Annotated in this window: 54 protein-coding genes and 1 pseudogene (1 of these 55 only partly in view); 26 read left to right on the forward strand and 29 right to left on the reverse strand. The window is 35.8% G+C overall.

From position 1 onward, the window contains the following. Positions 1–242 precede the first annotated feature (242 nt). Both QOX35_RS07450 and QOX35_RS07455 read left to right on the forward strand, forming a co-directional pair. Positions 243–1,193, forward strand: coding sequence for a tetratricopeptide repeat protein (locus tag QOX35_RS07450; RefSeq protein WP_283686391.1), 951 nt, complete (start codon positions 243–245; stop codon positions 1,191–1,193). A 442-nt stretch (positions 1,194–1,635) separates the two neighbouring features. After that, complete coding sequence (locus QOX35_RS07455; protein ID WP_283686392.1) at positions 1,636–2,601, forward strand: hypothetical protein; 966 nt, start codon at positions 1,636–1,638, stop codon at positions 2,599–2,601. Between the two features lie 86 nt (positions 2,602–2,687). Here QOX35_RS07455 and QOX35_RS07460 read toward each other — a convergent pair whose 3' ends face one another. Then, positions 2,688–3,275 (reverse strand): DUF1287 domain-containing protein, encoded by a 588-nt coding sequence (locus QOX35_RS07460; protein ID WP_283686393.1) that lies wholly within the window; start codon positions 3,273–3,275, stop codon positions 2,688–2,690. Positions 3,276–3,355: 80 nt separating this feature from the next. Next, complete coding sequence (locus tag QOX35_RS07465) at positions 3,356–4,120, reverse strand: hypothetical protein (RefSeq protein ID WP_283686394.1); 765 nt, start codon at positions 4,118–4,120, stop codon at positions 3,356–3,358. Positions 4,121–4,582: 462 nt separating this feature from the next. Here QOX35_RS07465 and QOX35_RS07470 point away from each other — a divergent pair, with 462 nt between their 5' ends. Continuing rightward, complete coding sequence (locus QOX35_RS07470; RefSeq protein ID WP_283686395.1) at positions 4,583–5,305, forward strand: pirin family protein; 723 nt, start codon at positions 4,583–4,585, stop codon at positions 5,303–5,305. Positions 5,306–5,381: 76 nt separating this feature from the next. On the opposite strand, the gene QOX35_RS07475 is transcribed toward QOX35_RS07470, so the two are convergent. Next, on the reverse strand, positions 5,382–6,194 hold the full coding sequence (locus QOX35_RS07475; protein WP_283686397.1) for an MBL fold metallo-hydrolase: 813 nt from the start codon (positions 6,192–6,194) through the stop codon (positions 5,382–5,384). A 383-nt stretch (positions 6,195–6,577) separates the two neighbouring features. Here QOX35_RS07475 and QOX35_RS07480 point away from each other — a divergent pair, with 383 nt between their 5' ends. Together QOX35_RS07480 and QOX35_RS07485 are read left to right on the forward strand one after the other, a co-directional pair. Then, on the forward strand, positions 6,578–7,165 hold the full coding sequence (locus QOX35_RS07480) for a DJ-1/PfpI family protein (protein ID WP_283686398.1): 588 nt from the start codon (positions 6,578–6,580) through the stop codon (positions 7,163–7,165). A 232-nt stretch (positions 7,166–7,397) separates the two neighbouring features. Then, on the forward strand, positions 7,398–7,940 hold the full coding sequence (locus QOX35_RS07485; RefSeq protein ID WP_283686399.1) for a DUF4924 family protein: 543 nt from the start codon (positions 7,398–7,400) through the stop codon (positions 7,938–7,940). 37 nt (positions 7,941–7,977) lie between these two features. On the opposite strand, the gene QOX35_RS07490 is transcribed toward QOX35_RS07485, so the two are convergent. Together QOX35_RS07490 and QOX35_RS07495 are read right to left on the reverse strand one after the other, a co-directional pair. After that, positions 7,978–8,358: a hypothetical protein gene (locus tag QOX35_RS07490; RefSeq protein ID WP_283686400.1), complete on the reverse strand. Its 381-nt coding sequence runs from the start codon at positions 8,356–8,358 to the stop codon at positions 7,978–7,980. Next, positions 8,355–8,966, reverse strand: a complete 612-nt coding sequence (locus QOX35_RS07495; protein ID WP_006842585.1) for an RNA polymerase sigma factor — start codon at positions 8,964–8,966, stop codon at positions 8,355–8,357. Before QOX35_RS07495 ends, QOX35_RS07490 begins: the two co-directional genes overlap by 4 nt. Positions 8,967–9,065: 99 nt before the next feature. Between QOX35_RS07495 and QOX35_RS07500 the strand changes: the two genes are divergently transcribed. The 4 genes from QOX35_RS07500 (at position 9,066) to QOX35_RS07515 (ending at position 13,623) form a co-directional block, all read left to right on the forward strand. Continuing rightward, positions 9,066–9,503 (forward strand): DUF6249 domain-containing protein, encoded by a 438-nt coding sequence (locus QOX35_RS07500; RefSeq protein ID WP_135103953.1) that lies wholly within the window; start codon positions 9,066–9,068, stop codon positions 9,501–9,503. Between the two features lie 12 nt (positions 9,504–9,515). Further along, positions 9,516–9,869, forward strand: a complete 354-nt coding sequence (locus QOX35_RS07505) for a hypothetical protein (protein WP_283686402.1) — start codon at positions 9,516–9,518, stop codon at positions 9,867–9,869. A 236-nt stretch (positions 9,870–10,105) separates the two neighbouring features. Continuing rightward, positions 10,106–12,622, forward strand: coding sequence for a TonB-dependent receptor (locus QOX35_RS07510; protein WP_283686403.1), 2,517 nt, complete (start codon positions 10,106–10,108; stop codon positions 12,620–12,622). Between the two features lie 92 nt (positions 12,623–12,714). Further along, complete coding sequence (locus QOX35_RS07515) at positions 12,715–13,623, forward strand: DMT family transporter (protein WP_283686404.1); 909 nt, start codon at positions 12,715–12,717, stop codon at positions 13,621–13,623. 324 nt (positions 13,624–13,947) lie between these two features. Here the strand turns inward: QOX35_RS07515 and QOX35_RS07520 are convergent, their stop codons facing one another. Together QOX35_RS07520 and QOX35_RS07525 are read right to left on the reverse strand one after the other, a co-directional pair. Further along, positions 13,948–14,811: a helix-turn-helix domain-containing protein gene (locus QOX35_RS07520; protein WP_283686406.1), complete on the reverse strand. Its 864-nt coding sequence runs from the start codon at positions 14,809–14,811 to the stop codon at positions 13,948–13,950. Between the two features lie 284 nt (positions 14,812–15,095). Then, the gene (locus tag QOX35_RS07525; protein WP_283686407.1) at positions 15,096–15,449 is read right to left on the reverse strand and encodes a DUF805 domain-containing protein; all 354 of its coding nucleotides are present in this window, start codon (positions 15,447–15,449) and stop codon (positions 15,096–15,098) included. Between the two features lie 480 nt (positions 15,450–15,929). On the opposite strand from QOX35_RS07525, the gene QOX35_RS07530 reads away from it, so the two are divergent. The 3 genes from QOX35_RS07530 to QOX35_RS07540 are packed head-to-tail and all read left to right on the forward strand — an operon-like array spanning position 15,930 to position 17,899. Further along, positions 15,930–16,757 carry an ABC transporter ATP-binding protein gene (locus QOX35_RS07530; RefSeq protein WP_283686408.1) on the forward strand — a complete coding sequence of 276 codons (828 nt, stop codon included), beginning with the start codon at positions 15,930–15,932 and terminating at the stop codon, positions 16,755–16,757. 10 nt (positions 16,758–16,767) lie between these two features. After that, positions 16,768–17,526 carry a hypothetical protein gene (locus QOX35_RS07535; RefSeq protein WP_283686409.1) on the forward strand — a complete coding sequence of 253 codons (759 nt, stop codon included), beginning with the start codon at positions 16,768–16,770 and terminating at the stop codon, positions 17,524–17,526. Positions 17,527–17,530: 4 nt separating this feature from the next. Then, a complete protein-coding gene (locus QOX35_RS07540; protein ID WP_135103961.1) occupies positions 17,531–17,899 on the forward strand; it encodes a GntR family transcriptional regulator in 369 nt (122 codons plus the stop codon). A 317-nt stretch (positions 17,900–18,216) separates the two neighbouring features. Here QOX35_RS07540 and QOX35_RS07545 read toward each other — a convergent pair whose 3' ends face one another. The 3 genes from QOX35_RS07545 to glmS all read right to left on the reverse strand — a co-directional run bounded on the left by QOX35_RS07545 (position 18,217) and on the right by glmS (position 21,121). Beyond that, the gene (locus QOX35_RS07545; protein WP_283686410.1) at positions 18,217–18,651 is read right to left on the reverse strand and encodes a PaaI family thioesterase; all 435 of its coding nucleotides are present in this window, start codon (positions 18,649–18,651) and stop codon (positions 18,217–18,219) included. A gap of 9 nt (positions 18,652–18,660) precedes the next feature. Next, positions 18,661–19,185 carry a Hint domain-containing protein gene (locus tag QOX35_RS07550; RefSeq protein ID WP_283686411.1) on the reverse strand — a complete coding sequence of 175 codons (525 nt, stop codon included), beginning with the start codon at positions 19,183–19,185 and terminating at the stop codon, positions 18,661–18,663. A gap of 91 nt (positions 19,186–19,276) precedes the next feature. Next, complete coding sequence (gene glmS / locus QOX35_RS07555; protein WP_283686412.1) at positions 19,277–21,121, reverse strand: glutamine--fructose-6-phosphate transaminase (isomerizing); 1,845 nt, start codon at positions 21,119–21,121, stop codon at positions 19,277–19,279. Positions 21,122–21,292: 171 nt separating this feature from the next. Here glmS and QOX35_RS07560 point away from each other — a divergent pair, with 171 nt between their 5' ends. From QOX35_RS07560 to QOX35_RS07570, 3 genes are all read left to right on the forward strand, one after another. Continuing rightward, entirely contained in the window at positions 21,293–22,144 is an 852-nt protein-coding gene (locus QOX35_RS07560) for an energy transducer TonB (RefSeq protein ID WP_283686413.1), read from the forward strand. Between the two features lie 76 nt (positions 22,145–22,220). Continuing rightward, complete coding sequence (locus tag QOX35_RS07565; protein ID WP_283686415.1) at positions 22,221–22,631, forward strand: DoxX family protein; 411 nt, start codon at positions 22,221–22,223, stop codon at positions 22,629–22,631. Positions 22,632–22,777: 146 nt separating this feature from the next. Continuing rightward, a complete protein-coding gene (locus tag QOX35_RS07570; protein ID WP_283686416.1) occupies positions 22,778–23,953 on the forward strand; it encodes a DUF418 domain-containing protein in 1,176 nt (391 codons plus the stop codon). An 82-nt stretch (positions 23,954–24,035) separates the two neighbouring features. Here the strand turns inward: QOX35_RS07570 and QOX35_RS07575 are convergent, their stop codons facing one another. From QOX35_RS07575 to kbl, 9 genes are all read right to left on the reverse strand, one after another. Then, positions 24,036–24,488, reverse strand: a complete 453-nt coding sequence (locus QOX35_RS07575) for a hypothetical protein (protein WP_283686417.1) — start codon at positions 24,486–24,488, stop codon at positions 24,036–24,038. Between the two features lie 213 nt (positions 24,489–24,701). Next, a complete protein-coding gene (locus QOX35_RS07580; RefSeq protein WP_283686418.1) occupies positions 24,702–26,207 on the reverse strand; it encodes a PspC domain-containing protein in 1,506 nt (501 codons plus the stop codon). Between the two features lie 12 nt (positions 26,208–26,219). Next, positions 26,220–26,555 carry a PadR family transcriptional regulator gene (locus tag QOX35_RS07585; RefSeq protein WP_283686419.1) on the reverse strand — a complete coding sequence of 112 codons (336 nt, stop codon included), beginning with the start codon at positions 26,553–26,555 and terminating at the stop codon, positions 26,220–26,222. Between the two features lie 9 nt (positions 26,556–26,564). Continuing rightward, positions 26,565–27,143, reverse strand: a complete 579-nt coding sequence (locus QOX35_RS07590; RefSeq protein WP_283686420.1) for a PspC domain-containing protein — start codon at positions 27,141–27,143, stop codon at positions 26,565–26,567. Between the two features lie 369 nt (positions 27,144–27,512). After that, positions 27,513–28,847, reverse strand: coding sequence for a cell envelope integrity protein CreD (gene creD, locus QOX35_RS07595; RefSeq protein ID WP_283686421.1), 1,335 nt, complete (start codon positions 28,845–28,847; stop codon positions 27,513–27,515). 65 nt (positions 28,848–28,912) lie between these two features. After that, the gene (locus QOX35_RS07600; protein WP_283686422.1) at positions 28,913–29,212 is read right to left on the reverse strand and encodes a winged helix-turn-helix domain-containing protein; all 300 of its coding nucleotides are present in this window, start codon (positions 29,210–29,212) and stop codon (positions 28,913–28,915) included. 2 nt (positions 29,213–29,214) lie between these two features. Further along, positions 29,215–29,820 carry a hypothetical protein gene (locus QOX35_RS07605; protein ID WP_135103972.1) on the reverse strand — a complete coding sequence of 202 codons (606 nt, stop codon included), beginning with the start codon at positions 29,818–29,820 and terminating at the stop codon, positions 29,215–29,217. 160 nt (positions 29,821–29,980) lie between these two features. Then, entirely contained in the window at positions 29,981–30,943 is a 963-nt protein-coding gene (locus QOX35_RS07610) for an NAD-dependent epimerase/dehydratase family protein (RefSeq protein WP_283686423.1), read from the reverse strand. 61 nt (positions 30,944–31,004) lie between these two features. Continuing rightward, complete coding sequence (gene kbl / locus QOX35_RS07615; protein WP_283686424.1) at positions 31,005–32,201, reverse strand: glycine C-acetyltransferase; 1,197 nt, start codon at positions 32,199–32,201, stop codon at positions 31,005–31,007. A 256-nt stretch (positions 32,202–32,457) separates the two neighbouring features. Between kbl and QOX35_RS07620 the strand changes: the two genes are divergently transcribed. Both QOX35_RS07620 and QOX35_RS07625 read left to right on the forward strand, forming a co-directional pair. After that, positions 32,458–33,465: a glycerophosphodiester phosphodiesterase gene (locus QOX35_RS07620; protein ID WP_283686425.1), complete on the forward strand. Its 1,008-nt coding sequence runs from the start codon at positions 32,458–32,460 to the stop codon at positions 33,463–33,465. A 178-nt stretch (positions 33,466–33,643) separates the two neighbouring features. After that, positions 33,644–33,964 (forward strand): NTF2 fold immunity protein, encoded by a 321-nt coding sequence (locus QOX35_RS07625; RefSeq protein ID WP_283686426.1) that lies wholly within the window; start codon positions 33,644–33,646, stop codon positions 33,962–33,964. A 108-nt stretch (positions 33,965–34,072) separates the two neighbouring features. On the opposite strand, the gene QOX35_RS07630 is transcribed toward QOX35_RS07625, so the two are convergent. Continuing rightward, positions 34,073–35,020: a hypothetical protein gene (locus QOX35_RS07630; protein ID WP_283686427.1), complete on the reverse strand. Its 948-nt coding sequence runs from the start codon at positions 35,018–35,020 to the stop codon at positions 34,073–34,075. 182 nt (positions 35,021–35,202) lie between these two features. Here QOX35_RS07630 and QOX35_RS07635 point away from each other — a divergent pair, with 182 nt between their 5' ends. The 3 genes from QOX35_RS07635 to QOX35_RS07645 all read left to right on the forward strand — a co-directional run bounded on the left by QOX35_RS07635 (position 35,203) and on the right by QOX35_RS07645 (position 41,553). Continuing rightward, the gene (locus tag QOX35_RS07635) at positions 35,203–37,746 is read left to right on the forward strand and encodes a S9 family peptidase (RefSeq protein ID WP_283686428.1); all 2,544 of its coding nucleotides are present in this window, start codon (positions 35,203–35,205) and stop codon (positions 37,744–37,746) included. Positions 37,747–37,997: 251 nt separating this feature from the next. Continuing rightward, positions 37,998–39,926: a phage tail-like protein gene (locus QOX35_RS07640; protein WP_283686430.1), complete on the forward strand. Its 1,929-nt coding sequence runs from the start codon at positions 37,998–38,000 to the stop codon at positions 39,924–39,926. Positions 39,927–40,089: 163 nt separating this feature from the next. Next, positions 40,090–41,553 carry an alpha-amylase gene (locus tag QOX35_RS07645; RefSeq protein WP_283686431.1) on the forward strand — a complete coding sequence of 488 codons (1,464 nt, stop codon included), beginning with the start codon at positions 40,090–40,092 and terminating at the stop codon, positions 41,551–41,553. A gap of 40 nt (positions 41,554–41,593) precedes the next feature. Here QOX35_RS07645 and QOX35_RS07650 read toward each other — a convergent pair whose 3' ends face one another. The 7 genes from QOX35_RS07650 to QOX35_RS07680 all read right to left on the reverse strand — a co-directional run bounded on the left by QOX35_RS07650 (position 41,594) and on the right by QOX35_RS07680 (position 47,939). Next, positions 41,594–42,760 carry an esterase gene (locus QOX35_RS07650; protein WP_283686432.1) on the reverse strand — a complete coding sequence of 389 codons (1,167 nt, stop codon included), beginning with the start codon at positions 42,758–42,760 and terminating at the stop codon, positions 41,594–41,596. Positions 42,761–42,762: 2 nt separating this feature from the next. After that, positions 42,763–43,824 (reverse strand): AI-2E family transporter, encoded by a 1,062-nt coding sequence (locus QOX35_RS07655; RefSeq protein WP_283686433.1) that lies wholly within the window; start codon positions 43,822–43,824, stop codon positions 42,763–42,765. A gap of 111 nt (positions 43,825–43,935) precedes the next feature. Then, positions 43,936–44,637, reverse strand: coding sequence for a porin family protein (locus QOX35_RS07660; protein ID WP_283686434.1), 702 nt, complete (start codon positions 44,635–44,637; stop codon positions 43,936–43,938). Between the two features lie 5 nt (positions 44,638–44,642). Beyond that, positions 44,643–45,521, reverse strand: a complete 879-nt coding sequence (locus tag QOX35_RS07665) for a TolB family protein (protein WP_283686435.1) — start codon at positions 45,519–45,521, stop codon at positions 44,643–44,645. A 4-nt stretch (positions 45,522–45,525) separates the two neighbouring features. Continuing rightward, on the reverse strand, positions 45,526–46,446 hold the full coding sequence (locus QOX35_RS07670) for a TolB family protein (protein WP_283686436.1): 921 nt from the start codon (positions 46,444–46,446) through the stop codon (positions 45,526–45,528). A 6-nt stretch (positions 46,447–46,452) separates the two neighbouring features. Continuing rightward, positions 46,453–47,103, reverse strand: coding sequence for an outer membrane beta-barrel protein (locus QOX35_RS07675; RefSeq protein WP_283686437.1), 651 nt, complete (start codon positions 47,101–47,103; stop codon positions 46,453–46,455). 113 nt (positions 47,104–47,216) lie between these two features. Then, positions 47,217–47,939 carry an MBL fold metallo-hydrolase gene (locus QOX35_RS07680; protein WP_283686438.1) on the reverse strand — a complete coding sequence of 241 codons (723 nt, stop codon included), beginning with the start codon at positions 47,937–47,939 and terminating at the stop codon, positions 47,217–47,219. 295 nt (positions 47,940–48,234) lie between these two features. On the opposite strand from QOX35_RS07680, the gene QOX35_RS07685 reads away from it, so the two are divergent. The 3 genes and pseudogenes from QOX35_RS07685 to QOX35_RS07695 form a co-directional block, all read left to right on the forward strand. Continuing rightward, positions 48,235–49,425 (forward strand): DUF418 domain-containing protein, encoded by a 1,191-nt coding sequence (locus tag QOX35_RS07685; protein ID WP_283686439.1) that lies wholly within the window; start codon positions 48,235–48,237, stop codon positions 49,423–49,425. Between the two features lie 286 nt (positions 49,426–49,711). Beyond that, positions 49,712–51,130, forward strand: coding sequence for a Gfo/Idh/MocA family oxidoreductase (locus tag QOX35_RS07690; protein ID WP_283686440.1), 1,419 nt, complete (start codon positions 49,712–49,714; stop codon positions 51,128–51,130). Positions 51,131–51,232: 102 nt separating this feature from the next. Continuing rightward, a pseudogene (locus QOX35_RS07695) lies at positions 51,233–51,871 on the forward strand (3-keto-disaccharide hydrolase); the annotation flags it as partial. Positions 51,872–52,047: 176 nt separating this feature from the next. Here the strand turns inward: QOX35_RS07695 and QOX35_RS07700 are convergent. Together QOX35_RS07700 and QOX35_RS07705 are read right to left on the reverse strand one after the other, a co-directional pair. Next, complete coding sequence (locus tag QOX35_RS07700; protein WP_283686441.1) at positions 52,048–53,499, reverse strand: amino acid permease; 1,452 nt, start codon at positions 53,497–53,499, stop codon at positions 52,048–52,050. Between the two features lie 161 nt (positions 53,500–53,660). Then, on the reverse strand, positions 53,661–55,112 hold the full coding sequence (locus QOX35_RS07705; RefSeq protein ID WP_135103990.1) for an amino acid permease: 1,452 nt from the start codon (positions 55,110–55,112) through the stop codon (positions 53,661–53,663). A gap of 224 nt (positions 55,113–55,336) precedes the next feature. Here QOX35_RS07705 and QOX35_RS07710 point away from each other — a divergent pair, with 224 nt between their 5' ends. From QOX35_RS07710 to recJ, 3 genes are all read left to right on the forward strand, one after another. Then, entirely contained in the window at positions 55,337–55,885 is a 549-nt protein-coding gene (locus QOX35_RS07710; protein ID WP_283686442.1) for a hypothetical protein, read from the forward strand. 4 nt (positions 55,886–55,889) lie between these two features. Then, positions 55,890–56,675: a pyrroline-5-carboxylate reductase gene (proC, locus tag QOX35_RS07715; protein ID WP_283686443.1), complete on the forward strand. Its 786-nt coding sequence runs from the start codon at positions 55,890–55,892 to the stop codon at positions 56,673–56,675. 306 nt (positions 56,676–56,981) lie between these two features. After that, positions 56,982–57,671 carry the start of a single-stranded-DNA-specific exonuclease RecJ gene (gene recJ, locus QOX35_RS07720; protein WP_283686444.1) on the forward strand. 1,038 nt of this gene lie beyond the right edge of the window, so only the first 690 of its 1,728 coding nucleotides appear in the window; its start codon is at positions 56,982–56,984; its stop codon lies off the right edge, out of view.

Raw genomic sequence — 57,671 nt, forward strand, 5'->3', positions numbered from 1 at the left:
ATAAAGGAGAATAATATCATATTTTATGTTAAAAGAGTAACTTCTTTATACTTTCTGCGTTATTAATAATAAGAAGTATAACATTATTATTTCTAGAAATAATTATAATATCACTTTTTTATTTAAACACTACCATGAAGCACTTAACTGAGACAGATAAGTGCTTCTTTTTTATATAAATCAATTGAGTTTGAATATCCGTTTTTTTTATACCTTTGCCAACATATATATCAATACAATTTATGCGCAAGACAAAGAAGATTTCACAAACACACAGTAAGTTATACTTTCTGATTCTTATTATATTCCCTTTGGTTTTTGGCTCGTGTAGATTGTTTGATAAAGATATCAGGCAAGATAAACATATTGTCTCTTTTAAGCATCAGATGGGACGGGTTGCAGATAGCTTAGATACACCGGCCGAAAGAATTAATGCATTGAAGACAATATTAGAGAACATAGAAGCCGATGAGGATTTGATAACTCCTCGAAAAAAAAATAAGTTGCTGATAGAGGCAAATTTTTATCTGAGCAATGAATATTTTAATGTTAAGAATTATAAAAAGGCAATAGAATGTACCGATATCGCCATAGGGCTTGATACTACTGATGCTACCGGGTATTATAATCGGGGCAGTATTTACCAATCGATAGGAGATGATAGCCTTGCCATGAGGGATTATACGCAGGCTATCAGACTAAATAATAATTATGCCGATGCATATTACAATAGAGGTATAATCTATGAAGTAGGTGGAGAATGTGAGAAAGCACTTGAAGACTACAATCGGGCGATAAAAGAAGAACCAAAAAATGTTGCAGATATCTATAATAATAGAGGAAATATATATTTGTCTATGAAAGATACCAGCAAAGCATTAAGCGACTATTCGAGAGTATTGGAAATAGACACTGCGAATATAAATGCATATACCAACCGAGCCGAAATATATATACTCCGTCAGGAATTTGATAAAGCTTTAGACGATTGTAATAAAGGACTTATTCTCGATCCTGAGAATATACGCCTGTATTATAAGCGAGCTGCAATTTATGAGCGAAAGAATGAATATGATGAAGCTATCGCTGATTATGAAAAAGTTCTGGATTTGGATAGGCATGATTTGTATAAAGCACGAATTAAGACCAAGGAGTCTATAAGGAAATTAAAAATATTGGCTCGAAAAAGATGATATGACTATTTGATATAGTCTTCTTTTCAGAAGGGAGCTTAATAATATCTAATCTCTTTAAATAATATATAAAACGTATAGCAGCAAATGGGGAAAATCTATTTGCTGCTCTTTTTTTATGCGGACTTGTTGTAGAGTTTTGCATTATGATATGCATATTTCAATATGCTTTTGGTGTATGCTCCTCTTTTGTAACCCTATGAGCGAGGCAAGAAGTTGTATTTTTCTACCGTATTTTTGTGCTTTGAAAAATGTGATGAAAATACAATTAAGATTCCTTGTAATTGTTTCCAGATCTACTTTTACATATTTATGTGGTTTTGTAAAACTAAACATATTATTCTCTTGTTTTTATATGATGAATATTCAATATAATTAAGGCTTTAATATTATTAATAATCAAGATTTATTTCTAATCTTTTCTCTCTACAACATAAATATCATGAAAAACGAATTAAACAGTAAATTAATTATATCTATCAAAGAAGCCCTTCCTCCTCAGATAAAGGTTGCAACCTACTTAATGGATTTGCTTTCTATCGGGCGTGAAGCTGTTTATCGTAGGATAAGAGGGGATGTGTCTTTTGACTTAGAGGAGCTCTCTGTAATATCTAAAGCGTTAAGCATATCAATTGATGATGTTTTGGGTAAGAATGATACTACAGCGTTATTTAGCATAAATATGATTCAAGAAGAATCCTTTTTTGAGCAATATTGTAATTCTTTGATTTTTTATACAGATATTTTTAGTAGAATGAAGGTTTACCCTAGTTCTCAGGTACAAGGTGCTAATAATGAGTTACCTTTTTCATTTTACCTTTCTTATGAAAAAATAGCTAAGTTCTATTTATACAAATGGGTATATCAGCTTCAGACTTCCAAGCCTACTGTTCCGTTTTCTGAGTTCTACTTGCCTCAGAGAGTTATCGACCTGAATAAAAAGTATATTTCAGAATCTAACTCTTCTTGTCATACAACGTCTATCCTATCTCAAAATGTTTTGTCTTCATTTCTGAATACAGTAAAATACTTTTATAAACTTAATTTGTTGAACAATCAGGATATAGAAGAGATTAAGAATGAGTTGTTGTGCATGTTGGAGAGATTGGAGTCGATGTCTATATCAGGAGTTTGGATGGATGACTTTGAATTTAACTTTTATATATCCAATATCGATTTTGACACCACTTATAGTTATATGCAGTGTCCTGAATTCGAATTGTCTACGATACGTGTATTTTCTATTAACGTAGTGAGATCGTTTACTCCTGAAATATGTCAAGCTAACAAGAAATGGATTGAATCTTTGAAACGCTATTCTACATTGATCTCTAAAAGTGGAGATTTATACAGAACAGAATTTTTTAATAATCAGAGAAAGATTCTACGAGATATATTTATCGACTGATTTTTTTAATATAATAAGATAATTCTCAATATCTAGTTATGTTATATTTAAGTACACTGAGTTTTTTGCGGAGGCGAATGTTATATTTATTTGCTTCTGTATGTATAATGTCCTGTCACTTTATAGCTGAATAAGCAATCTTGCAAGACTTGTCCTTGTCCTATATTATGTACTATTAGTGGCCGTTTCTTATCCGCAGACATACGGTCTGTAACTATGCCTATATGTGTAATCCCTCCACCTAGATCCCATGTAACAATATCTCCGACAATATAGTCCTCTGCTTTATCTGAAATTTTCTTTACAGAGCCAAACCTACTAAAAAAAGTGGCTTGATTAGGTACTCTTCTATGATCGATATTCTTATCCGTTGATTTCATACCCCACTTCTTAGGGTACTTGCTAAAGTTGGCTTTCATATCTTCATGTATCTTTTTCTGCAAGTCCATACCTAGTTTGCGATATGCTCTTATTATCACATCAGTACAGACACCTTTGTCTGCCGGTACATCTCCATTCGGATAAGGGATTGTGTAATAGCGGGGATCATAAACAACTTTATCCTTAGTCAGCTCTATAGCAGCATTCGATAACCTTTTATAGAAATCGGTTTCCTGAGCAGAAATACCGACCGATATAATGAATGTAAAGAGTATTGTTAGGCTAATTCTCATTTTTTATTTGTGATAAAGATACTAAAGTGTCCAAATAAGATAAATGTATTTTCATTACTGATTATATACATCCAGAGAGTTTATTTCTTGTAGAATACCGGCGCAAAGTATGGCCTGTTCACCCATTTCCCGTTGAATGGATTAAGCTCTCGGATTACACCGCCTTCGATTCCAAATTTTTCAGTGATTTTGAACTCTAATGTGCCTCCGTAATATGTTTGAGGATACATACCCATCATTGGGCCTTCTACACCATTATGTTTTCCTCTCACGGAATATTGTCCTCGGGCATTTATCCTTATTCTGTCGCTTAAGATGAATTTCATATTTCCTCCTGCACCCACATCGTTGTAGTTCCCTCCATATAGTGCATATTTTGAGGCGTAAGGACCAGCCGAAATTACCAGCCAATCTGTTGGTTGATAGTTAAAGTACATACTTACAGACCTTATTGCGCCTATGGATGGATATGTATTCTGTATAGAAGACGAACTGAGCCAAGCTTCGTTATTCAGATTCATTCCTGAATAATAGCTGTAATCATTGGCAAAAGGATACCGTGTAATCGTATTGCTTTCTACAGGAGGTCCGAGATATACATCAAGCGGAGGAAGTATTAAGTCTATAGTTGCATCATCTCCTTTTTCTAAAGGTTTATACAAATCATATTTGCTTGCAGATGATTTGTTGTTGCCCGATACATCCAGGTTTAAATAATTCTCTAACCTTTCATCAAATTTGAAAGATCCTTTCTTTAGAGGAGGAAAGCTATCTTTAGGAATCTCAGTTTGGGAATAAGAGGTAACTGAGACGAGTAAAAGTAGTATAAAGACTAGATTTTTCATGATTTCTTGTTTTTAATTACTACAACAGTAAAGTTAATAAATAATTGTGAAAGAAACATATATTTCTTTGTAAAAAGAAGTTGTAAATAGCTGATAGATTTATGATTTATAGCTCATCTAGGAAATGTTTCCCTATCAAAAGGTGACAAAAGTAACAGTTTTTATCTGTTTTTGTGCTGTCACTTTTACTCATTCTTATTTACCCATATTCTTTTTTGTTATTTATATAATAAGATAAAATTAGAATAAATAAATTTATATAAATCCTTGTTCTATTGCATTGCCTTTCTGATCTATGTATTGCAATATTGTATAAATATATTTATATATATGTATGATTTATCTTATTTTGATAATAGATGGATAGTGCTTATCTTTGTAATATAAAAATAAGGTGTATTGCTATGATATACTTTATATTATAAATAGTTACTCATCAGATATAACAGAAAGGGTAGTTTTATGAAAACAACATTAATTAGAGCATCTTCAAGAGGATCAGCAAACCATGGATGGTTGAACACACACCATACATTCAGTTTTGCAAACTACTATGATCCCAACCGTATACATTTTGGCGCATTAAGGGTTATAAACGACGATATAATTGCCGGAGGAGAAGGCTTTGGGACTCATCCTCACGACAATATGGAAATAATAACTATTCCCTTGTATGGTGATTTGGAACACAAGGATAGTATGGGGCATACAGAAGTCATAAAAGCCGGAGAAGTGCAGGTAATGAGTGCCGGATCGGGTATAACACATAGTGAATACAATGCTAATGAGTATAAACCGGTAAGTCTTTTCCAGATATGGGTTTTTCCATCTCAAAAGAATGTAGAACCTCGTTACGACCAACGTGAATTTGATTTTATAGATAATAAAAATCAATTCATCCAAATTGTTGGACCTAAGAGTGATCCTTCAAATACGGCACTTTGGATACATCAGGATGCTTGGTTTAATATGGGTACTTTCGATAAAGGTGTCAACACAAGCTATCAGGTGAAGAAAAAAGGGAACGGTGTATTTGCTATGGTTGTTGAAGGAGAGTTTTCTGTCGAAGGGCAAAAACTATATCACAGAGATGCACTTGGAGTATGGGATACAGATGGTATAAATATCACTGCAGAATCTGACAATGCACGCATACTACTGATAGATGTGCCGATGGTATTTTAATAGAAGAGGTTAAATTATATACATTAGTAAAAGGATCTCAAAGCTCGGCTTTGAGATCCTTTTTTTATAATAAAAGTCAGTAGGCTTTATAATTATCATTCAAACGTTTTACTTTACTTGTCTTTACCTTTACATCGTGGCAATAAATAAGGGTATAGTTTTCTTTTTCTGCTTCAACGAGAAATCGCTGTTTCTCTTCGGCCGATTTTAATGCATTAATGTCGTAAGCTGAAATCCATTCTAATGGGACATGAGCACTTGTTGGTATCAGATCCCCGGGGAATGTATATACACCCGCATCTGTCTTGATATATACAACTAACTGCCCTATACTATGTCCGTCAAATAATCTCACACTTACCTCTTTAGATATCTGCATGTCTTGGTCAACAACGTGTAAGAGTGCGGCATCGTGTATCGGCTGTATATTTTCAGCTAAGATAGAATCTGCTTCCAGTATGTTGGGGGTTAAATAATTGTCCCATTGTTTGCGGCTTAGCCAATAAGTAGCTTTAGCGAAAGAAGGGATTATTTTGTCGTTTTTATCTCTTTTAGTTGCATATCCGCAATGGTCGAAATGCAAGTGGGTCAATATCACATCGGTGACATCTTCACTCGAGAAGCCATATTTCTTTATTTCTTCTTCAATGTTAATCAGAGAGTGTGGTTGGTAGTAAGACATTCTCTCGGTGTGCTTATGTCCCATACCCGTGTCTATTAATATGACCCTGTCTTCGGATATGACGAGTGCACACCGCATAGCTAATGTACACAAGTTGTCGGCATTGCTTGTGTATTTTCTTTGCCAGGCACGCTTTGGTATAGCTCCAAACATGGCACCTCCGTCTGCCTGGATATAGCCGCTTTCTATTATTTTTATGTCAACCATTTTTTTTCTAAATATTCAGCTAATATACAAAAAAGAAGAGATGATTATCACAATCATCCCTTCCCCTCTTAACACTAATATAAAACTAACATATACTATGATAAAACAGGTAAAAAATCAACTAAACAATCTATCTAACACACTATGAAAAAAGTAAATCATACCTGTTTTACATTAGAACATCAAAGACAACATGTTTGTTCAGAATACTTTGTATTTGTTTTATTTATGTGGCGATAGATAAGGTTTATATAATAGCGTATAAATCCATCTTAAACTTTATATATAAAAAAATACTACTTTTGTACTCTGTTTTGTATATAAACAAAGCATAATCTATTATTGTTTATCATTTATTCTTAAAAATAATAATTTTGACAACTATGGAAAATAAGAAAGTTTTAGTGTTTCTGGCAAAGGCATTTGAGACTATGGAGTTTTCTGTTTTCATAGATGTTATTGGTTGGGCAAGAGTTTGTTATGGCTATGGTTTGTTTGTCGAAACTTGCGCTTTTACGAAAGAAGTTATAAGCACATTTAATGTGCCTGTAAGAGTAGATAAAACAATTAAAGAGATAAATGTTGACGAGTATGCTGCATTGGCAATACCTGGTGGATTTGGCGAATTTGGCTTTTATGAAGAAGCCTATGACGAAAGATTCTTAGACTTAATTAAGGATTTTGATGCAAAAAATAAAATCATTGCTACAGTTTGTACTGGAGCTCTCCCCTTAGGAAAAAGTGGAATTCTTAAAGATCGGAAGGCAACAACTTATCACTTAAATAACGGTTATAGGCAAAAAGAGTTGAAAGAATTTGGGGTGAATGTTGTGAATGAACGAATAGTAGTTGATGGTAAAATTATAACGTCTTATTGTCCTGAAACAGCTCCAACTGTTGCATTTGAATTATTAAAGATGCTGACCTCGGAAGAAGAAATGACAGTAGTAAAAAAAGCGATGGGATTTTAAGAAGGAGTTTGTTTTATTCCTTTCTATAAGAGAGTTATTGATTAGATAAGGGGAAAACATATACTTGAGATTTCCATGAAATTATTTACTTTTATCTCCCAATTATTTGAATGTATTTTATTGTAAAAGCTCAATATGTATAGTTTGTAAATCGTTGCTCCTGGAATTAAAAAATATAAAACGTTTATTCTTCAATCGGTTAAGTCAAACTGAAGGAAATCTAAAATAAATTATGCTGATAGCTAAAAAACTAAAAGAAGAAAATATCGCCGAATATCTATTGTATATGTGGCAGATAGAGGATATTATAAGAGCCAATAAATTAGACATCGATATAATTGATAAGCAAATAATATCAGGGTTCGAACAGCCTCAAAATGTGAAAAATGAAATAAGGGAATGGTACGAAAACCTTATTGACATGATGAGGAGAGAAGACGTGATGGAAAAAGGGCATCTGATTATAAATAAGAATGTAATATCGGAATTGACCGAACTACATAATCGATTGCTGAAGTCGCTGCGAGAAACTGAATATACTGAAGCCTATTATAAAACCTTGCCTTTTATTGTCGAATTACGTTCCAAGACGCAAGATAAAAATACTCCTGAACTCGAAACTTGCCTAGCCGCTCTATATGGTTTCTTGTTAATGCGCTTGCAAAAGAAAGAGATATCGGGCGAAACTCAATCTGCACTATCTCAGATAAGCTCATTCTTGAGGTTGCTTTCTCTTAAATATAAGGAGTATAAAGCCGGGAAGTTAGATATTTGATAGTTTGCTTATATTTAAATTCTATTTATAGCTTATGTTAATCTTTGTGTTTCTTTTCTTTGATTCGTCTGCGGATCAGCGAGTCACTTATAAGAAGAAGTACTCCGACGCATGCAACAGATACCACGAAAGGATTAAACCCTACTGATGGGACATTGAATGTGATATTTGCCCCCATACTCTGAATGCCTTCCTTGAGAGGTAATCCTAAAAGCCAAAAGATAAGTGTCGGTATTCCAAGCATTCCTACAATGCCGAACGTAATAGAAAGAATTGAAATAATGCTTCTCTTCCGATTTTGTTTTGCCGCAACAATATGTACTCGTTGCATCAACCGACTCTCGAAGTCTGTCGATGGTTCGTCTAGTTTTATTTCCTGAAATAAACTCTTTAGCCTATCTGTATTTTCTGTATTCATGATTGTATGAGCTTATTTATTTCAAAGTTTATAATTTTTCTGATTCTGTACAACTTTACTTTTACATTAGCTTCACTATTTCCCGTGATGATGCTTATATTTTTTACGCTTTGGTCGTTTATATAGAACATACTGATCAGCAAAGCATCGTCCGGGGGCAGTTTTTTTAGTACTGTATCCAAAAGCTGTAACTTATCCTCAGTTGTAATCTCATCCAGTGTTTCTGATATTTCGTCATCAGGGATATTTGAGAAATTATCGTCAATGGCAGTAAATTCATGTTTACGCTTTCGCAATTCTGATATAGTTGTGTTGTATGCGATTCTGTACAACCATGTTGCAAAGTTCGATTCTTCACGAAACTGTTTTAATGACTGAAATACCTTTATAAATATCTCCTGAACAATATCTTCGGCTTCTACCCGACGAGAAACTATTTTATTGACAATGGTAAATACCATTCTCTCATATCGACGTACAATGTGTACAAAAGCATCGGTATGTCCGTCTTTTATTCGGCGTATAAAATAGATATCATCAAATTCAGCCATACCCGTATGACGCAAGAATATTTGATAGGTTACAAATGTAATGTAAAATCTTTTCAAAAAAATATTTTTTATTTTGTTGTAACCTTTTAAAAATGCTTGCGTCAAAATGAGCAAACGGATGAAACAAAAATGTTTAATTAATAAAAATAGAAAATTATGGATCAAATTATGGCAATGGTTATTGTGGCTACAATAGCATATGCAATCTACCGCTTGTTTGAGTTGTTTGCTCGTCGTAGGGAGCGCTTAGCTTTTATCGAAAAAATTTCAGAAGGGATAGACCCGAATCTACTGAAAGGGCAATTGGATATGTCTCCGAATAAAAGCAATGTAAACAACTATGTGACCTCATGGGCTATTCGTGTTGGGCTCTTGTTAGTAGGTGTTGGACTAGGCGTGGCTATCGTCGCTGTTATAGACTTGTTGGCTGTGGCTCCTCCAAGTGCGGATGAAAGAGCTTTCTATGAGTTTCGCAATACTATATCTATTTTATATCCGGCATGCGCTGCTATATTTGGTGGTATAGGGCTTGTTATTGCTTACTTTATAGAGAGGAAAGATTCTAAGAAAGAACAGGATAAAGAGGTCGAATAATTGGTGTCGGATATGAACAAAGAATTACATTCAATTCTGTTTACTCTAATTATTGTGGCCGTAGTTATAGGTGGTTGGCTGATTGGGCGTAATCAAGGGTGGTTTGTTCGTAGCTCGGCAAATGATATCAATATATGCCGAAATGTAACAGGAGATACCTTGTACTTTAATTCTAAAAATCCAATCTATACGGTTTCGGGCTGGAGTGCTTCTCGTTATGATGATGACATTCTACACGTAGATCTGAAACTAAAAAGAAATAGGCAGAACACTAGGATAGAGATGTATTTAGATACAGCAAATGTTCGCTATGTAGAAATCTATGGTAAGGTGATGCCGATAAACGATATTCCATTTAGTAAATAAAATTTATCTGTAGATGAGTTGGCAAGAGACATCAGGTAAGCAGAGCCTGGTGTCTTTTTTTTGTGAAAAAAGTGTCGTTCTGTTAAAAATGATAAAATATTTATTGCTTTAGTGATAAATGTATAATTATGGCGACTAGTAAGCATATCTCAGTTAAACAGATTAAATCTATGTATATCTTAGTCAGCTGAAAAACAACTAAAAAAACGAAATATATTTATAATTATACTAAACTTATGAATGTCCGCATTTTATTAACTTTTCTATCATTGCTAATTTCATCATTAGCATTCTCTCAATCCAGCCCACTAATAAATGTCCAGATTAAAGGTGTAGTAACAGATTCATTAACAAATGAAACAGTTCCCTACGCGACAGTTAAATTGTTAGGTAAGGCAAATCCGAGAAGCCCGTTAAAGGCTGTAGCAGCCGATGATAATGGAAACTTTCAGTTTTCGATGAATAAAAAGGGAGAGTATCTGCTCACGGTAGAATATATCGGCAAAAAGACCCTTGTTAAGCCTGTTGTTGTAGGTGATGCAAAGATAGTAGACCTAGGTACAATATATATGAGTGATAATGAAAATGCCTTATCGGAGGTTATAGTTTCGGCACAGAAGCCACTGGTAAAAGTTGATCTCGATAAAATTGTATATAGTATGGAGAGTGATCCTGAATCAACGACTAATAACCTATTGGAAATGTTGAAAAAAGTTCCGATGGTAACCGTTGATGGCGAAGATAATGTACAGCTGAAAGGATCTACTAATTTTAAAATATATCTAAACGGAAAACCGTCTAACATGATTTCTAACAATCCGAAGGAAGTTCTCCGCAGCATGCCTGCTAATACGGTGAAAGATATACAGGTGATTACCGATCCCGGAGCAAAATATGATGCTGAGGGTGTAGCAGGTATTATCAACATTATAACCAATACTTCTATGGGTGGATATACTGCCACATTGAATGGTAGGGTAGACTCGCAAGGTGGATATGGTTTAGGCGCTTATTGGACCATGAAATATGGCAAAGTTGGCTTCACCGGGAATTATAACTATTACGAATGGAAACGTCCCGAAGGGACTTCTTCTTCTTTTAGAGAATATAATTTAAGCAATAATCCGAAATATCTTACAGGAGTAGGCCCTTCAAAGAATAACGGACTCGGACAGTTTGGTTCAGGAGAGTTAAGTTACGAGGTAGATACCTTAAATCTTATTAATATCGGATTCAATAGGTTTGAAGGTGATTATAAATCAAGAAGTAACATCTTTAATGAGGGGCTCGGAATAAATAAGGATAGCCAATATAGATATGATCAAAGAGGCTATATGAAACAAACGTATGGCGGTACAGATCTGAATGTAGATTATCAGCGCACTTTCCATAAAAAAGAACAATTGCTGACAGCTTCTTATAAGTTCAGTATGAACCCTAACGATTCGGAATCAAATTCGGATATTACTGAACTATTTGGTGAACTACCTAAGTATGTATATACTAACAAACAATATTCTGATGCAGATATGAAAGAACATACCTTTCAGGTAGATTTTGTAACTCCTTTGAATAAGTCTGATATCCTATCTCATAGTGTCGAAACAGGAGTAAAGTATATCATCCGTATAAATAATAGCAATAGTGGTTTAGATAGTCTTAATGCTACAGGTAATTGGGTAGCCATAGAACGTCCGACTGATAGATTTAGGCATACACAAGATATATTAGCTGCGTATGGCGGTTACAATGCCAAGTTCAGGAATGTTTGGGGTTTCAAAGCCGGATTGCGTTATGAAGCAACATGGTTGAATGCTGAATTCCCAAAGGATAGAGCTCAAGATTTTAAAGTAGACTACTCTAACATCGTACCCTCTGCAACAGTTACATATCAGATAAATCCAATGCAAAACCTGCGCTTTGGATACAATATGCGTATATCACGTCCGGGTATCTGGCAATTAAATCCTTATGAGAATACTTCCGACCCGAATAATATACAAAAGGGGAATCCGGCATTAGATGCTGTGAAAAATCATACGATAAGTACCAACTATGGGCTTTTCAACCGTAATCTGACTTTGAATGTGAATTTGGCTTATAGCTTCGAGAATAATGGAATTGAACAAATTACGACAGAGCAAAATAAAGTAGTGACCTCTACCTACGAAAATATAGGAAAAAGAAAAGATATTGGTTTATCTTTAAACCTGCGATGGACTCCTAAAATGGGTGGAGATAAATATAAATGGCTGGAACAACTGAGTATATTCTCTAATATGGGGGCACGGTATGTGGATATAAAAGCAAATAATGGGTCAGGATTAAAGAAAGATGGAGTATCCGCGAATGTCTTTGGAGGTGCGCAATATTCATTTCCTAAATCGTGGAAAGCTTTTGTTAATGTAGGTTATTTTTCTCCATACATAAATTTACAAAGTGAAAACTCTTCGTTTTTCTTTCACCGATTTAATGTAAGCAAAGGGTTTAATAATGACAAATTGAATATATCTGCTTATGCTCAGAATCCATTTAAACGCATTCATGATTTCAGAAGTACAATGAATAATCAAGCGTTTTATTCAGAAACAATCATGTCTAATAAAATTCAAAATTTTGGAATCTCTGTATCTTTCCGTTTTGGAGAGATGAAATCTCAAATACAAAAAGCAAGACGTGGTATCAAGAATGATGATGTTATGTCTGGAGGACAAGGAGAACAAAGTGGAGGAAGTGCTGGAGGTCAAAACTAAACGGTTTGATTAATAATATATGCCCCAAAGAGAATGAATCTTTGGGGCTTTTTTTTGATTAAAAGGGTATCTTTGCAGAATATTTATCAACGATGAAACAAGCATTTGTTAAGTTGCACTTATCTATTCTAATTGCCGGATTTACGGGTATATTCGGCAAGCTTATAACCCTGAACGAAGGTATGCTCGTTTGGTACCGCTTATTGATTACCTCTGTGTTACTATTAATAATGCTATCGGTGACAAAACGGTTTGTCCGATTGCCGATCAAAGATTTCTATAGGATTGGTTTTGTTGGGCTATTATTAACACTGCATTGGCTGTTTTTCTATGCGAGTATTAAATATTCGAATGTTTCTATCGGTGTAGTCTGTTTCTCGATGACAGGTTTTTTTACGGCTGTTTTAGAACCTGTCGTGAGTCGTCGGCGAATCTCTGTCAGAGAGTTGTCTTTTAGCATTATTGCTCTCTTGGGGATTGCGCTGATTTTTCATTTCGATACCCGTTACAGAACAGGTATAATGTGTGGGGCTATTTCGTCAGCTTTGGCAGCTAGTTTTGTGATTGCCAATAAAAGAGTTGCAACAAATACTAATTATTCATGGGATGTTACTTTGTTTTATGAAATGATTGGAGGTTTCTTTAGTTTAAGTATTATACTTCCTTTTTATTTGCAATTGTTTCCTGTCGTGTCTTTTTTTCCGAGTAATACAGATTTAATCTATTTGTTAATATTCTCAGTGGTTTGTACAATCGGTCTGTATATGTTGCAAATACAAGCATTGAAGAGCATATCTGCTTTTACTCTTAATCTAAGCTATAACTTAGAGCCTATATATAGTATTGTATTGGCTATGATTATTTTTGGAGAGGCTAAGGAGTTAAACTTTTCATTTTATACCGGTTTGCTGTTAATCATACTTTCTGTATTACTTCAAATGTATACTGTAATGAAAGAGCGCAAAAGGATTCATTTGGCAGAGCAACGAAGCGGGTTTTGACCCTATCGTCCTTTATTTCTGAAATAAGCATAAATTTTATTGTTTAAAAAGGTTCTTGTCGAAAATTTTTGGGAAGAGCCTTCTTGTATTCTAACTACATTGAAATCTTTTATAAAATGCAAAAAGCCCGCAAATTCACTTCGCAGACTTTCCAACCTTAACACAAACTTTACAAAACTACACAATAATAGAGTTAAATTCTAAATCTAGTCAGGTTTAGAATTATAAATATACTCCTCATATATTTACGCTACGAAGATATGAAGATTGGAAGGGTTGTTTATTACAGATATCTGCCTGCTTTTTCAGAATTCGTGCCTTTTCTTAATGGCTAGGGTTCATAGTCGCTTTTTGTTGGCGAATTTTGCCCGGAGTATTGCCGAAATTGGTTTTGCAGAAGTCATTAAAATGTGAGGGGGACGAGAATCCGTACTCGTCACTTATTTCTTTAAATGACTTATCGGTGCTGTTTATTTGATAAAAAATTGATTTTGATCGCTCTTCTTTCATCCAGTGATAAGCAGGCACTCCAAATACTTTTTTGAAACGTTTTTGAAATCCTGAAAGGCTATAGTGCATCATGTCGGCTAACTCTTGTACTGTTTTTGCCTTGTGATGGTTTTTAAGGACAAACTCGGAGAAAGAAAGGTCGTGGCTAATGAGAGGGAAAAAGAATGCCAGTAAATCTCTTTTTGTATAATATGCTCTTAGTAAAAAGTAAAATTCTTTTGCTTTCAGTGCGAAATAATATGTGCACCTTAAGCCTTCCGACATGCACGTGTTTAAGAATGTGAGGTATGAGTCTACTCTTTCATTTATAGCCAGATAATGTAGACCTGGTTCAAATTCTTCATTTTTTTCTTTTAGTAGTAAATCAAGCGAGAAGCAATCGCATAGCATCTTAGTGTTATGCAACCTCATAATAATTACTGTGGTATCTTTATTTGCTTTACTGTTTAGGTGACAACCTGCTGGTATCATCATCATTTTTTTTTCAGAAATGACTTGGTTAGTTAGTTCATCCAAAGAAAAAGATAAAGACCCTTCTATGATAAATATAACTTTGTTCTCAACTGAAAATATATTCCAAGATTGTCCATCTAGTAAAGATATTTTCTCAATTGTTGGCCGGTTACCTTTTTCATAATTGTAGCAAGTGAGATGCTCTTGTTTGTATAATAACTCCATACCGGATATTATGATGTATACTCTATTATTGTTATTTATTCTTTACCTTTAAGTAAGAATAATGTGTTTCTGGCTTTAATGCTATAAGTGTTGAATACGCTTTTTACCAACGTCACAAATATAATAAAAAATAATAATAACAGGAGTAGTTAAATAAATAATTGTTATTAAATTCTTGATAGGATAAATTTATAAATATCAATATCTTATAAAGCGAAAGGACATAAATAATATTATTTATGTCCTTCTTTCTTATAGTGTAAACTCTATGATAGATACTGAGGCTATTGAGCTTTAGGATCCGAACCATACTGGTTGTCCCCTTTATTACCTTCTGTAATCGCTAAAATGAGATTGTAGATGGGGATTAATATAAACCATCCACTTTTGCCAACATCATGCATTCTTCTCACATAAACAGCGATTGAAGGGATCAGGATTGCAAGATACGCCAATCCGACTAATCCTAAAACGATTGATCCAATAGTTGTGGAAACTGATGCTAGGATAATACCTACTATGTATAGGACAAAATATCCTATCATCACAAAAAGGTTGTACATCCAAAATTCTTTTCGTCTAGCTCTTCCGTTAAAGTCTGCGTAATGTTCTTTCACTACTTTTAAAAACCACTCCATTATAATATTAGTTTTGTAAAAAATTATCCTACTCTTTTGGCTTTTCGGTTCCGCCTCGTTTTTTTTATGGTTTCAGATCTCCATGTTGTTTATGTTATTCGGCAGCAAAAGTATATAAAAAACCACTACTTCCTAAATATATTTACTGATAATGGTTATTTGTGCATAATGCTTCTCTCTATTGTAAAAGAGAAAATCTATTTACTTTCTTCATAATTACTTTTTTGTCTTTATTTAGTTTTTTATCATGGCTTATTGTAATATTCAATAGTGTTAAGCTGTCTTTTATCTTTTTGTAAAAAAGGGGTTAATTTGTGAGACAAATTTTGTTGATTTAAACATATTTTCCCTGTTTTTACAATTATTGTAATTATGCATCGCTTTTAAGTTTTTTTAATCAGCATAAAAAATATTCAAATGTTTTGGTGTAATCAAAATATATAATATATTTGCAGTGTGTTAATAAACTAGTACACTGTTATGGTAAAAATAAATAATCTTACTTTTTATTACAGAGAGCGTAAGCCTATTTTTGAGAATGTTTCATTTGAAATGAAAAATGGTATTTATGGTTTGCTCGGAGAAAATGGTGTTGGAAAGACAACATTGTTGCGCATTATTAGTGGGTTGTGTTTCCCTAAAAAAGGAAGTTGCCAAGTATTAGGTACTGAAACGGCATTTAGAAATCCCGATATGCTGAAGCAATTGTACTATCTGCCTGAAGAGTTCATTGTGCCATCGCAGACAGTCAAAAGCTTTGTAAAGTTGAATTCGGTATTTTATCCCAACTTTAGCAATGAACAGTTTAATTCATATTTAGATGATTTTCATTTGGATATTGATTCTCGGATGAAAGAATTGTCTTTTGGACAGAAGAAGAAAGTTCTTATTGCTTTTGCTATTTCTCTGAATACACCGGTTACCTTGTTGGATGAGCCTACCAATGGGCTGGATATCCCTTCTAAATCTCAATTTAGAAAAGTAATAGCTTCGGCATTTGATGAAAACAAATGTATCTTGATTTCCACTCATCAAGTTCGTGATTTGGAAAGTCTGATAGATCCTATCATTATTCTTGATCGCAATCAGGTGTTACTTAATAATACGGTTGAGGAGATATCTAAAAAACTACTGTTTACTTATTCTACTACAAGGCCTCAAGACGCTTTATTCACAGAGCAAACTATGTTGGGGTACACTTCGGTCTTGGAGAACAAGTACAATGAAGAAAGTACATTAAATATTGAAGCTTTGTTTAATGCGGTGGTTACGAATAAGGAAAAAATAAGAAATATATTTAACGCTTAACGAAATGGATATGAGTGCTGTATTTAATATAGAACGCTTTTGGAATTTGCAGAAAAGGGAGTTTGCTATGTATTGGAAGCAATACCTTTTTATTGTATGTGGTATAGCTGCGTATTATACAATTGCGACTGTTTGGGAATCTATCGATACTGGATGGCTATGGAATATGCTTCCTCCCGTTTATGTTGCGATTATCATTTGCAGTATTTCTTTTGATAAGAATTTAAGCGATGCTAATAGTACTTTTTATTTTACGTTGCCGGTATCTACTTTTGAACGATTTTTGGGCCTGTGGATCAAATATATTGTTATTATACCTTTGCTGGTTTTTGGCGTGTCAGTGTGCTTAGATTTTATATCCTCTCTCTTTGTATCCACTACACATCCTGTCGTTAAGTTTAGCGATTGGTGGGATTATCATATGCTGTATGCTGCTCAATCCGTTTTTCTGTTTGGGTATGCATGTTTGAAGAAAAGGTCTTTTGTGAAGACATTGTCATTAATCGCTGTGTTTTTTATTTTTATAATAATTGTTTCTAAGGTTATTATAAGCCAATTCTATCCGGAGGTATCGTATATAAGAAGTTCTATGGATCCGATTTCTATTCTAAGCTTTAATGGCTATTGGATCCCCGAAGGCGATTCATCGCGTTTTGTAGCAACACAGGCAACATTGCTGTATGATGTAGCTAAATATATACTGGCAGCGATATTCCCTGTTGGAATGTGGGTGTTGACGTATTTCAAATTAAGAGAAACAGAAGTATAGTATTATGGATTTCAAAGCAAATAAACCAATATATCTTCAAATAGTAGATTTCTGCTTTCAGCATATCCTTACAGAAGAATGGCCCGAAAATGATCGGATTCCGTCTGTGAGGGAGCTGGCTATGACATTGCAGGTGAATCCTAACACGGCTATGAGAGCATTTGAATATATGCAGTCTGAGGAAATTATATATTCGAAACGTGGAATGGGATATTACGTCGCAGAAAATGCTAGAGGACAGATATCGAAGCTTCAGAAAAAAGAATTTTTTGAAGAAGTACTACCCGAAACTTTTCGTTCTATGAATTTACTCGATATAAGTATCGATGATATAGTAAAGCAGTACGAACAATTTAAAAAGGAAGTAAAATGAAAAAATATACAAACAAAATTTTATATATTATGATTGCAGTCGTTATTATTTGTTTTATTCTAATGATATTTCAAATAATGGAGATGATAGTATCTTCTCTATAATACTTAATTTATAAATCTCATTCCTGCTTAATAGAATTCAATTCGTAAAAGGCAAGGGTGTAATAAGGAGTAGAACACCAATCTATTATCTCACACCGAATGGAGTGAAATATTTCGCTTTTCTTATTCGAGATACTTCGCTTTAATCAGGACGAAATAACGGAAAATATAACCAGGGTTAAAAAATTCTAACCCCTATTACATTTCTTGCCTTTATTTTCCTTTTGTATATAATATTTTTTTTACAACTGCATTTGTCACACGCACAGACGAAATTAGTTTTCCTGTTGTCTCCGAGAAGACGTCAACATTCCAGACGTGAGTAGATCGCCCTTTGTGTTGTAAGGTACCTATGGCTCTTAACACATCGCCTAGTCTTGCACTAGATATATGACTGGCACTTATTTGCATGCCAAAGCATTGCTCATCGTGTGCACATAGAGAGTTTGAGCCTACGCCGGCAACAGATTCTGCCAGAGATATTGTTGCTCCTCCGTGTAATACGCCCATCGTTTGACTCAAATGTTTTTCTACAGGCATAATAGCTTCAAGAGACGTTTGATCATCCGATTCTATGAATGTGATGTTCAACGTCTCTATCAATGTATCTTTAATACGTTCTTGAATGTTATTGGTGTTCAGCTTCATTTAATTTTATTAATCAACGCCTATGATAAAGCCGTTGGCAATAATAGAGCCCCCTCCTTCGAGCTGGATATTATAGCCCATGATTGGTTCGAGTATGCCTTCTATAATAGCAATTCTATCCGAACCGGTACTCAGTATATCATAGAATTTTAAATAATCGCCCACATTGCATGATTTTACTGATGCATATTTGGGATTTTGAATTGTCATTTCCGGATCGATAGAAACCCAGCCTCTTTCGCTCCAGAAGGGATATTGAGAAGTAACAAGTACCTGCATCTTGTTTTCTAAGACGATGCGAGCTAATCTGTTGAACATGATTTTGTCCACTCCTGTTACTTTTTTCTTTTCGTATAAGTCTTTTGTGTAGTCGTAAGATAAAATAACGTCGCCCACAGTAACATCTTCCACTCCTTTTCTTAGATCGTCTCCCATTGTTATTTGAGTTCCTGTTGCAAGATAGTTTTGGGCATTAATACTCAGATTCAGTGCAAACAAAGAAAGAAACGTGAGTATCAAAATGTTTGTTTTCATAATTTTATGTTTTTGTGTAAAGTTTATGCAAAGATAGAAATATTTTGAATATCGGATTCAAAACTTAATATATATTGTGAAAACAAGCTATCTATTCAACCGTTACAGATTTTGCCAGATTGCGCGGCATATCTACATCTCTGTTTTTATTTACAGCAATATGATAGGCAAGTAGTTGTAGGGGTATGACGGTTAGTAAAGGGTCGAGGCATTCTATTGTAGTAGGTATTTCAATATAATGGTCGGCTATTGACTTCATTGTTTCATCGCCTTCGTTTATTATGGCTATTACTTTGCCTCTTCTGGCCTTTATTTCTTGTATGTTGCTGACTACTTTATCATATATGGCACTATGTGTTGCAATCGTTACCACCGGCATCTCATTGTCTATGAGCGCTATTGGTCCGTGTTTCATTTCGGCTGCCGGATAACCCTCAGCATGTATGTACGATATCTCTTTTAGCTTGAGGGCTCCTTCCAAAGCTATAGGGTAATTGTATCCACGACCGAGGTAAATAAAGTTTTGTGCATAAGTAAAGATATTGGATAGTTCCTTTATCTTTTCATTGCTTGATAAAACTTTTTTTATTTTCGATGGAATAGATAGTAGCTCTTTGGTGATTTCGATATATTTTTCGTCCTCTATCACCTTTTTCTCTTTCGCAATAGTCAAGGCCATTAATATGAGGGTTGTAACCTGTGCTGTGAATGCTTTGGTCGATGCTACTCCTATTTCGTGTCCACAATGCGTGTATGAGCCCGAATTGGTGTTGCGAGGAATTGATGATCCTACAACATTGCATACTCCATATACAAAAGCTCCGGCTTTGCGTGCCAACTCGATTGCTGCAAGCGAATCAGCTGTCTCTCCCGATTGAGAAATAGCGATTACGATGTCGTCGGCATAGATAACTGGATTTCTATATCTAAACTCTGAAGCATACTCCACTTCAACGGGAATGCGGCAAAACTCCTCGAATAAGTATTCTCCTATTAGTCCGGCGTGCCATGAAGTTCCACATGCGATGATAATGATACGCCGTGCATTTATGAATTTTTCTTTATGGTCTATTATCCCCGATAGAGTTATGTTTGTACCTTCTATATTGATGCGCCCGCTCATACAGTTTTTGAGCGTATCAGGCTGCTCGAATATTTCTTTTAGCATAAAGTGCGGATAGCCGCCACGTTCGAGTTGGCTGAGATTCATTTCCAATTGTTTGATCTCCGGTGTTTTCTGTATGTTGGAGATCGTAATTATCTTAGGCTCTTTATCTCTTTTGAGTATAGCTATTTCTTCATCATCCAAATAAATAACCTTGTTGGTATACTCTATAATAGGAGAAGCGTCTGATCCGATGAAAAACTCGCCATTACCAATTCCGATAACTAGCGGGCTGCTTTTGCGTGCTGCAATTATCTGGTCGGGCTTTCCTTTTTCTATCACTGCTATGGCGTATGCACCTACTACCTGATTGAGTGCAATTTGAACTGCTGTAAACAGATCGCAATTATTTAAGCTTTTGATATATTCAATTAGCTGTACCAGTACTTCCGTGTCGGTACTGCTTTGAAAACTGTACCCGTTTTGTGTTAGCTGAGCCTTAAGTACTGCATAGTTTTCTATGATTCCATTGTGTATGAGGGCTAAAGATTCTGATTGAGAGTAGTGGGGGTGTGCATTGCAGTTGCTTGGTTCGCCATGTGTGGCCCATCTGGTATGTGCTATGCCGATTGTGCCGGTTGTGTCTTTTCCTTTGGTATATTCCTCAAGATGCTGTACTTTGCCTTTTGTTTTGTATACCGAAAGGTTGTCTTCGCTATTTATAATTGCTACTCCGGCACTGTCGTATCCTCTATACTCTAGTCTATGTAAACCTTTTATCAAAATGGGGTAGGCTTCTCTAAAGCCAATATATCCTACAATTCCACACATATTATTTTTTCTATTTGGCTGTAAAGATATATATAGTATTGTTAAAAATATTGTTTCTAAATATTAAAAACGTTAATATTAACATAAATATATTTTACGGATTTAATAAAATATAAATACATACTAGACTTGAGTAATTTGTATATATTTGTTTGTAAAAAAGAGCCAAAAATGAAATTTGTACATACTGCCTTATTTATATTCTTGTTTTGTATATTAACCCCTGTTTATTCACAAAAAGCTATTACTGCAAAGCTTTTGACAAAAGAAACATCGTCATTGAATGGTGTTATTCCTCCTCACTATAAGGATGGCGAGAAGGCGTTGTATGAATTTTTAGAGACTAATATAAAATATCCTCCTATTTTGATAAAAATAAAGATGGAAGGGGATCTGGAATTGAAGTTCAACGTAGCTAAAGATGGAAGTGTAAAAGATGTAGAAATAGTAAGAGGATTTGATCCGGATGCAGATGACGAGGTTATACGTGTTTTGCAAGCGATGCCCAAATGGTCGCCTGCCTCGCTTGATGGAAATCCTGTGGATTTCACTCAGCATCTTTCTGTCACTTTCAAGTTGACCGATACGTTAATAGCACAAGCAAAGGAACAGCCTAAAAACGAAGAGCAGAAATTAACAAATGAGCCATCTTTGGTAATGATTCCGACAGATACCTTGACACAGATAGAAGTAAAACAGATTGTTCAAGAGCCTGATTCTTTAAACACTGATCCTCAATATCCGGGAGGACAGGTGGCACTAGATACTTATTTGAAGACTAATATGAAATATCCGAAACGTGCCATTAAATATGGAATAGAAGGTCGGGTTATATTTAATATAGAGGTGTCGGCTGAAGGTGAGATATCAAAGATATGGTTGTTTAAAGGCGTGTTTCCGGATTGTAATGAAGAAGCCTATTATTTGATAAAGAAAATGCCTAAATGGATTCCCGGATTGAAAGATGGGGTTCCTGTCGCAAAGCAGGTGATGTTGCCTATTTCATTTGAATTACCTAAATAGAAAAGAACTCTCATATGAACTAATTTAACTTTTCATTGTTTTATATCTGTAATGTAAATAGTAACAGTATATATTAATGAAAACATTAGAACGTAATACAGATTTAGGACTACTTATTCTAAGATTAAGTGTTGGTATATTAATGCTTTTGCATGGGATAGCTAAATTATCACATGGGGCAGGAATGATAGAACAAATGGTGGAGGGTGCAGGACTACCTTCTTTTATCGCTTATGGAGTGTATGTTGGAGAGATTATAGCACCTTTGTTTATAATTTTCGGATACGGTACACGTGTTGCTGCAGCGATATTTGTATTTAATATGTTGGTTGCAGTTTCGCTCGCTCATAGCGGTGATGTATTCTCTCTAAATGAGACCGGAGGCTGGATGGTGGAATTGCAAGGATTGTACTTCTTCGGGGCTTTGGCTTTAGTGTTTACCGGTGGTGGCAAATATGCTCTTAGTAAAAAGCATATATGGGATTAAAAAAGAAAGATATTTTTTGTAAAGCATGAGGTTAGTCTATAGTCTCATGCTTTTTCTTTTTATATAAAATATTATCTTTGTCGCATCATGCAGAGAGTGCAATTTTGTATTTCGAATTTTAATACCAAAAAACATATTTTAGAAAAATGACAAAAAGTGTCCACCGTATTGATGTTGCCGATGCCCTGAGAGGTCTTTCGGTACTAGGCATAGTGTTAGTACATAGCCTCGAAAACTATAATCTTTTCAATTTTACTCCGATAGATACTCCATTTATGAAGTTTTTGGATTCGGTTCTGTTTGATTCTACCTTTTTTATTTTTGCAGGAAAAGCTTATGGTATATTTGCCTTATTATTTGGCTTTAGTTTCTTTATCCAAGATAATAATCAGTTGAAAAGAGGTAACGATTTTCGTCCTCGTTTTTTATGGCGTTTAATCTTACTTTTTGTTTGGGGAATGATCAATTCCCTTTTCTATACAGGCGATGTTCTGGTGATGTTTTCACTCATTGGTATTGTGCTGATATTAACAGCGCGTTTGTCTACCAAGACTGTATTGGTTATCGCTACAATCTTTATTCTTCAGCCTATAGAGTGGGGGCGGGTGATATATGCTTTGGTTAATCCGGACTATGTAATGGGCGAAAGTATGGTAGGATACCATTATGGTAAGTTAAATCCTATCTTGATCGATAAATCGGCAAGCTTGAGTGAGATATTTAATGTAATGTTGCATCATGGAGAATGGGGTAGCTTTATGTGGGCATGGGAAAATGGACGTTTTTGTCAGGTTGCCGGACTTTTCTTGTTCGGAATGCTTATAGGGCGTACAGAATTTTTCCTTCATCCCGAAACCAATATCCGCAAATGGGTTCGTATGCTAATTCTTGGAGTTGTTTGCTTTTTCCCTCTCAAGGGGCTGACTCTTATGCTTCCGGGCTTTATTGAAAATAAAGCAGTTTTAGAGCCTTTGGGGATAATAGTTCAATCTTTTGCCAATGTTTCATTTCTGTTTTTCCTTGTATCATTAGTCCTTATTGTTTATTATTCTACTGAAAAAGGACAATCCTTATTAAGAAAGTTGATACCTTATGGTAAAATGAGCCTTACCAATTATATAACTCAATCTTTGCTCGGTGGAGTTATATTTTACAGTTGGGGACTTGGTTTATCTGTGAGTATAACAATGTCTTTTCTCATCGGAGTAGGAATATTTATCGTACAATATATATTCTCTTGTTGGTGGATGAAAAACCACAAGCATGGGCCTCTGGAATATATCTGGAAAAAGGCAACGTGGATTGGGGCAAAGAAAGATTAAACGTTTGTATTGATATAAAAAATAAAACCTCAAAAGCAGAATGAAGCTTTTGAGGTTTTATTTTAGGTTTGTATGATATTCTCTAATTCGAGGGTTTCAACCCTTTTTCGAAAACTTCTGTAATTGTAGCTTCTATGATCTTGCTTTCACTGATTTTTAAATCTTTTGCAATTTGGCTTTTCAAATCAGATTGAACGTAAATCAAAGGATCTTCGCAAATTACTTTCTTTAATCCCCTTGAGTCATCCAGTGTTGCATAATCTTTATCCTGCATTTTATATTTACCTTTTAGCGGGTCTGCGAAATTAAGATAATAATAATAGGTCTTATCATTCTTAAATTCATAGCTTGTATGCTCGGATATTACATTTTGTTTGATGTATTCTTCAACTTTTGCTTTTAACGCCGGATTGTGATCTGTTAAGGAGATATCAACTTTTGTTGCTGTATATATCCAATGCCCTTCTATGGTGCTTGTAGGTGGGTTTTCGTCTCCATCACAAGACAGCATAAAGAGACCTATAGAAAAGGCCATCAGTATATATGTTAAAAATTTCGCTTTCACAGCTTTAATATTAATATTAATTTACAAATGTACATATATTAAACGTAAAAATAGCTAAAATGTTGCATCTTTTTCGATAAAAAATCGGACAAAAAGATTTATCCGATTTCTTAACACCAAACTTATTATCTATTATCATTCAGTAGGTAATGCATCTTTTATATAAGATGTTCTATTATGACTTCAATCAATAGTAATATTGTAAAAACAACGATTATAACCATATCTGTTTATATTTATATTGAAATCTTTATAAGATCTGTTTAAGGGATATTCTTTTATAACTTTCTTATCACGTGGCGTTTTTATCACAATCTCAAACGTTTCCAAACTCCATGGGTTTGAATTTGTATGCCATGTAGGATTAATTGTTAATAAAGAATCAGTCAGGGTGTAATCTAAGTGTAAATCTTCAACTTTTCTTTTAGCCGTCATTTCATTGTCTGCGAAATTCTTCTTATGTATTTCAATTACATAATTAGTTAATGTTGTATCCACACTGGTTTGTATCGAAGGTAACACACACAGCTTTTTGTTGTCCGAAGATCCGGTATATAAAACAAATGGATTGTTCGGTTGTGATTCTGCGCTTAAATATTCGCTACCCAATTTTACGTATAGGGAATCTGAAGTTGTATTTGCATCTACACTCTCAACAGCTTCCGCAGTGTGGCGATGATTTAATCCGAATTTAAATCCGGTATTTCCCAAATAAAAAGAAGCCCCTAACCATAATACAAATCCTATAACAAAACTTATTAATGTCTGAGTTGTAAATGGAGATCTTTTCAAGATTTTAATCATTAGAGATAGCAGCCCCATTAGTGGAATTAAAGATGCTAATAAGAATGCAATCTTTAAATTAATCGAACTTAAACCTAATAGTATAAGATAATTATTCAGACCTAGGATTGTTGTGTCGAAATACAACCAAATAAAGGAAGCAATCATCGCAATGATGATGAGAAACAAAATAACAGCTAAAATACCAATGAATACATTCACAAGAATACCTATTGCCGAAGCCAAGGAGCTACCTTTATATTTTCGGGCTGATTGAGTCCGGTCTTCTTCAATATTTGAAATAGAAGGATCCGATCCGGTCATTGATAGTTTTTGCTTGAAAGAGTGAGCCGCAGGCATTACTGCCCATAGTATACCATATATCAACACTATCACCATGCATGACGGGCCTTTGTGCATGAAGAATAATAAGAAAAGGAATATTCCCGAGAATATCAGACGCATGATAGTTGTGTCTATTCTGAAATAGTGCCCCAATCCGCTACACACTCCACCAATAAATTTGTTGTCAGTGTCTCTGTATAGCTTTTTCTTGAACAAATCTTGTGTGTCGTCGGTAGCATAGTCTGATTTACCAAACGATTTCTTTTCAGAATCTTCTTCAGTGTATTCTTCTTGCGGAGCATCGTCAAAATCTTTTGGGCTTCCCATAATTTTTATAATATCCAACGCATCCGCCATAGATACGACCCCATCAGCCGAGCTTACACGCATTTGTAATAATTCGCTCAAACGAAGTTCGATGTCAGATATGATTTCTCCCGATTCTGAATTCTTTTCAAAATGCCTTCTTAAGGCTTTCAGGTAATCGTCGAGGACACGGAATGCATCTTCTTCGAGATTGAAAGCTAAACCTCCTATGCTAACTCTAATTGTTGGTTTCATTGTTATCAGATTTTATTTATTTCTAATATTGCCTATTACTCTTACCAGATCAGTCCAAGCGCCATCCAGTTCTCCTAATACGGCATTTCCTTTTTCTGTGATTGCATAATATTTGCGGGGTGGCCCTTGTGTCGATTCTTCCCATCTGTAAGAGAGTAGTCCTTGATTTTTTTGTCGGGTAAGTAACGGATATAATGTTCCTTCAACCACAATCATCTCCGAATCTTTCAGTTCATTTATTATATCTGATACGTATGCGTCTCCTTTAGATAGAATACTGAGGATACAATATTCTAATATGCCCTTACGCATCTGAGCCTTTATATTGTCTACATTTATAGTTTCCATATTGTTCAATTATTTGTGTTGTGATGTAAATCTTCTAATGTTTTCGGCTGTCGGAGCATAACCTCTCAGCTCCAGCTTCTGAGCTACACTTATGGCTCTAGGCATTACAATCCAAAGAACACAGTATACAAGGATGGCTGTACCATACAAGAAAGAAGTAGCTGCAAAAATCACCCTGATGATAGTTGCGTCGATACCAAGGTATAGCGCTAACCCACTACATACACCTGATACCATTTTTTCGTCAATATCTCTATACATGCGTTTATCTCCTCTTGTATATTCTTTATCTGAACTTTTATAATTTTTATATTCAGTTTCCTGTTCTGACGATTTAGAGTCTACTTCGCCTAAATGGTCTATTACTGTTTGTACTTGTTTCATGTCTACAACTTGATTTGAATATTTCATTTCTTTTTGCAATATCTCAGCTACACGAGCTTCAACATCTTCCATTACTTCACGAGCTTCCTGTTTGTCAGGAATAGTTTCTTCGAATCGTTTCAGATAATCTTTTAATCTGAAATATGCATCGTCTTCCATTGTGAAATTGATGCCTCCTATACTTACTTCAATAACCTTTTTCATATTTTAGACTATTTGTTTTTTTTGTATTTTATTACCTAATATTATCCTATACAATGTTGTTTGTAATGCAAATATATAAATAAATATAAGTACCATGCAATACATAGTACCTGTGGGTGAATTATATGTTTTGCTTATATTATTGATATATAGTTGTTTATGTGTTTTGTGCTGTTGAATAATTAACTTTAATTAACTCTTTCTGTTCGTTCATTATTGAAAAAATGATATATGAATAATAAAGAAAGCCGTGTTAGTGAGATACTATATATCTTACTCACACGGCTTAAAGAGTTGGGTATGTCAGCGAAAATAGGAGACAGGCCCCAGATTTATCTTAAACTTAATTTATACTACTATTTTCATCTTTTAATTATGATTAGAATGCTCGTCTGCTATTTGGTCTGATTTATTATCATCATTGTACCAATTTACTCTTCTCAATACAAACATTACGATAGCTAATGCTATAAACAGCCCAATAGCTCCGAATAGCAAAGAGAGGTTTTCTAACTGTAATACTATATACAGATAGGTATATAGTCCCGCAAGGAATAGCCCCATCATACCTGCTTGTTTGGTGCTCCGAAACATTGTTATTGAATATAAGGAAATGAGGATAGTAGTTGCAGAACTCGAAATCAGATATGATAAACCAAAACTGAGGTGCTCTGATATCGCAAGTAATAGTACATAGAATATAACGAGCCCACTGCTTACCAATAAATATTGTACAGGATGAATTTTTTTTCGGCTAAGAAGTTCAACTAAAAAAAACACAACAAAAGTGAATACTATAAACATGATTGCATATTTTACCGAACGCATTGTCATCTGGTATTTATCAACCGGGAATTTCATATCTATACCTAAGGCAGATGATTTTAATACGTCGTTATCTCCAACCCACATTTGTACATAATTACGGTTGTAATCGAATATATTCCACTTAGCATCAAAGCCCTCTTTATTCACGGTGCGTTCTGTCGGTAAGAAGTTGCCATCAAAAGATACGGTATTCCATGACGATCTAAGGTGTATGGTGCTTTCTTTTCCCACAGGGTTGAAGTATAATCCTTCGCTTCCATTTAGAGCCAGTTCGAAATTGAAATCGTAACTGTTGATAGCGGGATCTAAAGGTGTTTCAACTGTCACTCCCGAACTTACACAAGAATTATTCTTGATCCCCGGTTGAACGATCTGTGGCTTTCCATTTACATTAAAAACAATTTTATTCTTAATCCCTTGCAGATACGTGATACCAATCAGGACGAAAGCTTTATCCCACATTACTTGCTCGGGTTTTATGTTTAACTTAGCATAGTCTGGTAGAGAGAAAGTTCCACTTACATGCAAATTAGACTGATATAGCAATGTCTTGAAGAGTGTGCGAGAGCGTTCTTCTGTTTTTATATTTCCTTCAACGTTGAAGCTGTCGGGAAGGAAATAAGCATAATTGGTAATTACATTTTGATTTTTATCAGTCTCGCTCACTACAGGGAGTACCAATACAGGACCTGATATAGTTTGAATCCCACTCCATTTCTGGCTTATTTCGTCTTGAACTGCTTTCTGATTCCCTTCGCGTTCTTCAACGAGTGATCTTACCAGATTGATCGGTAATAGCATAACGGCAATTAAAACTGTAACAACAATGACTTTTACAAAAATCATGTTCACTCCGATATCGAATTTTGTTTTCATAAATAATTAAATTAATAATATATATAAAAGTTCTTTGAAATTCAAAGTTTATAAATAAAAAAAAATTACGACAGAGGATTAAGTAATCTCTCGAGAGCGTCTATATGTTCTTTAAATAGTTTCTGCCCCAGAGGAGTTACCTTGTAAGATGTATTGGGTTTTCTTCCCAGAAATTGTTTTCTGACCTCAATTACTTCCTCTTTTTCTAAAGCCCTCAAGTGGCTGGCCAGATTTCCGTCGGTAACGTCAAGCAGCTCTTTCATTGTATTGAAGTCTACACTGTCATTTACCATTAGTACCGACATTATACCTAATCGGATGCGGCTGTCGAAGATTTTATTCAATCCTGATATAATATCTTTCATAATCAACCGTTTTTCTCTGATTTTACATCATATTTGTAATGAATGAGTATGCCATATACAATGTGTAAAATACCAAAACCTATTCCCCAAAATATAAGGTCATAGCCTACAGTTATAGCTGCAGCCAATCCCAATATTATTTCGCATGCTCCTAATACCTTTACATCACGGAATGTGCGAGAACCGGCAGCTATGAGCCCTAGTCCGTAAAAGATGAGCATGCACGGTGCTACCATAAAGTAAACATCTTTGTAAATAAGGATAATGGATAATAGACCTCCTGATACTAATGGCACGCTAAAATCTTTAGCTATCTCTAACGTTACAGGCATCCAAAGTTTTGAATTACTTTTTTTAGCCTTGCGGGCTGAGAAATATAATCCCACTGCAACAGCACTAATGAGTACAACCGTGGCAATCAAAATAAGATCATATAGAAGATTCCCTGTAAAAGTAAATTTGCCTATCAATACAAAATAAGCCAATATAGCACCCAATATTGCAAATGTACCTGCCATAACACCAGACATACCGCTGATCGATAAAAATTTGCTCGAACGTTCCATCATGGAACGTATGTGTTTTATATCATCTAAATTTGTATCCATAATATTTACTTTGAAATACAAAGTAATATGATATATTTTGATTGTGCAACAAAATAACCGAAATTTTTTATAGAGACCGAGAATGAAAAACTCCCTACTTAACATCTTGTATAAGCAGGGAGTTTTTAAGTTTTAATTATCTCTAAACGAGTTCTCTATGTTAGGCGTTTAAAAACACTTCTCTTTCCTTCAAAACTTGTATCATATCAGCAGTCATTTTCTCCAGATCATATTCAGGACACCATCCCCATTCGTGACGGGCGCAAGTGTCGTCGAGTGAGTTTGGCCATGAATCTGCTATAGCTTGTTTTAGAGGGTCTACTTCGTATTCCATTACGAAGCTAGGATAATGTTTCTTTATTGCTGTATAGATCATTTCCGGGTCGAAGCTCATAGATGCAATATTGAACGAGTTTCGATGGATAAGTTTTGTCGGGTCGGCTTCCATTATATTTATTGCTGCATTTAGAGCATCGGGCATATACATCATGTCCATGAATGTTCCCGGCTTAAGAGGACATATAAATTTTTCCTCTCTTACTGCATTATAATATATCTCAACGGCATAGTCTGTCGTACCTCCACCGGGATGAGTAAGGTTGGATATGATGCCCGGAAAACGTACTGAGCGAGTGTCTACTCCCCATCTGGTATAATAATAGTCACTAAGTAGTTCACCCATTACTTTCGTAATTCCATACACTGTATTCGGACGTTGGATAGTGTCTTGAGGTGTCTTGTCTTTTGGTGTGTTAGGACCGAAAGCACCTATAGAACTTGGAGTAAAAACGGCACAACCAAATTCGCGTGCTACATCGAGGCAATTCATCAGGCTATTTACTCCGACATCCCACCCTAACTTAGGATTTTTTTCGGCTGTAGCTGATAATATTGCTGCCAGATTGTAAATAGTATCAATTTTGTATTTTTTTACTGCGTCAGCTATTTGCTGTATGTCTGTAGCATCTATTTCTACAGTAGGGCCCGATTCGAAAAAGTTTTCAGGAAAAGGAGGTTTGTAATATCCGCAGATAACATTACTCTCTCCATAAATAGAGCGTAATTTAATACTTAATTCCGAGCCTATCTGGCCCGTACTGCCTACGATAAGAATGTTTTTCATAAAAGAAAAATCTAATTGTAAAAGGGTGATTGTTTAGTTGTATCTTGTTTCAATATTCCACTTACTTAATAACGCCCAGTTCTTTTCCTACCTTCGTAAATGCGGCGATACATTTATCGAGATGTTCTTTTTCGTGTCCTGCTGATATTTGCACACGGATACGAGCTAAATCTTTAGGTACTACAGGATAGTAGAAGCCTGTAACATAAATACCTTCGTCTAATAATTTTGCAGCCATATCCTGAGATAGTTTTGCATCATAGAGCATTACGGCACAGATAGAAGACTGAGTAGGTTTGATATCAAACCCTGCTGCTTTCATTTTTTCTACAAAATAATCGGTGTTAGCATGGAGCTTGTCTTGCAACTCATTTGTGCGATCCATCATTTCAAACATTTTAATACCTGCTGCAGCTATAGCCGGAGGAATAGAGTTTGAAAATAAATAAGGGCGGGAACGTTGGCGCAACATGTCGATGATTTCTTTCTTTCCTGTCGTAAAGCCGCCAATAGCCCCACCGAAGGATTTGCCAAGCGTGCCCGTAATGATTTCTACCTTTCCACGAAGATTAAATAGTTCGGTTGTACCGCGTCCTGTTTTACCCACCACTCCCGCAGAGTGCGATTCGTCGATCATAATCATGGCATCATATTTTTGTGCCAGTTCATATATTTTATCCATCGGAGCCACATTGCCATCCATAGAGAAAACTCCATCGGTCACTATTATTCGGAAACGTTGGGCTTTGGCTGCTTGCAATTGTTTTTCCAGATCAGCCATATCTGCGTTTGCATAACGATACCGTACAGCCTTACATAGGCGTACACCATCTATTATTGAAGCATGATTTAAAGAATCGGATATAATAGCATCTTGTTCGTTCAAAAGCGGTTCGAACACTCCACCGTTGGCATCGAAGCAAGCTGCATATAAAATTGAATCTTCTGTGCCGAAGAATTTAGCAATAGCTGCTTCCAATTGTTTGTGCAGATCTTGTGTTCCACAAATAAAACGCACGGAAGAAACGCCAAAACCACGTTCGTCCATAGCATCTTTGGCTGCTTGTATAAGCTCCTTATTGTTAGATAATCCCAGATAATTATTTGCGCAGAAATTAAGGACTTCTTGTCCGGTATTTACTTTGATTGCAGCACCCTGAGGTGATACAATAATACGTTCGTTCTTATATAATCCTGCTGACTGAATGTCAGCTAATTCGTTTTGCAGGTGCTTTTGAAAACCAGAATAAGTGCTCATGATAATTATATTTTTGAAACAAAGGTAATAAAATGCTACTAACTAAAAGTGTCAAGATGTTTAAAAATAGTGTCCTCGATGTCATTATTAGTATCTCTATCTTATCCTTTAACTCAGTATAGTGCACTTCTGTTTGAGATTGTAGGCGTGATAAGCAAAAAGAGGGCTTATTGTACAATATATCCAATTTAAACTTTCAGCGAAAAAAAGATTTTTGGTATATTTACATGTCAATATAAAAGATGAGATTTTTATTATGAAAAAAGTTATTTTGTTATTCGTATTACTAAGTGTTTGTTTTATCCATACATACTCTCAGAACAAACTTCTTGTATTGGATAGTTATACTATCCCGGTAAATAAAAAGGATGCTGTGATAGGAAAAGTCATTTCAGAGCGAAATGAAAAGATTACATTAAAAGATCCTTCCGGGCTATTTGAAATCGATAAAGAAAAAAATATAAGGTTAAAGAAAGGAGAACTGTTAACTGCAAATTCGCCTATTTCTTATAAGGTAATATTGAAAGACGGAAACGCCGAAAAATCATTCGAGCTGGTAAAAGATGAGTTTTTACACAACAAGGTAATTGCTCACAGAGGAGCTTGGAAAGATCGTGATTTTAGCCATAATTCGATGAGCTCATTGAAACATGCAGTAGAGATAGGTTGTGAAGGCTCAGAACTGGATGTATGGATGTCATCAGACGATGTTGTTGTGCTTTCACACGATCCTTCGATAGGCGGGAAGGATGTTGAATCAACTACAGCAGCAGAATTGTCTGCTGTAGCATTGAAGAATGGAGATTTTGTACCAACACTAGAAGAGTATATCAACTATATAAAAACACAAAATAAAACAAAACTAATCATAGAAATAAAAGGAACAAATAAAGGAAAGGCTATCGCTGACTCTGTTGTGCATTTGGTACATCGTATGAAAGCTCAGGCGTGGGTAGATTATATATCTTTCGGTATACAATACCTTACTCGAGTTAAAGAATTAGACCCTGCAGCAAAGGTACTTTATTTAGGATCCGATAAAAGCTTGGAGGAATTAAAAGCAGCAAATATAGATGGTATTGATTTTCATTATTCATTATTTCAGAAAGATCCGGAATTAGCCGATAAGGCGAAGTCAATGGGTTTGCTTACTAATGCTTGGACGGTGAATAAAGAAGAGGATATGCAAGCAATGCTCAAATTAAAACTGGATTTTATAACAACAGATGAGCCCGAATTGCTTCTTAGGCTATTAGAAAAATAGAGGAGAAAGACATATTGATTAGAAACGCTGAAAATACTTTCAGCGTTTTTTTATTCTTTTATGGAAAATCAAACGAATAAATCTCTACTAAATAAAAGGTATTGAATATTAACCGCTAATAGTAGAAATTATGAGTAACCGATCGTCTGTGTTCGCTGTATGTCTAATCGGGCTTATTGTGTCCATTCCCCTATATCACTTCAAAAGTAGATCTCTTAGAAGTATTCCTTTTGAAGAAGTTTCTGTTAAGCCTAATCCATTAACTACTGATACATCTGCCTATCCCACTATAGAAAGCGTTTTACAAAGAGCAGAATCTGAATTAAAGATTATGTATGGAGCAAAAATAGTCGATTCCGAAAAACCTTTATTGGTAAGTCTTGAAAATAATATATGGACTGTTGTCGGGTCATCAAAAGATGCTGGAAAAGGTGGCGTTTCAGAAATTAAAATAGATAAAATAACAGGAAAGATAATCCACATTTCTCATGGAAAGTAACTTTCGCTATATGGCTATTAACCTTAGTCTCGCCCCTAATTGGGTGATGAAAATAGAATGTCTTCTCTGTCCTCATTACTTGCAATCAGGGGGCATTTGTATATCTTTTTAATTTTTCTTTTTCTCTTTTTGAATGTATGAGAATGAAGTTATATAATTTTCAAATGTTTTGTTATACTTTGTTGTTCCAGACATTACGATTTGAGAAACAAGGTTGTTTTCGTCAAAAGTATAATTGTATTTTATATCAGCATACTTTCTTTCCCCTTCCATTTGGATAATTTCTGCTTGGATAATATTGTTTTTATTTTTTGTCCCCATATGTTCCGACAGAAACGGAAGACTTGCCATTAGCCAACATGTACTTGCCATATTGAATGTATTGCGTGGCATCTCATAGCAATAGTCCGATGGTGCTGCGTATTCTTTATCATCGTATGTATACACAAACCTGTATCCTTTAGTTGTTGTGATCTCTGTTATATTTCCATCCTTAATAGTGTAGTTTTCCGTATAATTCAAAGATGAGGTAACACCAGTTTTGTCATAATGATCAAGCTGTTTGATATATCCCGCATCATCATAAATAAATGTGGTAGAGTCGTTGATAGTCACCTGTTTTGAGACCTTTTCGTTTGATGTTCTTTCTGTGTATCTTACATGTAAAGCATATTCAGCTTGCTTTTTATCATTACGAAAGACTAACAAGCTATCATAATATATGGTAGACTCGCTTTGTTTTATTAATCTGGAATATGATACTTTTTTGTCGCTTATATAGTCTACTACTATTGCAGAATCTTTGATGTTAGAACTTTGTATCGTTTTCATCAAGTCATTATCTGTATATGTAAATTCCTGACTATAACGAAAAGAAAACCCGGGATTATCTTCCGGATAAGTAACCGTTTTTAATAACCAATAGTATTCAGGTATTTCGGGCTCAGGTTCAGGATCTTCTTGCGGAGGATGGTATAATCTTATTGATTCATCCGAGCAGGATAAGCATATGATAATAAGTATTATACTAGATATTACATAAGAGGAGAATTTCATTTTCTTAGTTTTGTTTAGGCTTTACTATTAGACACACAAAGATAATAAATATAATATTAAAAAGTAATCTAATTTGTTAAAGGTATGATATGAAATATTTCAAAAATCAGATTTATGAAGAAACACAAACTCATTCTATAATTTGTACATTTGTAGTATATAAAAACACTAAAATTAAAGATATGAAGTTCAGGTCAGTTATTCTATTGCTCAATTTGATTGTCGCATTGACTTTGTTTGGGCAGAAAAAAGAGAGCTTATTACAGGCATATACCACCCCTCCGATAACAATCGTAAACCCACTAAAGATTGATAGTGTAAACCTGAAAGGAGAAAAGTTTTCTGAATCAGATTTGCTAAAAATGTCGATATCAATACCAGAGCAGTCTGCTTTTGTAAGGCCACTGAAAGCCGATAGTGATGGTTTTTTATATCCTGAAAAACCGCAGGATGGAGCCTTCTCTTTGCAATTGATATCATTTTATATTACTTCAGATAGATATGCGAAGGGAACATTGAGGGTGACTAGTCCTAATATGTTGGAGATATACATTGATGGAAAGCTGGCTGCTTCAAAAATAACAAAAGAAAAAACTTTTCGGTCTGACAAAAAGGATATTACGGCTTCGATAAATCCATATCCTCTACAAAATCGCGTCGTAATAAAACTCTTGGCTTCGGCTAAAGATGAAGTACCCCCTACTTTGAAAATTGAAATAGAAAACGAAAAAACTGATTCTGTCTCTAATTTTACAATGTCAAATACTGTAAACCGAAATGTAAACTTCTCAGACATGCTTCTGGGGAAACGAGTGACAAATGTAAGTTTATCAGCAGGAGGACAATATGCCTTGCTATCTTATAGAGAAACATTTGGAGAAAAAAGTGTTACAACCACTGAGTTATATAACCTGAAGACTCGTAGTAGTCTCTTGATTGATACCGACGGTCGTAAAAGCCAGCTCGCCTGGATGCCCAAGAGCGAGAAAATGTTTTATGTTTCTAAAGATGACTCAGGCTCAGAGCTAAGGGCAATAGATCCTGCAACATTGCAGGAAGCTGTTCTCGCAAAGAACATACCGGATGAAAGTATTATGTTTTCGCCTGATGAAAAAACTCTATTCTATACCAAGCTTGAGAAAGAAGCTGAAAATAAAAGTGATCTGAAGCTTTTAAGGTCACCGGAAGATCGTCAATCCGGTTATGGAAACAGGTCTTTTATATATAAATATGATTTGGCTACAGGGCTAAGTCAACAATTGACATTTGGCTCTCATTCTACAGCGCTGAATGATATAAGTGCAGATTCGAAACAATTATTGATTTCAATATCAGAAGAGACTATTACCAGCAGGCCTTTCAGTACAAATTCTATGTATAAACTGGACTTATCAACTATGACCGTTGATACTCTTTGGACAAAAGAAGACTTTGCATATAGTGCATCATTTTCTCCTGATGGAAAGAAAATCCTTGTTGCCGGAGCCGGTGAAGCATTTGATGGTATAGGATTGAATATTGATGAAGGGCAGGTTGCGAACAGTTATAATACTTTGGCTTTCATAATGGATTTAGAAACGAAAAAGATAGATCCGATAACTAAAGATTTTAATCCCAGTATTGATACCTATTTTTGGAATAAAAAAGATAACCTTATATACTTTCGTACAACGGATAAAGATTGTGTGAATATGTATACTTATAATCTTTCGACTAAAGCATATTCTAAACTCCCTTTAGACGAAGAAGTTATTCGTACATTTAGTACTGCGGGGAATGCCCTTTTAGGTATTTACGCCGGTGTTAGCGTATCTAACTCTACCAGAGCTTATATCTATGATCTTAAGACCCAGAAGTCGATCCGGATAGCCGACCCTTATGAAGAGAGATTATCTCAAATGACATTAGGTAAGGTTGAGGGTTGGAATTTTACAAATTCAGCCGGAAAAGAGATTACCGGAATGTTCTATTTACCGCCGAATTTTGATCCTACGAAAAAATATCCGATGATTGTTTATTATTATGGTGGTACTATGCCTACATCCCGTACATTCGAAGGACCATATCCCGGTCATGTGTTTGCTTCGCAGGGATATGTTGTTTATGTTGTGCAGCCAAGTGGAGCTACCGGCTTTGGACAGAAGTTTTCGGCTCTTCATGTTAATGCTTGGGGAAAGCGTACTGCTGAAGATATAATAGAAGGAACGAAGCAGTTTGTGAAAGAACATCCGTATGTGAATGATAAGAAGATTGGTTGTATCGGAGCTTCGTATGGCGGCTTTATGACGATGTATCTTCAAACCCAGACTGATATGTTTGCTGCTGCTGTTTCCCATGCCGGAATCAGCTCTATCAGTAGTTATTGGGGTGAAGGATATTGGGGTTATACATATAGTTCGGGGGCTAGTGCCAATAGTTATCCTTGGAATAATCCGGACTTATATGTTAAACAGAGCCCTTTGTTTAGTGCAGATAAAATAAAAACACCTCTTTTGTTGACACACGGAACTGTTGACACGAATGTTCCTATTGGAGAAAGCATTCAAATGTACACGGCTCTCAAAATACTCGGAAAACCGGTTGAATTTATTCAGGTGAAAGATGAAAACCATGGAGTCGTAAATTATAAAAGACGTGTGGAATGGAATAATTCTATAATGGCTTGGTTTAGTAAATGGCTAAAGGAGGATACTGCTTGGTGGAATAGTTTATATCCTGAAAAATAAAAATTCTCAGACAATTTTAATAAATAGATAATGATTTATAAGAAAAGGATGAACTGTTCATCCTTTTCTTATAAATACATTTGTAAAAGTCTACTAAATGTCTTAATTTCGCATCCGATACAAAACAACATAATATAGAGAAGACAAATATATAGCACAGTAATTAACTTATCCTATTAGAAATATAATCTATTTATTTCAACTTTTTGTTCGAAAAGTTGTAGTTGCTACTGTACTAATTTAATTAACTTATGAAAACAAAACTATCAATTTTGTTATTCTTTCTGTTGTATATTACAGGAGGGATGACGGAGATTTATTCTCAGGTAACTATAGGAGCAGGTGAACCTGCTGAAAAGTATGCAACTTTGCAAATTAGAGATAAGACATCTCAAAGCTTAAATGATTTGGGTGGGGTAACGTCCGAGAAGGGTGGCTTGTTGTTGCCTCGAGTCGAATTGAAAAAAAAGGATCAACTACTTCCTTTTGCTACACAAGATGAAGTGGATTTGAATAACCAAGCTTATAAAGATGCTAAGATTGCGCATATCGGGCTTATTGTTTATAATTTGACAGAAGATGCAAGTCAAGATCTGTGCCGAGGCCTTAATCAATGGGATGGTAATCAGTGGAATTGTTTCCAATATAAAATGGGAAATGCCATTGCAGTTTTAGGTAACTGTGATTCTTTACTCTTTCTAGGTCAATATCAGAATGGAGTATCCCTAAAAAGTGAAAACTATATGAATATTCCTCTACATGTGACTAAGCCGGGTGGGTATACGATTTCTGCAAAATCAGATAAAGATAATGGCTATTATTTTACAACGAGCGGAATCTTTTTGACAACCGGATATTATTATGTCTCAGTTCCCGGTGCAGGTACTCCAAACAAGCATACGACAGGTACTTCAGGGGATTTAATGAAAGTAAATATTAATGGTAAAGAAATAACCGGATGCGAAAAATATATAGATGTTATTGATTCTTCAAAAAAAGCTTCATTCTTAATGAACTGCTTAGATATTAAAGTGGGGGGAGTGTATAAGGTTAATTATTCTCTAGTAGCTAGTCAACATTACATAGATATACCATTAAGGGTTGATAGCGAGGCTCTTGGTTCAACTTATGTCATCAGAACGAATGAAGTTGATGGAATTTCGTTTAGTGGAGAAGGGTTATTGACATCTGTTAATCAGACAGTCAGGTTGATAGGCACAGGGATACCGACCAATACAAAAAAAAAGTTGATGACTATTACTTCCAATAGTACGAAGTCGGCGGCAATATGTGAAACTACTATTGCAACATCGATCCCTAAAAAGAGAATATTAGCTTTAGGGCAAGGGATCAACAACGTCGCTAATTACCAATCAGGAGGGAACGTTTTAATGAATAATCCTCGGGCATTTGGAACCCTTACCAGCAGTATTGTAGCTTCAGAAGGATTTGAAATTACATCTATTTCAGATTCAATTCCCCCGGCTGCAACTTTAAAGGCACTATTAGATGCTAAACCGGATATTGTTATTATTGGCAGGGTAACTCATATTCGCGCAGAACAAGCAGGATATCTCTCTGATTATATAAACAAAAAAGGAGTAGTGTTACTCTTTAGCGATGGTGATGGTGGTGAGGATGCAGGATCTGTTGGCAATATAATGAGAGCTGTATTTGGTAAAACGACTATTTACCAAAGGAGGATGCATAATGGTGGAGTTATTTATAAATTTGGAATGGTAAATGATGAAATATTAAATGGTCCATTTGGTGATGTGAGAACACGATACTGGGGTAAGGATTTGTCTCCAACTTGTGCATTAGAGGGAATCCCTTCCGATAAAATAGACGTGTATAGTTATGGTTTTACTCCAACTAGAGTGTTGACTGTAAATGAAACTGAGTATGTAACAGCATTTAAGCACAAAAAACTAAATTTTATATATGTAGGAGATGGTGGCTTCTTTTCTTATGCTGCAGGAATACCTGTCAGTACTGATAAAATGCCATTCAGACTTGAAGTAGGTACATTGCTTCCTATTGAAAGATTTAGATTTGGTATAAATGAATTCGATTCTAGGATGAGTATGAGGTATTCTGTTTGTAATTCAATTTTCTTTGCAAATGCACTGGCGTGGGCAATAAAACAAGCTGAATTAAACGGTATTAATACACCATAATAAAGATATAAGATATAGGATGAAATAGCAGCAAGTAAATTTACTTGCTGCTATTTTTATTGAAAAATATGTTCTATTTTAATCATTAGAATGGGGGGATGTCCTAAGCTTTTGAAAAATAATCTACTTTTGTAGAATAAAGAAATCAAAGCTATCGTAGATTATGAAAAACGGAGTGATGATGCAATACTTCGAATGGAACTTACCAAATGACGGTAAACTGTGGAAGCAACTTTGTGCAGATGCCGGGCATCTACATGAAATTGGTATTACTGCTGTTTGGATACCTCCTGCCTACAAAGCTGATGAACAACAAGATGAGGGGTATGCGACGTATGATCTCTTTGATTTGGGAGAGTTCTATCAAAATAATACGGTAAGGACAAAATACGGAACGAAGGAAGAGTTGAAGTCTATGATTGCCGAGCTGCATAAATATAATATTTCTGTATACCTTGATGCTGTGATGAATCATAAGGCGGAGGGAGATTATACTGAAAAGTTTACAGTTAGAGAAGTAGACCCTGAAGAAAGAAATCGTGACATTTCTGATGATTTTGAGATACAAGCTTGGACGGGGTATGATTTTTTTGGACGCGCAGATAAATATTCTAGTTTCAAGTGGCATTGGTATCACTTTTCGGGTGTCGGGTTCGATGATATAAAAAGGAGAAGCGGTATTTTTCGAATTATAGGTGAAAATAAGAATTGGAGTAGGGGTGTCGATTTAGAACACGGGAATTATGATTTCTTGATGTACAACGATCTGGATTTGAATCATCCCGCGGTCATTACCGAACTCAATCGTTGGGGAGTCTGGGTAGCTAACGAACTGAATCTTGATGGGATGCGTTTGGATGCCATTAAACATATGGATGATAAGTTTATCAAACAGTTTATCCAGTGGGTTAGAATGAACAGAGGCGAAGATTTCTATGCGGTAGGTGAATATTGGAGTGGTAATGTAGATACTTTAAATAACTATTTGGAAGCGGTGGATAAGAGTATCGATCTTTTCGATGTGCCTTTACACTATAGTCTGTACGATGCTTCCAGAAAGAAAAAAGAGTATGATATGAGAAATCTATTAAAAGATTCTTTGTCGGTTATGCATCCTGAGTTAGGTGTGACTTTTGTTGATAATCACGATTCACAGAAAGGAAGTTCGTTAGAGTCTGAGGTTGAAGATTGGTTCAAGCCATCGGCATACGCCTTGATATTATTAATGAAAGACGGATATCCATGTATTTTTTATGGAGACTATTATGGTGTGAATGGTAAAATATCCAATCATCGAAAAACGATAGATACACTACTAAAAACGAGACATAAATATGCATACGGTCATCAGGTTGATTATTTCGATCATGCAGCTATTGTTGGTTTTGTGAGACTCGGTGATACAGATCATTTAGATTCAGGTCTGGCTTTACTCATATCCAATGGTGAAGATGGGAGTAAAATGATGAATGTTGGCACTCACCGAAGTGGCGAAGTTTGGTGTGATTTAACCCGGAATGTAGAATATGATATACTTATAGATAAGTATGGTTATGGAGAATTTGCAGTTAAAGAGGATCGTTTTTCCGTGTGGGTAAAAAAGTCGAACGGCTGCAAAAAATATTAATATCTCATCTTTTACAGCCGTCACTTATATTATATTTTAATTACTTAAATAGTAATGGCAAAAATTCTGATAAGTATACACGCCAGTTGCTCCAAGTGTGTCCACCCTCAGATTCTACATAAGTGTATTTAGCACCCATATTATCAAGCTTGGCTCTGAATGCTTCTACATCTTTATATAAAAAGTCTGTCTTTCCTATTCCTATCCAATAAAGTTTATAGCCATTATTTATTTGTCCTGATAGTGTTCCATCAATATCTTCATAAACTTTTGAATTCTTATTCGGAGGATTTATCGCAGGAGAAAACAAGCCAATGTAGTCGAATGTATTCGGATAATATCGTGAGATATGCAGCGAGTGGTATCCTCCCATAGATAAACCGGCTATAGCACGCTCCGAACGGTCTGTGTAGACCCGGTAATTGCTTTCTATGAATTTTATTATATCCGGAAATGTTTCTTCCATCTTACCATCCATGGTTTGAGGTAACTGGAATACAGGTTTGTAAAACCCTAAGCTCGATTCTCCGGGAGCAGCCTCTTGAGATACATTCCCGTTCGACATTACGATAAGCATCGGTTTAGCTTTGCCTTGAGCAATAAGATTATCTACGATCTGTGAAGTTCGTCCCAGAGCCATCCATGCTTCTTCATCTCCACCCATTCCATGTAGTAGATATAAAACAGGGTATTTATCTTTACCTGTTTCATATCCCGGAGGAGTATAGATTGTAATACGGCGTGTTTTATTATTTCCGGGAGAGTCGTACCAACGACGAGTAACCGAACCATGAGGTACGTTTTGCACTTTATATAGATCTCCGTTGCCGTTACCTACTATAAATATATTAGATACAGTAGCTACATCTCTGTTGAGATATACATTATTAGGGTCTTTTGTTTCTACTCCGTTTATAAAGAATGAATAGCTATAAAGATCAGAAGGTAAAGCTTCTGTCGTGTAAGACCAAAGTCCTTTTGCGTCTTTAGTAAGGCTTACCATTCCCGGCTTCCAATTATCTCGAGGAATCCAGTCTCCTGTGATTTCTACCGTGTTTGCATTCGGAGCATATAGACGGAATGTAACAGTATTATTACTGTGCACTTCCGGAGACGTAATGTCCGAACCCTCACCCAATGCCTGTTGTGCATGGATATATACCATTGATATGATTAAAGTAATGGTAAATAAAAAAGTTCTTTTCATGTTTATAAATTTAGGTTTTCATCATATTTATAGTCGTCAATAGTCATTGCAGTGTCTTTTTCATCTAAATACTCTCTCTTGAATATATCAATGCAAAGGATAAATACGGAAAGCAGTAAAGGACCGAATATTACACCCCAAAAACCAAATAATGTAAGACCGATTATAACTCCGAATACAGTTATTAACGGATGCGTATCGGCCATTTTCTTTTGTAATATAAAACGGATCAGATTGTCGGAGTTGGATATTACGATCAGAGCATATATAGCTAAGCCAATGGCATTAAACCAATCGCCGGTTAGTGCTAAATAGACAGCCAACGGGAACCATATCAGCGATGTACCGATTAATGGTATAATTGTGGCAAAACATGTAAGGAATCCGAAAAGAATAGGGCTGGGCGCATCAAATATAATGTATCCGATTGTGGCAACAACACCTTGTATTATAGCTAATAAAGGTATTCCGATAGCATTTGATGTAACCATCATTTTTACAGAATGTATAACGCTCTTTTTATTATCATCATCGAAAGGAAGGAGTGAGAAAAGATATTTTTCCATTCGTTCACCACCGATTAGCATAAAATAAAGCACAAAGACAAGTACCAGAGAATTGATGATAAAACTGCTGACGCTATCTAGTAATATCTGGCCTATTTTAGGTAAATAGGATGCTGCACTTATCAAATTTTCTGAACTGAGTACATTGTACCCTGTTTTTTGTTGAATTAACTCATTGAAATGCTGTATTCCTGATATGTAAGACGACGGGTCAAGATTTATATTGTTCAGTTCTCCTACTAATAACCATACTGCCACAGAAATGGGGATAAGAAAACATAATATGGCCTCGATAACAATAAGAATAGCAGACAAAGCCCGTCCCAAATTCTTTTTCTGCGTAAGATTTCTCATTTGCCCTCTTACCATAACATAGATGGTAGATGCTCCCAGTACCCCACTCATAAATGGTGCAAGTTCTCGGAACAGGACAACGGCTATGAAAAGAATAAGTATTATAAGGGAATACTTCCAGTACTGAGCTTTAATGTTTTCCATCTGTTCTGGTGTAATTATTAATCTACAAATCTATAAATAATTATACAGCATTGAATCTTATAAATCAAAAAATATTTTTAATCAAATCCTAGTCTTGTATTATTTCTGAATTCAAAATATCCGATAACCTAAAGTTAAAAACAAAGCACTGTTATATGATGAAGCACTCCCTCTAGAGTAATTAATCAAACCATGTTCGTAACCAAAGTTAAGTAATATACGTTTACATTCTACTCCTGCAGATCCGGCTAAGCCCATGTCGAAGCGTTTCAGTGTTTCGCTTGAAAAAGTGTCATATTCAAACTCTGAATATTCGGTATAAGTACCATTCGATAATTCACGATCCCCCGGTAGAGCCATTTTTAGAGCTTCTTTTGCTTTATATTTTCCACCAATACCGTAGGCTAGATATGGGCCAAAAGTAAAATTGAGGCGTACCGCCCTTGACACATTAAGTCTGTAGCCCGCTTTAATGGGTAAGACAAGATATGAAGCTCTCACCTTTTCTTCCGCCATATAAACATCAGGAGAATAGCCATCTCCGTTAATATCTCCGACTGCCATTGAATTCGAATTTGCTCCTTTCATAGCAAAATCCAATCCTGTTTGCAAAAATAAATTATTAGGGAGATTCATTTCCAGACCTACACCTCCACGGAATCCATATTTGGAATCGGTAGAACTACCCTTTACCCGCATATCTGAAAGACTTCCTCCGGCATTGATAGTAAAAGACAATGGAGAGCTTTGAGCTGCAATATAATTTCCTGTAGAAAGTAGTATTGCAAGTAATAAAAGTTTAATAGATTTCATATTAGTTATTTAGAGTTAAGTTCTGTCTTGTATCTTACATAGGCAAACTGTTTACTGTCTGGCGACCAAGAATTGACATTGAATGTTCCTTGACCTCCAAAAAGTTTTATTAATTTCTGAGGTTTGCCTCCTGTAGCCGACATTATGCGAATCTCTACATTTTTGTAGCGTAGATGCTCGTGAGGTTCAAGATCACCTTTTTTGTATGCTATATAAACTACATGTTTGCCATCGGGTGAGATATGAGGAAACCATGAGTTGCTATCTTCATCAAAAGTCATTTGAGTCTGTTCCGAACCGTCTGTTTTCATTCTCCATAGTTGCATCAATCCAGTACGGACTGAGTTGAACCAGATGTATTTACCATCAGGTGTGTATTCCGGCCCGTCATTCAATCCTTCCGAGAAAGTAAGACGAGTCTCATTCGTCCCATCTGTATTTATAGTATATACATCCATTTCTCCTTGTCGGTTTGCGCAATACGTCAGTGATTTTCCATCAGGACTCCACCCGTGCAGATAACTCGGAGCTGATGGCGTCACTTGTCTGGGAGTACCTCCTTCGGCGGGCAGTATAAAAACAGTAGGTCTCCCTTGAGGCAATGAGCGATGGCTTACTGCAAGCCATTTTCCATCGGGAGAAACGAGATGGTCATTATTACATTGGTTTGCAAAGCCGGTATCTATTAATTGAGGTTCGCCTCCCGATGCAGATAGTTTATATATTAATCCCTCACTGTTATATATGAGCCATTTTCCATCAGACGTCCAATCGGGAGCTTCTATGAGATAAGGAAATTCTTTTATTAATATACTTTTGTTTGTAGTGATATCGAATATTTCGAGTATACTGGTTACTTTCTCCGGTTCGGGATTATAATTCATTTTATTATTGATTGTTTAGACGATAACTTACGAAGGCAATATATTTACTATCGGGTGACCATGAATTAACATTTATAGTACCCTGCCCTCCAAAGAGTTTTGCCAATGTTTTAGGTTCTCCTCCATTAGTCGGCATAATGCGTAATTCGACATTCTTATTAGGCAAGTGTTCATCGGGCTTTAGATCATCTTTGTAATATGTAATAAATACAATAAGCTCACCATTGGGTGATATATGTGGAAACCAAGAGTTACGTGTTTCGTCAAATGTCATTTGAGTTTGCTCCGTTCCATCAGCTTTCATTCGCCATATCTGCATTAGGCCTGTGCGCACCGAATTGAACCAAATATAATTTCCATCGGGGGAGTATTCCGGACCATCATCCAAACCGTCTGAGTGTGTGAGTCGTTTTTCTACACCACCTTTAGCTGGAATAGAATAAACATCATAATTGCCTTTTCTTTCGGCACAATAAGTTAGGTATATTCCATCAGGACTCCAGCCATGTAGGTAACTTGGGGCTAGAGGTGTTATGAGTTGAGGATCTCCACCGTCAATGGGTAATGTATAGATGCGTGACAGCCCATCTTCTTTTGTGCCGTGGCTGATTGCTATTTGTTTTCCGTCGAAAGACAATACATGGTCGTTGTTGCAATTGGTTGCAAAACCTGTATATATTTCTTGTGGCTCGGTAGGAGTAGCAGGGGAGAGCTTCCAAAGTTTACCTCCACTGTTATAAATCAGCCATTGTCCGTCATAAGTCCAGTTTGGCGCTTCTATCAGATAAGGGAACTCTTTTACTGTGGTTCGCTCACCTGTTTCGATATTCAGTATTTCAAGAATACTGGTTATTTTATTCTGTTGTGCTTGTATAGATAACAAACAAAACGACAGAAAAATCAGCAGGGAGGCATTTCGTAGCATGGCTTGTCATTGTTTTATAATGTAATTAAATCCTATTCCTATTTGTATAGGTGTAGAGTTTTTGAATTTAATAGCTTCCGGTTTAATTTTTGAGAAATCGAAAGTATTATAGCCTAACCAACAGTTAATAGCCCATCTTTCTGTTACAGGAAATTGATAGCCAGCCCTAATCTCGTACTGAAGTCTGTATTTGTGAGCAGATCCCTCCATGTTGGTTATCTTGTCCAGATTGAGATTCATTCGGGTATAGGATAGTCTATTCTCAAGATACAGATACTGAGCTCGATCTCTCTTGTCGTCATAGCCTATCGGGAAATATAATTTGGGGGCAATATAGGGTGCCCAATATGTGCCTCTGTATATGTCTTTGAAATCTCCGTTGGTTTCACCTATCCCTCCTTGTCCTATATTAGGATCTGTGTAACCTACCTTTTGATTGAACCCACCAAAACGAAATCCGGCTTCTACTCCGAAGAAAAAGATAAAATCATACTCGTATCCTATACTACCACCAACAGCTGCGGGGTTGTTCTTCTCACTATTGAAATAATGCATTCCCCAAGACATATCTATCCCGGCATTAAGCTTATGACCCTCTTGTGCAGAAGCAAACAAGAATGTCACTAATAACGATAATAGAGATATTATATTTTTCATAATGTAATGGATTTACCTATTGTATCCAAATGTTTTGTACAGTAGCATTGTTATGTACAAATCTAATGAAAATAGAATAAATTACGCCATTAATTGAATATATTTTGTTGATGTCAAAATTCAAAGCTTTCCCCTGTGTGCTGCCACTTTATAAACTTACAACCTTTGCTTTCGGCATATTCAGCAAATGCGTTTGCCTTATCATAAGCTTCTCCAAAGTGCATTGGTGCAAAAAGGTTTGTTTGTATAGCATCTAAAAATTGTTCAGCACCTTTCATATAATCTTTCCCCAACCTGGGATCTACAGGAAACATGGCTAAGTCGAGATGTTTAACTTTGTCGATTACTAAATTCAGTTCTTTCTGATAAAAGTCCTCCGCTTCATCTATCTCTTCTTTAGTAGACTCTTCATTCCAATGCCAGTTATTCAAGTCTCCTGCATGAAAGATGATTTTTCCTTCTATATTTATCAAAAAAGAAATGCCTAAGTCGGTAGAACCAAAAGCTTCAATCGAGAGTGTTTCGTCACTGTATGTATCCGATTTGTCAAGGTAGATAGCATCCCTCTCTTTAGCTTTCCTGTATTTTAAGATGTCTTTCGAAAAGATATAAATAACATTCGGGTGTTCCCATTTCCATTTTAGTATCTCTTTGTTGAAATGGTCGTGGTGTGAATGAGTACAGAGGACATATAGCTTTTCCTTTTTTTTCAGAAGTTCTTTGTAAACGATACCTTCGCCGGATATATCAGACGAATCTTTGTAATAATCTATAATGATGGTAAAATCATCACCTTCTATTGCATAACCGCTATGAAAAATATAAGTCAGTTTCATTTTTTTATTGATAATTCTTTTTTCTTGCTGAGTTGTCTATTATTAAACTCTAAACTCTAATCATTTGTTTTGGCAATACAATCTTCTCTGCATATTAGAAAGGTTATGAAGCACAACATCTAAAAGTTATCGATTTTAATAATGAGTATAAATTAGCAGATGATACTACATTATAACAAATTTAAGAAAATAAAGATTCTGATGAGATAAGTCGTGTTTTTTAGGTTACATAAAAGGTTTATGTTAGATTTGCATCTCAAAATAGAAGAGTATCTTAACATTTAAATCTTAAAAAATGCCCGTATCTACTACTCTAATCAGTAATAATCGTATTGAGATCGCAGATGTATTGCGCGGTTTCGCTGTAATGGGAATTACCCTTATTCACTTTATTGAACGTTTTAGTCTCTATAGTTTTCCGGAGGAAACATCAAATTTTATGATGTTTACCGATAGAATAATTTGGGATAGTATATTTTTTACATTTTCCGGTAAGGCTTATTGTATTTTTGCATTACTTTTTGGCTTCAGTTTTTTTATTCAAGACAATTCGCAAAAAGAAAAAGGAAAAGATTTTCGTGGACGGTTTACTTGGCGATTAGTATTGCTGTTTTTTATAGCGTGTATCAATTCTACTTTATTTCCGGGTGAAATATTAGTGCTCTATGCTTTACTCGGTTATGTGCTGATAGCAGTTTGTCGTTTTTCTACTCGTACGGTAATGGCTATAGCTATTGTTCTTCTTCTGCAACCTTTTGAATGGGGACAAATAATATATGCTCCCTTCAATCCCCAATATACCGGGATTAATGCTCAGTTTGACGCTCCATATTGGGAGATAGTCAATGTAGCTCAGAAAGAAGGATCTTTCTTCGAAATGTGCAAAACAGCTATATGGACAGGTAATATTGCCAATATGGGGTGGATGTTATTACATGGGAGGGTTACACAAACTGCAGGATTATTTATGATCGGTATGTTAATAGGACGTGGAAGAATATTTCTTTATTCCGAGAAAAATATAAAATTATGGATTAAAGTATTTATTATAGCAGTCATAGCATTTTTTCCAATTTATGGCTTGATTGCTACTCTTCCTGAATTTGTGAGTCGGGATGCATTGCTTGTTCCTTCTATCCTTATACTTAAATCTCTTTCGAATCTTGCTTTTACGGGAATATTGTTTGCCGGAATAATACTTGTTTATTATTTGACAAAGTTTAAAAATATTCTTCACCAATTAGCACCTTATGGACGCATGAGTTTGACAAACTATCTGTCGCAGTCTTTGATAGGTAGCTTCCTGTTTTACAATTGGGGATTAGGTCTTTATAAATACACAGGTATTACTGTATGTTTCTTGATGGGTATTGGAATATTCCTTATTCAGTTTTTCTTTTGTCATTGGTGGCTTCGTTCTCATCGTCATGGGCCATTGGAATGGCTGTGGAAAAAAGCAACCTGGATTAAGATAGCAAAAGAATAGCTTCTTTAAGATCATTATTAATCAATGTTTAGATAACCCTTATTGTTAACTTTAATAAAATAGTAGGGCGATATGTAGTTTGTGGCTGAATAATGATTTTATGTTATAAAACATAAAAAATAAGGTTGTAAGCCTGTTTTTTTATATGATTGAATATTAGTTTTTTACAAGTATTTCGCAGCTGTGTGTTCGCACACACGTTTTGATTTTAATAAATATATGCCTTATTTTGTATAGCTCATATTTATATAACACTTGGTGACTATTAAAACTAAATATATAATACATGGTAACACGCAGAAATTTCTTAAAAACCGCTGCAATGACCTCTGCCGGTATCGCTGTAGGTACGATGAACCCATTGAATGCGGCAAGTTATAGCAGAGTAGCGGGAGCAAATCGCAAGGTGAATATTGCTTATATAGGTATAGGTAATAGAGGCGAACAGATAATCGATGACTTTGAAAAAACGGGCTTGGTGAATGTCGTTGCTCTATGTGATGTAGATATGGGCGCGAAGCATACCCAAAAAGTGATGGGCAAATATCCTAAAGCAAAGCAGTTTAAAGACTTTAGGGTGATGCTCGACAAAATAGCAAACGAGTTTGAAGCTGTTGCTATCGCTACACCCGATCATTCACATTTCCCGATCACAATGTTGGCTATGGCTAACGGTAAGCATGTGTATGTAGAGAAACCAATGGCTCGCACTTTCTATGAGGCTGAATTGATGATGAAAGCTGCCCGTAAATATCCGAATGTGGTGACTCAGGTCGGAAATCAAGGTCACTCTGAAGCTAATTACTTTCAATTCAAAGCTTGGCAGGAAGCAGGTATAATAAAGGACGTAACTTCTGTAGTAGCTCATATGAATAATCCCCGCAGATGGCATACATGGGATACCAATATTTATAAGCTGCCTGAGGCGCAACCTATTCCGTCCACACTAGACTGGATGACTTGGAATTGTGCTGTTCCGTACCATGACTATAACGAAAAATATCATTATGGAGAATGGCGTTGCTGGTACGATTTTGGTATGGGAGCTTTAGGAGATTGGGGTGCTCATATTTTAGATACTGTACATGAATTTCTGGATTTAGGACTACCTTATGAAATCAATCCCGTGAAATTGACAGGCCACAATGATTATTTTTTCCCAACATCTTCGACTATTCAGTTTAAATTTGGTCCGAGAGGTGAGATGCCGGCTTGTGATATAACATGGTACGATGGCGTGGATAACCTTCCTCCAATCCCTGAAGGATATGGAGAGTCGGCTCTCGACCCTAATATTCCTGCCTCGGGAGCAGGTGAAATAAAGAAAACGTCTCTAAATCCGGGAAAGATTATTTATAGTAAAGATTTGATTTTCAAAGGAGCTTCACATGGCACTACACTTTCTATCATACCAGAAAGCAAGGCTAGGGATATGGCTTCTAAATTGCCGGAAGTACCGAAGAGCCCTTCAAATCATTTCGCAAACTTCTTACTAGCATGTACAGGAGTAGAAAAGACTCGTTCTCCGTTTGAAATTCATGGACCATTAAGTCAGGTTTTCTCTTTAGGAGTAATGGCTCAACGCTTGAATACGAAATTTTATTTCGACAGTAGAACAAAACAAATAACAAATAATGCGTTTGCCAACGCAATGCTGACCGGAATTCCTCCGCGCAAAGATTGGGAACAATATTATAAAATATAAAATCAGATATCATACATGAAGAAATATATATTAGCGGTTGCTATCAGTTTATTTACGATGTCTCTGTTTGCTCAAGATAATGTATTGACCGAACAGGAAACAAGAGATGGATGGAAATTATTGTGGGATGGTAAAACAACAGAAGGATGGAAAGGAGCTCGAATTACTACTTTCCCTTCTAAGGGTTGGGTAATAGATAATGGTATTTTGAAAGTACTGAAAAGCGGTGGCGGCGAATCAACGAATGGCGGAGATATCGTAACTACCCGTAAGTATAAGAATTTTATACTGAAAGTAGATTTTAAAATTACAGAAGGAGCAAACAGTGGAATAAAATATTTTGTAAACCCTGATTTAAATAAAGGAGAGGGTTCTGCAATTGGCTGTGAGTTCCAGATACTTGATGATGAAAAGCACCCGGATGCAAAATTGGGCGTAAAAGGGAATAGAACTTTAGGATCGTTATATGATCTGATTCCTGCATCGGCAGATAAACCTTTTATCAAGAATGGTTTTAACACTGCTACTGTTGTAGTTATTGATAATAAAGTTCAACATTGGTTGAATGGCGTCAAAATTGTTGAGTATGAGCGTAACAATCAGATGTGGAATGCATTGGTTGCTTACAGTAAATACGCAAACTGGCCTAACTTTGGAAATGCAGCGGAAGGCAATATTTTACTACAGGATCATGGAGATGAAGTGTGGTTTAAAAATGTAAAAATTAAGGAGCTGAAGTAATAAACCTACTAATTATAAAGATTAAAGAGGTTGTGCCGAAAATATTTTTTATCACCAGTCAAGTTTGAATGAAGTGAAACATCTCGTATCTCAATAGCCGAGATTCTCCATTACACTAAAAAAGATAAGACGGATAATGATAAAAGTATTTTACTTTTGGTACAACCTCTTTTGTATTATTTCTTATTGAGTTTACTATGCTTAATTCCGTAGGTGAAGTAAATAACAAAACCTATAACCATCCATACTATCAACCTGAGCCAAGTATCCAAAGGCAAGGCTAGCATCTGCGACAGACATATTAAAACGCCTAATATAGGAACAAGAGGAACAAGAGGTGTTTTGAATGGACGCTCTACATCCGGACGCGTTTTGCGTAGAATTATTATTGATATACATACCAGCGTGAAAGCCATTAAAGTTCCGATAGACACAAGCTCCCCGAGTACATTTATCGGTAGAAGCCCTGCTATAAGACCAACAGCAATACAGGTTACAATCGTTGAATTGTGAGGTGTACTATATTTAGGATGTACTTTCGAAAAGAATTTAGGAAGTAAGCCATCTCTGGATATAGTATAGAATATACGTGATTGGGCAAGCATCATAACCAAAACAACAGAGCTTAATCCTGCTATGGCACCTATTTTGATTGGCATACGCAGCCATACAAGACCTTCTCCCGCATTGTCTATAGCCAGAGCGATGGGTGCAGGGACGCTCAATTCTTTGTAATTTACTATTCCCGTTAACACAACCGTAACGGCAATGTATAAGATAGTACATATAAGTAACGATAAAAGTATTCCTTTGGGCATATCTTTCTGGGGATTTTTGGCTTCTTGCGCAGTCGTTGATACAGCATCAAATCCGATGTAAGCAAAGAAGATAACTCCTGCACCTCGAAATATTCCGCTCCAACCATAATGACCAAATTCTCCTGTATTTTGAGGAATGTAAGGTGTCCAGTTGGCAGTGTCTATAAATGATAATCCGAACCCTATAAATAAGAGTATAACAACAACTTTAACGACAACTACGATATTGTTTAACGTAGCAGACTGACTTATTCCCCGAATTAATAATACAGACATAACTGCCACAACAAACATAGCCGGGAAGTTTATAATGCTACCGGTTGTGACCCAACCTCCGGCGGAGGTGTGATCGAATGGTGCTAGGCGCATATTCATTGGTATATGCAATCCGAAGTCGTCGAGGAAACTCACAAAATAGCCAGACCACCCAACAGCTACAGTTCCGGCCGTGAACAGATACTCGAGTATTAGATCCCAGCCTATAAACCAGGCAAAGAATTCTCCTAATGTAGAATAACTGTAAGAATAGGCGCTTCCTGCTACGGGAATCATGGATGCAAATTCGGCGTAGCAAAGACCGGCCATTGCGCATCCTAATGCAGAAATGATGAAAGAAATTGTCAGGGCAGGGCCTGCATAGTTTGCAGCAGCAGTTCCTGTAAGAACGAATATTCCGGTACCTATGATCGCTCCTATGCCTAAGGCGATTAAATGCCTGACCGATAAGGTCCTTTTCAACCCACCCTTTTCTTGGAGGGAATCTTTGAGAATGGATGCAATATCCTTCTTGCGGAGTAGTTGTTCTTTCATTAAGTTGTTATATTTTATGCGTGTTGACAAAAATAATAACTTTTTGAAATATTTTGTATTAGTTGTGTGTCAAAATGATTGTAAATGTCGAAATTAAATTTCTTAAAGGTGCATATTGGTGCTGAGAGGATTGTACGAACTTACTCCTTCTGCACAATGCCTTACTTATTATTCAGTTTACTATGCTTAATGCCATAAGTGAAATATATAATGAATCCAAGAATAGTCCAGCCAATCATTCTTTCCCATGTGCTCCAAGGTAGAGATACCATTTGTACGATACATATAGCAGCACCTAAGAGTGGAACAAATGGAACAAGTGGTGTTTTGAATGGACGCTTTAGGTCTGGCTGAGTTTTACGTAGTATAACAATTGATATACAAACTATAGTGAATGCCATTAACGTACCGATTGATACCAATTCGCTGAGTACATGCAATGGAAATAGACCCGCTATTAACCCTGTTACAATACTGGCGAATATAGTTGCATTATGAGGAACACCATGTTTAGGACTTACTTTAGAGAAGATACTTGGTAATAAACCATCTTTTGAAATAGCATAATATATTCGCGATTGTCCTAACATCATAACTAAGATTACGGAACTAAGTCCGGCAATAGCTCCAAGCTTGATAAAGGGGCTCAGCCATGCTAAACCTTCACCTGCACGGTCGATCGCTAATGCGATGGGTGCATCTACGTTGAGGTCTTTGTAATTTACTATTCCTGTCAATACTGTTGTTACACCAATATAAAGAACAGCACAGATAAGTAATGATATGAGGATACCTTTTGGCATATCTTTTTGAGGATTACGGGCCTCTCCCGCAGCAGTAGACAGGGCATCGAAACCTAAATATGCATAAAAAACAACAGCAGCCCCACGAAGGATTCCTGTCCATCCGAAGTTTCCATACCCTCCTGTATTTTCAGGGATATATGGCACCCAGTTGCTTGTGTCGATATATGATAAACCAAAACCTATGAATAATAGAATAACACCGACTTTTATAACTACAATCACATTGTTGACAAGAGCTGATTGCTTTATGCCTCCTATAAGAAATGCGGAAACTATGGCTACGATAAATACAGCAGGAAAATTGATGATTTTTCCTGTCCACACCCAGCTTCCGTCTTTCAGGTGATCGAAAGTGGCTCCTGCTATTTGCTCGGGAAAATGTATTCCCCATTCATTTAATAAGCTAAGCATGTAACCAGACCATCCCACAGCAACGCTGGAGCATGCAAAAAGATATTCAAGAACTAAAATCCAACCTACAAACCAAGCTAATACTTCGCCCATTGTAGTATAGCTGTATGAATACACTCCTCCTGATACCGGTATCATTGCGGCAAACTCAGCATAGCATAAACCAGCCATAACACATCCCAGTGCTGATATAACAAAAGAAATAGTTAGAGCCGGACCCGCATACATTGAAGCTGCCTGACCGGTAATAACAAAAATACCTGTGCCTACAATGGCTCCAATTCCTAAGGTTATAAGGTTGGTTGCAGTCAGACTTCTTCTAAGCCCTTCTTTGTTTTCTGAAGGCTCTGCAAGTATAACCGAAATGTCTTTTTTCTTGAATAATCTATCGAGCATAATTTAGAATTTGTGCAAAAGTAAGGAAAATGAAATAATTATCTTGTTATTGGAGGTGTTTTAGATAAAAAAGAAATATTTTTTGATAATTTTACGTTTTACTGATATCAATCAGGCATTAAAATACAGAATGCAAAAAATAGTAAATGGTGATAAAGAAATAATATAACGAGTAAAGCATTAACTGTTTTTTTATTACAACAAAAGAAGCTTAACAGGTAAGAATGGCTATATTAGATGACTTTTTAGACCGTATAGAATTATTGAACGATGATTTTATGTGGTACAATTATAAAAACAGTCCGGCAACAATAGAGCAAATTGAAGATTATGAAAGATCCTATGGAATAAGTTTTAACGAAGAAGTAAAGACGTTTTTACTCTCATTAGGTGCTGTAATACTCGAAGTAGAAGAGAAAATTTGGCCTAGACCTCAAGAATATGATGTAGTTCCGGCATGGGAATTTGGGTATGGAATGTTTATTTATGGATTATCCTCAGATAAAGATATGCTATCATGGCTTACTTACGATGAAAAATATAAGGAGACGGCAAGTTCTGGCAATGGGGATTATGGACAGATGTTTTATAAACGAAGTGGAAATCTTTATAGGGCATATATAAACAGTGAAGGAATAATAACTGTTTTAGAAAATGGAAAAAAAGAGGAAGGGATTATATTTGATGGTAATTTCTATGATTTCCTCATAAATGAGATAGATAAATTGGAAGATGATTATAAAGACTATATAAAGAAACACTATAATAAATAAGTATATGAAAATATCGATTATAGGCGGAGGAAACATGGGTGGAGCTATTGCTCGAGGATTGTCTACCGGCTTACTTTTTAAAGCTCACGATATAACGGTCATTACGAAGACTTCGGTTTCGGCAACTCAGATGAAAGATTCCGCTGTAGGCTTAAATGTAGTCGCCAGTGAGTACGATTCATTAGATACAGCCGATATTGTAATTGTTGCAGTTAAACCATGGCTTATAGAGGAAGTATTGTTACAAAACAAAGATAGATTGAAAAATCCAGCTCAGATATTGGTCTCTGTTGCTTCCGGTATTTCATTAGAGCAGTTAGCGAGTTGGTCGGTAGTCGGGAAAAGCATCTTTCGGGTGATGCCAAATACAGCGATTGCCGAAAAACAAAGTATGACTTTTGTTTCTACTCTGAATGCTCAAAAAGAAGATATAACACAGATTGTGAAAATATTTAATGAATTAGGAAAAACAGAATTAATCGATGAAAAGCTATTGCCTGCAGCAACGTCTTTAGCATCCTGCGGTATAGCCTACGCGTTTCGTTATATTAGAGCGGCGATGGAAGGTGGCGTAGAAATGGGTTTGTATCCAAATCAGGCTAAAGAAATAGTGATGCAGACTTTGTTGGGGGCAGTGAAGCTGCTTGAGGCAAATGGCTCTCATCCCGAAGCTGAGATTGATAAGGTAACCACAGCCGGAGGTATAACAATAAAGGGGCTTAATGAAATGGAGCATGCAGGGTTTACATCATCGGTTATCAAAGGATTGAAAGCAAGTAATGTAAAGTAATATTTACTCTGAATGATATAGAGTCTTACTCAAAATAGTAAGACTTTTTTTATGCATATAAATCACTCGATAGCCTCATTGTATTTGTGTTTTACGCATAGATTATTCTATCATAATAAAAAATAAAAAGTAAAATCGGCGATACTGATTTCACTTATATATATTATCTTTACGAATTCGTACTAGGCTACTTTTCGATATAAATAGCCGTACTAAGAGATTGGTAAAAGGGCATATTGTTGTCATATTTAACAAAAAAATGCTAGCCTATCTCTCTTGAGACAGAAGAAAGAAAAACTATATATAATGATTTACAAATGGAATTACGAAGCCCTAACAACCCAGCAAAAAGAGCAGAGAGACGAGCTTGCTAAGAAATTAGGCATAAGCCCTGTTCTTTGCCAGCTCTTGATTCAGAGAGGGATATCTTCTGCCGAAGAGGCCCGTAAGTTTTTTCATCCTAGTTTGAGAGACTTGCATGACCCCTTCTTGTTGCCTGATATGGATAAGGCTATAAAGAGAATAGAAAAGGCACTGGGACAAAAACAACGTATACTTATATACGGAGATTACGATGTAGACGGAACAACTGCGGTTGCTCTTGTGTACAAGTTTCTTCGGAAGTTTACCACCAATCTGGATTATTATATTCCCGATCGTTACGATGAAGGTTATGGGATATCCGAACAAGGTATAGACTATGCAGACGAAACAGGCGTTAAGTTGATCATTGCGCTCGATTGCGGTATAAAGGCAAATGAGAAGATAGACTATGCTAAAAGCAAGGGGATCGATTTTATCATTGGTGATCATCACATGCCCGATGATGTCTTGCCCGATGCGGTAGCGGTAATAGATGCCAAACGCTTAGACTCTACCTATCCTTATGAACATCTTTCGGGATGCGGAGTCGGCTTTAAGCTTGTGCAGGCATTGGCTCAGAGTAATAAAATCGATTTTTCTGAAATTACAGATTTGCTTGATCTGGTAGCTGTA

This window comes from Dysgonomonas sp. Marseille-Q5470, from assembly GCF_951230145.1.
Classification (GTDB): domain Bacteria; phylum Bacteroidota; class Bacteroidia; order Bacteroidales; family Dysgonomonadaceae; genus Dysgonomonas.

Bases quoted from the DNA above. Each gene is read 5' to 3' on its own strand.
- QOX35_RS07450 (WP_283686391.1), top strand. From the start codon at position 243: ATGCGCAAGACAAAGAAGATTTCACAAACACACAGTAAGTTATACTTT.
- QOX35_RS07455 (WP_283686392.1), top strand. From the start codon at position 1,636: ATGAAAAACGAATTAAACAGTAAATTAATTATATCTATCAAAGAAGCC.
- QOX35_RS07460 (WP_283686393.1), bottom strand. From the start codon at position 3,275: ATGAGAATTAGCCTAACAATACTCTTTACATTCATTATATCGGTCGGT.
- QOX35_RS07465 (WP_283686394.1), bottom strand. From the start codon at position 4,120: ATGAAAAATCTAGTCTTTATACTACTTTTACTCGTCTCAGTTACCTCT.
- QOX35_RS07470 (WP_283686395.1), top strand. From the start codon at position 4,583: ATGAAAACAACATTAATTAGAGCATCTTCAAGAGGATCAGCAAACCAT.
- QOX35_RS07475 (WP_283686397.1), bottom strand. From the start codon at position 6,194: ATGGTTGACATAAAAATAATAGAAAGCGGCTATATCCAGGCAGACGGA.
- QOX35_RS07480 (WP_283686398.1), top strand. From the start codon at position 6,578: ATGGAAAATAAGAAAGTTTTAGTGTTTCTGGCAAAGGCATTTGAGACT.
- QOX35_RS07485 (WP_283686399.1), top strand. From the start codon at position 7,398: ATGCTGATAGCTAAAAAACTAAAAGAAGAAAATATCGCCGAATATCTA.
- QOX35_RS07490 (WP_283686400.1), bottom strand. From the start codon at position 8,358: ATGAATACAGAAAATACAGATAGGCTAAAGAGTTTATTTCAGGAAATA.
- QOX35_RS07500 (WP_135103953.1), top strand. From the start codon at position 9,066: ATGGATCAAATTATGGCAATGGTTATTGTGGCTACAATAGCATATGCA.
- QOX35_RS07505 (WP_283686402.1), top strand. From the start codon at position 9,516: ATGAACAAAGAATTACATTCAATTCTGTTTACTCTAATTATTGTGGCC.
- QOX35_RS07510 (WP_283686403.1), top strand. From the start codon at position 10,106: ATGAATGTCCGCATTTTATTAACTTTTCTATCATTGCTAATTTCATCA.
- QOX35_RS07515 (WP_283686404.1), top strand. From the start codon at position 12,715: ATGAAACAAGCATTTGTTAAGTTGCACTTATCTATTCTAATTGCCGGA.
- QOX35_RS07520 (WP_283686406.1), bottom strand. From the start codon at position 14,811: ATGGAGTTATTATACAAACAAGAGCATCTCACTTGCTACAATTATGAA.
- QOX35_RS07525 (WP_283686407.1), bottom strand. From the start codon at position 15,449: ATGGAGTGGTTTTTAAAAGTAGTGAAAGAACATTACGCAGACTTTAAC.
- QOX35_RS07530 (WP_283686408.1), top strand. From the start codon at position 15,930: ATGGTAAAAATAAATAATCTTACTTTTTATTACAGAGAGCGTAAGCCT.
- QOX35_RS07535 (WP_283686409.1), top strand. From the start codon at position 16,768: ATGAGTGCTGTATTTAATATAGAACGCTTTTGGAATTTGCAGAAAAGG.
- QOX35_RS07540 (WP_135103961.1), top strand. From the start codon at position 17,531: ATGGATTTCAAAGCAAATAAACCAATATATCTTCAAATAGTAGATTTC.
- QOX35_RS07545 (WP_283686410.1), bottom strand. From the start codon at position 18,651: ATGAAGCTGAACACCAATAACATTCAAGAACGTATTAAAGATACATTG.
- QOX35_RS07550 (WP_283686411.1), bottom strand. From the start codon at position 19,185: ATGAAAACAAACATTTTGATACTCACGTTTCTTTCTTTGTTTGCACTG.
- glmS (WP_283686412.1), bottom strand. From the start codon at position 21,121: ATGTGTGGAATTGTAGGATATATTGGCTTTAGAGAAGCCTACCCCATT.
- QOX35_RS07560 (WP_283686413.1), top strand. From the start codon at position 21,293: ATGAAATTTGTACATACTGCCTTATTTATATTCTTGTTTTGTATATTA.
- QOX35_RS07565 (WP_283686415.1), top strand. From the start codon at position 22,221: ATGAAAACATTAGAACGTAATACAGATTTAGGACTACTTATTCTAAGA.
- QOX35_RS07570 (WP_283686416.1), top strand. From the start codon at position 22,778: ATGACAAAAAGTGTCCACCGTATTGATGTTGCCGATGCCCTGAGAGGT.
- QOX35_RS07575 (WP_283686417.1), bottom strand. From the start codon at position 24,488: ATGGCCTTTTCTATAGGTCTCTTTATGCTGTCTTGTGATGGAGACGAA.
- QOX35_RS07580 (WP_283686418.1), bottom strand. From the start codon at position 26,207: ATGAAACCAACAATTAGAGTTAGCATAGGAGGTTTAGCTTTCAATCTC.
- QOX35_RS07585 (WP_283686419.1), bottom strand. From the start codon at position 26,555: ATGGAAACTATAAATGTAGACAATATAAAGGCTCAGATGCGTAAGGGC.
- QOX35_RS07590 (WP_283686420.1), bottom strand. From the start codon at position 27,143: ATGAAAAAGGTTATTGAAGTAAGTATAGGAGGCATCAATTTCACAATG.
- creD (WP_283686421.1), bottom strand. From the start codon at position 28,847: ATGAAAACAAAATTCGATATCGGAGTGAACATGATTTTTGTAAAAGTC.
- QOX35_RS07600 (WP_283686422.1), bottom strand. From the start codon at position 29,212: ATGAAAGATATTATATCAGGATTGAATAAAATCTTCGACAGCCGCATC.
- QOX35_RS07605 (WP_135103972.1), bottom strand. From the start codon at position 29,820: ATGGATACAAATTTAGATGATATAAAACACATACGTTCCATGATGGAA.
- QOX35_RS07610 (WP_283686423.1), bottom strand. From the start codon at position 30,943: ATGAAAAACATTCTTATCGTAGGCAGTACGGGCCAGATAGGCTCGGAA.
- kbl (WP_283686424.1), bottom strand. From the start codon at position 32,201: ATGAGCACTTATTCTGGTTTTCAAAAGCACCTGCAAAACGAATTAGCT.
- QOX35_RS07620 (WP_283686425.1), top strand. From the start codon at position 32,458: ATGAAAAAAGTTATTTTGTTATTCGTATTACTAAGTGTTTGTTTTATC.
- QOX35_RS07630 (WP_283686427.1), bottom strand. From the start codon at position 35,020: ATGAAATTCTCCTCTTATGTAATATCTAGTATAATACTTATTATCATA.
- QOX35_RS07635 (WP_283686428.1), top strand. From the start codon at position 35,203: ATGAAGTTCAGGTCAGTTATTCTATTGCTCAATTTGATTGTCGCATTG.
- QOX35_RS07640 (WP_283686430.1), top strand. From the start codon at position 37,998: ATGAAAACAAAACTATCAATTTTGTTATTCTTTCTGTTGTATATTACA.
- QOX35_RS07645 (WP_283686431.1), top strand. From the start codon at position 40,090: ATGAAAAACGGAGTGATGATGCAATACTTCGAATGGAACTTACCAAAT.
- QOX35_RS07650 (WP_283686432.1), bottom strand. From the start codon at position 42,760: ATGAAAAGAACTTTTTTATTTACCATTACTTTAATCATATCAATGGTA.
- QOX35_RS07655 (WP_283686433.1), bottom strand. From the start codon at position 43,824: ATGGAAAACATTAAAGCTCAGTACTGGAAGTATTCCCTTATAATACTT.
- QOX35_RS07660 (WP_283686434.1), bottom strand. From the start codon at position 44,637: ATGAAATCTATTAAACTTTTATTACTTGCAATACTACTTTCTACAGGA.
- QOX35_RS07665 (WP_283686435.1), bottom strand. From the start codon at position 45,521: ATGAATTATAATCCCGAACCGGAGAAAGTAACCAGTATACTCGAAATA.
- QOX35_RS07670 (WP_283686436.1), bottom strand. From the start codon at position 46,446: ATGCTACGAAATGCCTCCCTGCTGATTTTTCTGTCGTTTTGTTTGTTA.
- QOX35_RS07675 (WP_283686437.1), bottom strand. From the start codon at position 47,103: ATGAAAAATATAATATCTCTATTATCGTTATTAGTGACATTCTTGTTT.
- QOX35_RS07680 (WP_283686438.1), bottom strand. From the start codon at position 47,939: ATGAAACTGACTTATATTTTTCATAGCGGTTATGCAATAGAAGGTGAT.
- QOX35_RS07685 (WP_283686439.1), top strand. From the start codon at position 48,235: ATGCCCGTATCTACTACTCTAATCAGTAATAATCGTATTGAGATCGCA.
- QOX35_RS07690 (WP_283686440.1), top strand. From the start codon at position 49,712: ATGGTAACACGCAGAAATTTCTTAAAAACCGCTGCAATGACCTCTGCC.
- QOX35_RS07700 (WP_283686441.1), bottom strand. From the start codon at position 53,499: ATGAAAGAACAACTACTCCGCAAGAAGGATATTGCATCCATTCTCAAA.
- QOX35_RS07705 (WP_135103990.1), bottom strand. From the start codon at position 55,112: ATGCTCGATAGATTATTCAAGAAAAAAGACATTTCGGTTATACTTGCA.
- QOX35_RS07710 (WP_283686442.1), top strand. From the start codon at position 55,337: ATGGCTATATTAGATGACTTTTTAGACCGTATAGAATTATTGAACGAT.
- proC (WP_283686443.1), top strand. From the start codon at position 55,890: ATGAAAATATCGATTATAGGCGGAGGAAACATGGGTGGAGCTATTGCT.